Source organism: Mycobacterium sp. (assembly GCF_044370595.1).
GTDB lineage: Bacteria > Actinomycetota > Actinomycetes > Mycobacteriales > Mycobacteriaceae > Mycobacterium.
Genome location: NZ_JBILVF010000006.1, coordinates 1 through 54,957, shown reverse-complemented (window position 1 = coordinate 54,957; position 54,957 = coordinate 1). Strand labels below are relative to the sequence as shown.

At 67.1% G+C, this 54,957-nt stretch carries 54 protein-coding genes, 1 tRNA gene and 2 pseudogenes; 19 read left to right on the top strand and 38 right to left on the bottom strand.

Annotated features, from left to right (window positions below; all coding sequences use genetic code 11):
• From ADBZ5N_RS01900 to ADBZ5N_RS01885, 4 genes are all read right to left on the bottom strand, one after another.
• On the bottom strand, positions 1-688 hold a 688-nt coding region (locus tag ADBZ5N_RS01900), incomplete at its 3' end, for a type IA DNA topoisomerase (RefSeq protein ID WP_526255790.1).
• Positions 689-803: 115 nt separating this feature from the next.
• The gene (locus tag ADBZ5N_RS01895) at positions 804-1,382 is read right to left on the bottom strand and encodes a hypothetical protein (protein WP_526255789.1); all 579 of its coding nucleotides are present in this window, start codon (positions 1,380-1,382) and stop codon (positions 804-806) included.
• A 22-nt stretch (positions 1,383-1,404) separates the two neighbouring features.
• The gene (locus tag ADBZ5N_RS01890) at positions 1,405-2,574 is read right to left on the bottom strand and encodes a glycosyltransferase family 4 protein (RefSeq protein WP_526255788.1); all 1,170 of its coding nucleotides are present in this window, start codon (positions 2,572-2,574) and stop codon (positions 1,405-1,407) included.
• 106 nt (positions 2,575-2,680) lie between these two features.
• Complete coding sequence (locus tag ADBZ5N_RS01885; RefSeq protein ID WP_005138711.1) at positions 2,681-2,884, bottom strand: cold-shock protein; 204 nt, start codon at positions 2,882-2,884, stop codon at positions 2,681-2,683.
• A 247-nt stretch (positions 2,885-3,131) separates the two neighbouring features.
• Here ADBZ5N_RS01885 and sftH point away from each other — a divergent pair, with 247 nt between their 5' ends.
• Positions 3,132-5,438, top strand: coding sequence for a DNA 3'-5' helicase SftH (gene sftH / locus ADBZ5N_RS01880; protein ID WP_526255787.1), 2,307 nt, complete (start codon positions 3,132-3,134; stop codon positions 5,436-5,438).
• Positions 5,439-5,771: 333 nt separating this feature from the next.
• On the top strand, positions 5,772-6,821 hold the full coding sequence (locus tag ADBZ5N_RS01875) for a PAS domain-containing protein (protein ID WP_526255786.1): 1,050 nt from the start codon (positions 5,772-5,774) through the stop codon (positions 6,819-6,821).
• On the opposite strand, the gene ADBZ5N_RS01870 is transcribed toward ADBZ5N_RS01875, so the two are convergent.
• The 7 genes from ADBZ5N_RS01870 to ssd are packed head-to-tail and all read right to left on the bottom strand — an operon-like array spanning position 6,805 to position 11,265.
• A complete protein-coding gene (locus tag ADBZ5N_RS01870) occupies positions 6,805-7,191 on the bottom strand; it encodes an Rv3654c family TadE-like protein (protein WP_526255796.1) in 387 nt (128 codons plus the stop codon). The genes ADBZ5N_RS01875 and ADBZ5N_RS01870 overlap by 17 nt on opposite strands.
• Positions 7,142-7,465: a TadE family type IV pilus minor pilin gene (locus ADBZ5N_RS01865; protein WP_526255795.1), complete on the bottom strand. Its 324-nt coding sequence runs from the start codon at positions 7,463-7,465 to the stop codon at positions 7,142-7,144. The genes ADBZ5N_RS01870 and ADBZ5N_RS01865 overlap by 50 nt, the downstream gene beginning before the upstream one ends.
• On the bottom strand, positions 7,462-7,665 hold the full coding sequence (locus ADBZ5N_RS01860) for a DUF4244 domain-containing protein (RefSeq protein ID WP_526255785.1): 204 nt from the start codon (positions 7,663-7,665) through the stop codon (positions 7,462-7,464). Before ADBZ5N_RS01860 ends, ADBZ5N_RS01865 begins: the two co-directional genes overlap by 4 nt.
• A 51-nt stretch (positions 7,666-7,716) precedes the next feature.
• Positions 7,717-8,295 (bottom strand): type II secretion system F family protein, encoded by a 579-nt coding sequence (locus tag ADBZ5N_RS01855; protein ID WP_526255784.1) that lies wholly within the window; start codon positions 8,293-8,295, stop codon positions 7,717-7,719.
• Positions 8,292-9,077 carry a type II secretion system F family protein gene (locus ADBZ5N_RS01850; protein WP_526255783.1) on the bottom strand — a complete coding sequence of 262 codons (786 nt, stop codon included), beginning with the start codon at positions 9,075-9,077 and terminating at the stop codon, positions 8,292-8,294. The genes ADBZ5N_RS01855 and ADBZ5N_RS01850 overlap by 4 nt, the downstream gene beginning before the upstream one ends.
• On the bottom strand, positions 9,074-10,237 hold the full coding sequence (locus ADBZ5N_RS01845; protein ID WP_526255782.1) for a TadA family conjugal transfer-associated ATPase: 1,164 nt from the start codon (positions 10,235-10,237) through the stop codon (positions 9,074-9,076). Before ADBZ5N_RS01845 ends, ADBZ5N_RS01850 begins: the two co-directional genes overlap by 4 nt.
• Positions 10,234-11,265 carry a septum site-determining protein Ssd gene (ssd, locus tag ADBZ5N_RS01840; protein ID WP_526255794.1) on the bottom strand — a complete coding sequence of 344 codons (1,032 nt, stop codon included), beginning with the start codon at positions 11,263-11,265 and terminating at the stop codon, positions 10,234-10,236. The genes ADBZ5N_RS01845 and ssd overlap by 4 nt, the downstream gene beginning before the upstream one ends.
• Before the next feature lie 425 nt (positions 11,266-11,690).
• Here ssd and ADBZ5N_RS01835 point away from each other — a divergent pair.
• Positions 11,691-11,870, top strand: a pseudogene (locus ADBZ5N_RS01835) (HAD-IB family hydrolase); the annotation flags it as partial.
• A 391-nt stretch (positions 11,871-12,261) separates the two neighbouring features.
• On the opposite strand, the gene ADBZ5N_RS01830 reads toward ADBZ5N_RS01835, so the two are convergent.
• Positions 12,262-13,038 (bottom strand): Fic family protein, encoded by a 777-nt coding sequence (locus tag ADBZ5N_RS01830; RefSeq protein ID WP_526255781.1) that lies wholly within the window; start codon positions 13,036-13,038, stop codon positions 12,262-12,264.
• A gap of 103 nt (positions 13,039-13,141) precedes the next feature.
• Between ADBZ5N_RS01830 and acs the strand changes: the two genes are divergently transcribed.
• Complete coding sequence (acs, locus tag ADBZ5N_RS01825) at positions 13,142-15,103, top strand: acetate--CoA ligase (RefSeq protein WP_526255780.1); 1,962 nt, start codon at positions 13,142-13,144, stop codon at positions 15,101-15,103.
• A 7-nt stretch (positions 15,104-15,110) separates the two neighbouring features.
• On the opposite strand, the gene ADBZ5N_RS01820 is transcribed toward acs, so the two are convergent.
• On the bottom strand, positions 15,111-15,806 hold the full coding sequence (locus ADBZ5N_RS01820) for a S1 family peptidase (RefSeq protein WP_526255793.1): 696 nt from the start codon (positions 15,804-15,806) through the stop codon (positions 15,111-15,113).
• Positions 15,807-15,994: 188 nt separating this feature from the next.
• Here ADBZ5N_RS01820 and ADBZ5N_RS01815 point away from each other — a divergent pair.
• Positions 15,995-16,504: pseudogene (locus ADBZ5N_RS01815) on the top strand (phage holin family protein); the annotation flags it as partial.
• Positions 16,505-17,034: 530 nt separating this feature from the next.
• On the top strand, positions 17,035-17,988 hold the full coding sequence (locus tag ADBZ5N_RS01810) for an alpha/beta fold hydrolase (RefSeq protein ID WP_526255779.1): 954 nt from the start codon (positions 17,035-17,037) through the stop codon (positions 17,986-17,988).
• Here ADBZ5N_RS01810 and marP read toward each other — a convergent pair.
• From marP to nth, 4 genes are read right to left on the bottom strand one after another with little or no spacing between them, the layout of a single operon-like run.
• Positions 17,978-19,165 (bottom strand): acid resistance serine protease MarP, encoded by a 1,188-nt coding sequence (gene marP / locus ADBZ5N_RS01805; RefSeq protein ID WP_526255778.1) that lies wholly within the window; start codon positions 19,163-19,165, stop codon positions 17,978-17,980. The genes ADBZ5N_RS01810 and marP overlap by 11 nt on opposite strands.
• Positions 19,162-19,923, bottom strand: a complete 762-nt coding sequence (locus ADBZ5N_RS01800; protein WP_526255777.1) for an NUDIX hydrolase — start codon at positions 19,921-19,923, stop codon at positions 19,162-19,164. Before ADBZ5N_RS01800 ends, marP begins: the two co-directional genes overlap by 4 nt.
• Before the next feature lie 26 nt (positions 19,924-19,949).
• On the bottom strand, positions 19,950-20,585 hold the full coding sequence (locus ADBZ5N_RS01795) for a TlpA family protein disulfide reductase (protein ID WP_526255776.1): 636 nt from the start codon (positions 20,583-20,585) through the stop codon (positions 19,950-19,952).
• Positions 20,586-20,590: 5 nt separating this feature from the next.
• The gene (gene nth / locus ADBZ5N_RS01790) at positions 20,591-21,271 is read right to left on the bottom strand and encodes an endonuclease III (protein ID WP_526255792.1); all 681 of its coding nucleotides are present in this window, start codon (positions 21,269-21,271) and stop codon (positions 20,591-20,593) included.
• Between the two features lie 216 nt (positions 21,272-21,487).
• On the opposite strand from nth, the gene ADBZ5N_RS01785 reads away from it, so the two are divergent.
• Both ADBZ5N_RS01785 and ADBZ5N_RS01780 read left to right on the top strand, forming a co-directional pair.
• Complete coding sequence (locus ADBZ5N_RS01785; RefSeq protein WP_526255775.1) at positions 21,488-21,781, top strand: hypothetical protein; 294 nt, start codon at positions 21,488-21,490, stop codon at positions 21,779-21,781.
• 95 nt (positions 21,782-21,876) lie between these two features.
• A complete protein-coding gene (locus ADBZ5N_RS01780) occupies positions 21,877-22,551 on the top strand; it encodes a Crp/Fnr family transcriptional regulator (protein WP_526255774.1) in 675 nt (224 codons plus the stop codon).
• A 56-nt stretch (positions 22,552-22,607) separates the two neighbouring features.
• On the opposite strand, the gene ADBZ5N_RS01775 is transcribed toward ADBZ5N_RS01780, so the two are convergent.
• From ADBZ5N_RS01775 to sp36, 3 genes are read right to left on the bottom strand one after another with little or no spacing between them, the layout of a single operon-like run.
• Positions 22,608-23,381, bottom strand: coding sequence for an MBL fold metallo-hydrolase (locus ADBZ5N_RS01775; protein ID WP_526255773.1), 774 nt, complete (start codon positions 23,379-23,381; stop codon positions 22,608-22,610).
• A gap of 18 nt (positions 23,382-23,399) precedes the next feature.
• Positions 23,400-23,855 (bottom strand): RidA family protein, encoded by a 456-nt coding sequence (locus ADBZ5N_RS01770; RefSeq protein WP_526255772.1) that lies wholly within the window; start codon positions 23,853-23,855, stop codon positions 23,400-23,402.
• Positions 23,856-23,864: 9 nt separating this feature from the next.
• Complete coding sequence (gene sp36 / locus ADBZ5N_RS01765; protein WP_526255771.1) at positions 23,865-24,041, bottom strand: Sp36 family protein; 177 nt, start codon at positions 24,039-24,041, stop codon at positions 23,865-23,867.
• Between the two features lie 86 nt (positions 24,042-24,127).
• Here sp36 and bagA point away from each other — a divergent pair, with 86 nt between their 5' ends.
• Positions 24,128-25,150 (top strand): ATPase BagA, encoded by a 1,023-nt coding sequence (gene bagA, locus ADBZ5N_RS01760; protein ID WP_526255770.1) that lies wholly within the window; start codon positions 24,128-24,130, stop codon positions 25,148-25,150.
• A gap of 49 nt (positions 25,151-25,199) precedes the next feature.
• Positions 25,200-26,330: an ATPase BagB gene (gene bagB / locus ADBZ5N_RS01755; protein WP_526255769.1), complete on the top strand. Its 1,131-nt coding sequence runs from the start codon at positions 25,200-25,202 to the stop codon at positions 26,328-26,330.
• Between the two features lie 22 nt (positions 26,331-26,352).
• Here the strand turns inward: bagB and ADBZ5N_RS01750 are convergent, their stop codons facing one another.
• Positions 26,353-26,703, bottom strand: coding sequence for a WhiB family transcriptional regulator (locus ADBZ5N_RS01750; protein ID WP_526255768.1), 351 nt, complete (start codon positions 26,701-26,703; stop codon positions 26,353-26,355).
• Between the two features lie 290 nt (positions 26,704-26,993).
• On the opposite strand from ADBZ5N_RS01750, the gene ponA2 reads away from it, so the two are divergent.
• The 3 genes from ponA2 to ADBZ5N_RS01735 all read left to right on the top strand — a co-directional run bounded on the left by ponA2 (position 26,994) and on the right by ADBZ5N_RS01735 (position 30,655).
• The gene (gene ponA2 / locus ADBZ5N_RS01745; protein ID WP_526255767.1) at positions 26,994-29,492 is read left to right on the top strand and encodes a transglycosylase/D,D-transpeptidase PonA2; all 2,499 of its coding nucleotides are present in this window, start codon (positions 26,994-26,996) and stop codon (positions 29,490-29,492) included.
• Positions 29,493-29,551: 59 nt separating this feature from the next.
• The gene (locus tag ADBZ5N_RS01740) at positions 29,552-30,505 is read left to right on the top strand and encodes a metallophosphoesterase (protein ID WP_526255766.1); all 954 of its coding nucleotides are present in this window, start codon (positions 29,552-29,554) and stop codon (positions 30,503-30,505) included.
• A 76-nt stretch (positions 30,506-30,581) separates the two neighbouring features.
• A tRNA-Pro gene (locus ADBZ5N_RS01735) sits at positions 30,582-30,655 on the top strand.
• Positions 30,656-30,893: 238 nt separating this feature from the next.
• Here the strand turns inward: ADBZ5N_RS01735 and ADBZ5N_RS01730 are convergent.
• From ADBZ5N_RS01730 to ADBZ5N_RS01715, 4 genes are all read right to left on the bottom strand, one after another.
• Positions 30,894-31,400 carry a hypothetical protein gene (locus tag ADBZ5N_RS01730; RefSeq protein WP_526255765.1) on the bottom strand — a complete coding sequence of 169 codons (507 nt, stop codon included), beginning with the start codon at positions 31,398-31,400 and terminating at the stop codon, positions 30,894-30,896.
• Positions 31,401-31,692: 292 nt separating this feature from the next.
• Positions 31,693-32,505 (bottom strand): TspO-related membrane protein, encoded by an 813-nt coding sequence (locus ADBZ5N_RS01725; protein WP_526255764.1) that lies wholly within the window; start codon positions 32,503-32,505, stop codon positions 31,693-31,695.
• Positions 32,506-32,536: 31 nt separating this feature from the next.
• On the bottom strand, positions 32,537-34,207 hold the full coding sequence (locus ADBZ5N_RS01720) for an FAD-binding dehydrogenase (protein WP_526255763.1): 1,671 nt from the start codon (positions 34,205-34,207) through the stop codon (positions 32,537-32,539).
• A gap of 59 nt (positions 34,208-34,266) precedes the next feature.
• On the bottom strand, positions 34,267-34,731 hold the full coding sequence (locus tag ADBZ5N_RS01715) for a GatB/YqeY domain-containing protein (RefSeq protein ID WP_526255762.1): 465 nt from the start codon (positions 34,729-34,731) through the stop codon (positions 34,267-34,269).
• 108 nt (positions 34,732-34,839) lie between these two features.
• Here ADBZ5N_RS01715 and ADBZ5N_RS01710 point away from each other — a divergent pair, with 108 nt between their 5' ends.
• The 5 genes from ADBZ5N_RS01710 to ADBZ5N_RS01690 are packed head-to-tail and all read left to right on the top strand — an operon-like array spanning position 34,840 to position 40,012.
• A complete protein-coding gene (locus ADBZ5N_RS01710) occupies positions 34,840-35,973 on the top strand; it encodes a DUF7847 domain-containing protein (RefSeq protein WP_526255761.1) in 1,134 nt (377 codons plus the stop codon).
• Between the two features lie 13 nt (positions 35,974-35,986).
• Entirely contained in the window at positions 35,987-36,610 is a 624-nt protein-coding gene (locus ADBZ5N_RS01705; protein WP_526255760.1) for a DUF4129 domain-containing protein, read from the top strand.
• The gene (locus tag ADBZ5N_RS01700) at positions 36,607-37,716 is read left to right on the top strand and encodes a DUF4350 domain-containing protein (RefSeq protein WP_526255759.1); all 1,110 of its coding nucleotides are present in this window, start codon (positions 36,607-36,609) and stop codon (positions 37,714-37,716) included. The genes ADBZ5N_RS01705 and ADBZ5N_RS01700 overlap by 4 nt, the downstream gene beginning before the upstream one ends.
• A complete protein-coding gene (locus ADBZ5N_RS01695; RefSeq protein ID WP_526255758.1) occupies positions 37,713-38,690 on the top strand; it encodes an AAA family ATPase in 978 nt (325 codons plus the stop codon). Before ADBZ5N_RS01700 ends, ADBZ5N_RS01695 begins: the two co-directional genes overlap by 4 nt.
• Positions 38,690-40,012, top strand: a complete 1,323-nt coding sequence (locus tag ADBZ5N_RS01690) for a DUF58 domain-containing protein (RefSeq protein WP_526255757.1) — start codon at positions 38,690-38,692, stop codon at positions 40,010-40,012. The genes ADBZ5N_RS01695 and ADBZ5N_RS01690 overlap by 1 nt, the downstream gene beginning before the upstream one ends.
• Before the next feature lie 4 nt (positions 40,013-40,016).
• Here the strand turns inward: ADBZ5N_RS01690 and ADBZ5N_RS01685 are convergent, their stop codons facing one another.
• The 11 genes from ADBZ5N_RS01685 to ADBZ5N_RS01635 are packed head-to-tail and all read right to left on the bottom strand — an operon-like array spanning position 40,017 to position 51,756.
• Positions 40,017-41,009 (bottom strand): stage II sporulation protein M, encoded by a 993-nt coding sequence (locus ADBZ5N_RS01685; protein ID WP_526255756.1) that lies wholly within the window; start codon positions 41,007-41,009, stop codon positions 40,017-40,019.
• Between the two features lie 23 nt (positions 41,010-41,032).
• The gene (locus tag ADBZ5N_RS01680) at positions 41,033-41,824 is read right to left on the bottom strand and encodes a mannan-binding protein (protein ID WP_526255755.1); all 792 of its coding nucleotides are present in this window, start codon (positions 41,822-41,824) and stop codon (positions 41,033-41,035) included.
• A 14-nt stretch (positions 41,825-41,838) separates the two neighbouring features.
• Positions 41,839-42,492 carry an Rv1363c family protein gene (locus ADBZ5N_RS01675; RefSeq protein WP_526255754.1) on the bottom strand — a complete coding sequence of 218 codons (654 nt, stop codon included), beginning with the start codon at positions 42,490-42,492 and terminating at the stop codon, positions 41,839-41,841.
• 33 nt (positions 42,493-42,525) lie between these two features.
• Positions 42,526-43,776: an MlaD family protein gene (locus ADBZ5N_RS01670; protein WP_526255753.1), complete on the bottom strand. Its 1,251-nt coding sequence runs from the start codon at positions 43,774-43,776 to the stop codon at positions 42,526-42,528.
• Positions 43,773-45,077: an MlaD family protein gene (locus tag ADBZ5N_RS01665; protein WP_526255752.1), complete on the bottom strand. Its 1,305-nt coding sequence runs from the start codon at positions 45,075-45,077 to the stop codon at positions 43,773-43,775. The genes ADBZ5N_RS01670 and ADBZ5N_RS01665 overlap by 4 nt, the downstream gene beginning before the upstream one ends.
• Positions 45,077-46,174 (bottom strand): MCE family protein, encoded by a 1,098-nt coding sequence (locus ADBZ5N_RS01660; RefSeq protein WP_526255791.1) that lies wholly within the window; start codon positions 46,172-46,174, stop codon positions 45,077-45,079. The genes ADBZ5N_RS01665 and ADBZ5N_RS01660 overlap by 1 nt, the downstream gene beginning before the upstream one ends.
• Before the next feature lie 17 nt (positions 46,175-46,191).
• A complete protein-coding gene (locus tag ADBZ5N_RS01655; protein WP_526255751.1) occupies positions 46,192-47,238 on the bottom strand; it encodes an MCE family protein in 1,047 nt (348 codons plus the stop codon).
• Positions 47,231-48,313 (bottom strand): MCE family protein, encoded by a 1,083-nt coding sequence (locus tag ADBZ5N_RS01650; RefSeq protein WP_526255750.1) that lies wholly within the window; start codon positions 48,311-48,313, stop codon positions 47,231-47,233. The genes ADBZ5N_RS01655 and ADBZ5N_RS01650 overlap by 8 nt, the downstream gene beginning before the upstream one ends.
• The gene (locus tag ADBZ5N_RS01645) at positions 48,313-50,010 is read right to left on the bottom strand and encodes an MlaD family protein (RefSeq protein WP_526255749.1); all 1,698 of its coding nucleotides are present in this window, start codon (positions 50,008-50,010) and stop codon (positions 48,313-48,315) included. The genes ADBZ5N_RS01650 and ADBZ5N_RS01645 overlap by 1 nt, the downstream gene beginning before the upstream one ends.
• Positions 50,010-50,894, bottom strand: coding sequence for an MlaE family ABC transporter permease (locus ADBZ5N_RS01640; RefSeq protein ID WP_526255748.1), 885 nt, complete (start codon positions 50,892-50,894; stop codon positions 50,010-50,012). The genes ADBZ5N_RS01645 and ADBZ5N_RS01640 overlap by 1 nt, the downstream gene beginning before the upstream one ends.
• A gap of 4 nt (positions 50,895-50,898) precedes the next feature.
• Positions 50,899-51,756, bottom strand: coding sequence for an MlaE family ABC transporter permease (locus tag ADBZ5N_RS01635; RefSeq protein WP_526255747.1), 858 nt, complete (start codon positions 51,754-51,756; stop codon positions 50,899-50,901).
• A 243-nt stretch (positions 51,757-51,999) separates the two neighbouring features.
• On the opposite strand from ADBZ5N_RS01635, the gene ADBZ5N_RS01630 reads away from it, so the two are divergent.
• Positions 52,000-52,848 carry an RDD family protein gene (locus ADBZ5N_RS01630; RefSeq protein ID WP_526255746.1) on the top strand — a complete coding sequence of 283 codons (849 nt, stop codon included), beginning with the start codon at positions 52,000-52,002 and terminating at the stop codon, positions 52,846-52,848.
• A gap of 4 nt (positions 52,849-52,852) precedes the next feature.
• Here the strand turns inward: ADBZ5N_RS01630 and ADBZ5N_RS01625 are convergent, their stop codons facing one another.
• Both ADBZ5N_RS01625 and ADBZ5N_RS01620 read right to left on the bottom strand, forming a co-directional pair.
• A complete protein-coding gene (locus tag ADBZ5N_RS01625; RefSeq protein ID WP_526255745.1) occupies positions 52,853-54,229 on the bottom strand; it encodes a carotenoid oxygenase family protein in 1,377 nt (458 codons plus the stop codon).
• 137 nt (positions 54,230-54,366) lie between these two features.
• The coding region (locus tag ADBZ5N_RS01620) for an FGGY-family carbohydrate kinase (protein ID WP_526255744.1) at positions 54,367-54,957 on the bottom strand (591 nt) is incomplete at its 5' end.

The window sequence follows — 54,957 nt, the reverse complement described above, 5'->3', positions numbered from 1 at the left end:
CGTCCAATTCGGCCAGAATGTCCCAGTAGCCGGCGCTACGGAAGGCCATCCGTTCGCGTTCACGCTGGACGATGATGCGGGTGGCCACCGACTGCACCCGGCCCGCGGACAGCTTCGGGGCCACCTTTTTCCACAGCACGGGGCTGACCTCATAGCCGTACAGCCGGTCCAGGATGCGGCGGGTCTCTTGGGCGTCGACCAGGTCGGTGTCCAGATCGCGGGGGTGTTCGGCGGCCGCCCGGATCGCCGGCTCGGTGATCTCGTGGAAGACCATCCGGCGGACCGGGACCGTTGGTTTGAGCGTCTCCAGCAGGTGCCAGGCGATCGCCTCGCCCTCGCGGTCGCCGTCGGTGGCCAGATACAGCTCGTCGACGTCCTTCAGCAGGCTTTTGAGTTCGGTGACGGTGGCCTTCTTGTCCGGGCTGACCACGTACAGCGGTTCGAAATCACGGTCGACGTTGACGCCCAGCCGCGCCCACTTCTCCGATTTGAACTTGGCGGGGACATCAGCGGCCCCTTTGGGCAGGTCCCGGATATGACCGCGGGAGGACTCGACGACGTAGTTGCGACCGAGGTAACCGGCAATTTTGCGCGCTTTGGTGGGCGACTCGACGATGACGAGCCGTCGAACGCCGCCGTTGTTACGGTTCCCGCTGCTCTTCGCATCGGGCCGGTCGTCGTCAGCCAACTGCGCCTAACCCCAATTCTCAGACATGGTTCGCCGCCCTAGATTCCCCCCGGGCTTGTTGACAATTTCGCACCCTCCCACCAGCCGATGCAAACCGGCCCCCGTTCGGGTCGTTTCAGACACGCGGCCAGGCCGCCTGCGGCTCGGCTCCCTCAGGGGGGTCACCGACCGTCTCCACCAGGCGTGATAGCCGTCGCCGACCGCTGATTCGCAGCGCCGGACGCGCCCCCCGGGTGCCGATGAGGGTGGGCGCGATTCCGATGCGCATCAGCGCCGACGCCAACGGTGAGTGGGTGTCGGGGGCGTGCGGGTCCAAACCGAGCAGGTAGCGGTCGGCCTCGGGGGTTCCGGCGGCCAACGTCCAGGCCCGCAGCTCGCGCGGACCCGGCAGCCAAGCCGGCGGCACGGTCTTGACCGCCCCACGGGTCCACTCGCCGGCCAGCCCGACCAGTCGGGCATCTACCGCCGTGCGGACCAGGGGCGTGTCTTCCTCGGTTCGGGTGATCTCGGCCTTAAGCCCGGCGGCGACCATCATGTCGGCGAGCGCGGCGGCCCGCCACACCGCGTCGACCACCACCGACAGTCGTGCGCCGCTACCCACGCTGACCACCTGTCCGGCGGCGGCGAGAACCCCGGTGAGGTCGGCGACCGCGGGCGGCACCGACTCAGCCGAGAAGAACGACAGCTGGCTCACAATTCGACAGTAAGGCAGCCGTTCACCGCCGCGGTGCCGCCGAGCCCATGTCAGTCATCAGTGCGGTAGCCCGGTCGACCGCACGCTGCAGCGCGGCCGGAAGCCCGTCGACGTCCAGGAGGGCTGTATGACGATGGTTCGCGGCAGCCAACGTCTGATACCGAGACGGATCGTCGAGCAGTCCGATGATCTGCTCGATGTCGGTGTGGTCCACCGTCTGGATACCCAGTTGGTTGATCTCGGCCAGGACCGGGTACGGGAAGGTGATGGTGGGACGTTTCGCAGCAGCGGCCTCGATCACCGGAAGTCCCCACCCCTCCCACGTTGAGGTGAGGACGACGAAGTCGGCAGCGGCATAGAGATCGGCCGGACACGGCGCATGGCCCCGATGGACGACCACGCCGACGGGAGCCGGGCCGATGTCCCCGATCGGGTCGGTGAGCCAGTAGTGGATCGTCCGGCCAGTGCGACGGCTGATCTGTTCGGCAACCTGCAGGGCCGCGGGGATGTTCTTCCGCGCGATGAAGCGGGCCGGGTGCACGAGAAGAAGGTGGTCTTCGCCGATGCCCCGCTGCCTGCGGGTCACCCACCGATTGCCACCACCCAGCACGGCGCGATCAACGGTGTTGTAGATCGTCGTCACAGCGTTCGCACGGTCCAGATCCGGGTATCGCGGGCGGAATTCGGATTCGGTGAGACGGTTGATGGTCACGTGCAGCATGTGCGGATCGTGCAGCGGTAACCCGCCGCCCGAGTGCCCCACCGATCTTGTGACCTGCCAGGGCGGGTCGTGGTGACGGACGATGGTGGGAACGCCGATTCGAAGTGCTTCCCGCTCCAGGGCGATGGCCGTCTCCGGGGCGGTGGGCAGCGAGCCGACGTTGTCCAGAATCAGCAGATCGTGGGCCCGGCACAGATCACTGATCTGACGCGGGTCGTGAGCCGGGGGGCGAGCGCCTTCGGCGGGGGCCCACAGCCCGCTGACCGTGACGTCATCGTCGGACGCCAAGGTGTCGGCGGTGTCGGCGGTGTCGGCGGTGTCGGCGGTGTCGGCGGTGTCGGCGAAGAAACCTGCAGCCCGGGTGACCGACCACCCCATCTCACGAAATGCCCGCTGCCACCTGGCGGCCTCGATGCTGACGCCGTCATATCCGCCCAACCGATGGGAAACGATGCATACGCGACCGCTCACAAGCATCACTCCGCCCCGCCGGTGACGCCATCGAATCGAGGAATACCAAACACCCCCGCGGAGCCCCTAACGGGGCCCGCGGGGGTGCGGTACTGCTGTTTGTCGGTCAGACGGCGCGAACGCCGGTGGCCTGCGGGCCCTTGGGGCTCTGACCCACCTCGAACTCAACTCGCTGGTTTTCCTCCAAGGTGCGGAACCCCGAACCTTGGATCTCCGTGTAGTGGACGAACACATCCGCGGAGCCGTCCTCCGGGGCGATAAAGCCGAAGCCCTTCTCCGCGTTGAACCACTTCACAGTTCCCTGTGGCATTTCTATCCTTACTTCTTTCCGGGAGCGGCCTACCGATGTTCATGTAGACCGGGCCGGTTGAGACCGCATACCTTCTGGGCTCACACCCTCGCAGGAACCGCGACCGCAACGTCGATCCTGCGATTGTGGAGACACGAACACAGAAGCTGCGACCGCCCACATCCAATCACGTTCGGCGCGGTAAGGACAGTCTCCTCCACAATTCTCCTGTGGGCCGGGGACCGTGGAAAGACGAGGGACGCGCAAATTGGTCAGTTTCGGCAGCGAACTGCTGACCGCTGTCTGTGGGCCGGACCGCCCGCCGGCGCTGCTGCACGTCGCCGACATCCCCGCCCGGGAAGGCCGGACCGCCGACTGGCCGGACTGGCTGCACCCGGACATCGTCAGCGCCGTATCCGCCCACCACATCACCGCACCGTGGTCACATCAGGTGCAGGCCGCCGAACTGGCCCACGACGGCCAAGACGTCGTCATCAGCACCGGCACCGCCTCTGGCAAGTCGCTGGCCTTTCAGTTGCCGATCCTCGATGCCCTGCTGCGCCAACCCCGCGCCCGCGCCCTGTATCTGTCGCCGACCAAGGCGCTGGGCTACGACCAGTTGCGGTCTGCTCATTCGCTGACCGCCGCGGTAACCGCTTTGCGGGACGTCGCCCCTTCGTCCTACAACGGCGACACCGCCACCGAGGTGCGCCGGTTCGCCCGCGAACGGTCCCGGTGGTTGTTCTCCAACCCCGACATGGTTCACCTGTCGCTGTTGCGCAACCACACCCGCTGGGCGGTGTTCCTGCGCGGTCTGCGCTACGTCGTTGTTGATGAATGCCATTACTACCGCGGCATTTTCGGATCCAACGTGGCCATGGTGCTCAGGCGGTTGATGCGGCTGTGCGAGCGTTACGGCGAAGTGGGCGCGCCGCCCCCGACCGTGATCCTGGCCAGCGCGACCACCGCCGCACCAGGGCAGACCGCCGCTGAACTGATCGGTCGGCCGGTCGCCGAGGTGACGCTGGACACCTCGCCGCAGGGGGCCCGGACCATCGCGTTGTGGGAGCCGCAACTTCGCTACGACCTGCACGGCGAGAACGGCGCGCCGGTCCGGCGTTCGGCCGGCGCCGACGCCGCCCTGATGATGGCCGACCTGGTGGCCGAAGGGGCGCGCACCCTGACCTTCGTGCGGTCCCGCCGAAGCGCGGAACTGACCGCGTTGGGAACACAGGCGCGGCTCCGCGAAATCGCCCCCGGCCTGGTTGACACGGTGGCCTCGTATCGGGCCGGCTATCTGGCCGAGGACCGCCGGGCGCTGGAACGAGCCCTGGCAGAGGGGGAACTGCGCGGCCTGGCCGCCACCAATGCACTGGAACTGGGGATCGACATCTCCGGACTGGACGCCGTGGTGCTGGCCGGGTTCCCGGGCACCGTGGCGTCGTTCTGGCAGCAGGCCGGTCGCTGCGGTCGGCGCGGTCAGGGCGCACTGGTGGTGCTGATCGCCCGGGACGACCCACTGGACACCTACCTGGTGCACCACCCCGATGCCCTGCTCGGCAAGCCGGTTGAGCGAGTGGTCACCGATCCGGCGAACCCGTACGTGATGGGGCCCCAACTGCTGTGCGCGGCCAGTGAGTTGCCCTTGACTCAAGCCGAAGTGGACCGTTGGGACGCCGCACCGGTGGCCCGGGCGCTGGTCGATGACGGCCTGCTGCGGGTGCGCGCCGGGAGATACTTCCCCGCCCCCGGCCTTGAACCGCACCATGAGGTCGACATCCGCGGCGGCGCGGGCGGTCAGGTCGCCATCGTCGAGTCCGGCACCGGACGGCTGTTGGGCAACACCGAGGCCGGCCAGGCGCCGGCCACCGTGCATCCGGGCGCGGTGTATCTGCACCAGGGCGAGACCTACGTGGTGGAGTCGCTGGAGGATGACGTCGCCTTCGTCCGCGCCGAGGACCCCGGGTATTCGACGTTCGCCCGGGAGATCACCGACATCACCGTCACCGGCACCGGTGAGCGCTGCCACTACGGCGCGGTGACACTGGGTCTGGTGCCGGTGTCGGTCACCCGCCGGGTGATCGGTTACCTACGGCGCGCCCCGTCCGGGGAGGTGATCGACTTCATCGAACTGGACAGCCCGGAGCGTGTTCTGCCGACCATCGCCGTGATGTACACGATCACCCCGGAGGCCCTAAGCCTCAACGGAGTCGACCTCCCGCAGATCCCGGGTGCACTGCATGCCGCCGAACACGCTGCGATCGGGTTGCTGCCACTGGTGGCTAGCTGCGACCGCGGCGACATCGGCGGAGTGTCCACCGCTATCGGGGAGGAAGGCTTGCCCACGGTTTTCGTCTACGACGGCCACCCCGGTGGCGCCGGATTCGCCGAACGCGGATACCGGCTTGCGCAGACCTGGCTGCGGGCGACCCGGGAGGCCATCGAGGCCTGCGAGTGCCCGCACGGCTGCCCGTCCTGCGTCCAGTCACCGAAATGCGGAAACGGCAATGAGCCGTTGGACAAACGGGGCGCCGTGCAGGTACTGCAGGTGGTCCTCGCGGGACTTGCCGGATAGTCGGGACGTCGCGACCATCGACCGACCCCTCGAAAACGGTCGACGGTCGCGTGTCCGGCAAAGCGCTGAGCACGCGTGAGTACGCTTCGACGCCCCGCTTCTTGAGGCATGGCCACGGCGTCGCCGAGGGCCGGTGGGCGACGAACACCCGGACAACACGTGGCGTTCGACAATCCGAAACCGGATGTAGCTGAACATACGCTGTGCGTGTCACCTGTGGCAATCGTGGCAGCCGGACCGTCCCCCCAATAATTGCGATCACAACCATCTTCACCTGCGGATTTGTCTCACAAGGCACGCGGCGGCTGCGCGCCCGCGACTAAGCTGGCCCGCATGAACCAGGATTGGCTGCTGGTGGAGACACTCGGCGACCAACCCGTCGTCGTGGCCCAGGGCCGCCAGATGAAGAACTTCGTTCCGCTGACCGTATTCCTGCGCCGCAACCCGAGCCTGGCGGCTATCCAGGCGGCGATCACCGAAACGGTGAGCAGCGGCACGCCGCTGTCGAGTATCACCCCCAAAACCAAACGGGTGATCCGGACCGAACCCGTTCAGATGTCCGACGGTCACATGCACGCGGTGCAGGTCTGGTACGGGCCCACCGACGAGGAACCGCCCGAACGGCCGATCCCCGGACCGCTGATGTGGGACTTCACCACCGGTGAAGCCTCCGGCACTGTGGAGTATCTGACCAACGCCGGCATGGACCCCGCCGCTGAGGCCATCACCGGCCGAGCATTCGTCGAAGACATCCCCAGCCGCAGCCTCAACCGCGACGAGGCCAAAGTGCTAGCGCTGGCCATCGACGCCGCCCCGGGCCGCACCTACTGTTCGAGCTGGGAATTCACCGACAAGCAGGGCAACTTCCGCCGGGTAGGGTTCACCGCTCGCACCGCGATGGAAACCATGGACGACGGCAGCGAGCATCTCATCGCCCGGGCCATGAACCTTGTCGAAGAAGTCCAGGAGTCAACCGAGCCACCTCAGCATCTGGCCCAGCGGATCATCGAGGGCCTAGCCCAGCCCGGCGTTTACCGGCTCCTGGTCGATCTGAACAACTGGACGTTGCTGAAGTGGATCGACGACCCGTGCCCGTACTTTCACTGGCGGAGCCGGGCGGGCATACACCCGGACGACCGCGAATACTTCTCCGACCGGATGGCCGCCGAGTTGGAGACCGGCAGCACCAGCGGTGTGCTACGAGTACCCGGCAACGACGGCGGGTGGGTACCGATGCACGTCACGATCAGCAAAGTGGAGTTGGATGGCGGCGTGTACGGCGGCCTGGCCACCCTGCGACTGCCCACCGCGGTGGAGTTGGCCGACGCCGGTTTGGATCAGACCAACCTCGAGCAGCCCGAGGCTGCTAACCCCGCGCAGTAGGCCCGGCCCGGGCCGCGGCGACAGCCTGCCGGCCCAGACGTAGACCGGTTTCGGCCGAGACGGTCACCATCACGTCCAGGCCTGCGACGTCACATCTCTGCAGAGTCACCCGCATCGCCGAGGCGACGGTCTGGGCCCGCCGGCAGGCCGCCTGCCCGCCGGCCGACATCTGCGCCGCAGCCGCCAGCGCCGCCAGGTCGGCCGCCGACTGCGCGCGGTGGCGGGCCAGCACCACCGATCCGACCGCAAGACCGCCGACGGTGACCATCAACAGTGCCGCCACCAGAAGCGCTGCCAAAACCGTTGCCGCCCCGCCATCCTCACTGACCCGGCTCGACGGCCGCAACGGCCAGCCCGACGATGACCACACCCGGCAGGATCGCGGACCGGCCACTGACGCGGGCAACGATGTAGCCGCCGTCGCGGCGCAGTTCGACGGCGGCACCGGCCGGCGCCAGGAGTCCGGCCGCAGCCGTAGCAGAGCTGTCTCCGCGGGCGGCCAGTCTGGCCGCCTCCCGTGCTGCGTCGACACACCGCACCTGCAGGGCAACCGCGCTGATGCCCGCCGCGCACAGCAGCAGTACCGCCACCAAGCTTGCGATGGCCAGTGCCGCCTCGACCGTGCCGAAGCCAGCATCGTTCAGACCCGGGTCGACAGTGCCCGGTTGATGATGTTGGTCAGCGCCCCGACGATGGAGTCGCCGGTGACCACACCGTAGAGAATGGCCCCGAAGGCGGCGGCGGCGATCGTGCCGATCGCGTACTCGACGGTCGACATGCCCGCTTCGTCGACCATCGCGCTCGTAAGGCGGGCCTGAATGGACCGAATAGTGTTGCGAATCAATGGTTTTCCCTTCTCCGATGTGGACGGTCGAACAAACCCCGGAATTGGTGGTCACAGCGGCCCCGCCCCGAAGATCTCCCCGGCGAGACCCGCGACCACCGGCACGATGCCCAGGCAGACGAAGGCGGGCAGAAAACACAGGCCCAACGGCCCCGCGATGAGGACTCCGGCCCGCTCAGCCGCCGCCGCCGCTCGGTGGGTGACGTCCTGGCGCACTTGCTCAGCCAAATCAGCGGCGCCCTCGGCAAGGGCACTGCCCGATGACGCCGACCGTCGGGCCAGTCTTGCCAGAGCGAGGCAGGCCTCGTCGGCATCACCTGCGCCGACCTGCCAAGCAGTGTCCGGGTCGGCCCCCAGAGCCACCAGATCCGCCGCGCGTCGCAGCAAGGCACCCAGTGCGGCCGGGGCGAAGTGGGCGGTGGCGGCAGCGGCGGCGGAGACGGTCATCCCAGCCGACAGGCACACCGAGAAGACATCCAACGCCGACGCTGTGGCGAAGGGGTCGGCACTGCCTGGCGTCCGGCGTCGAATCCGCCGGCCCGGCAGAGGCGTCCCGGCGCGTTGACGTGCCGCCCGGGACCCGCCGCCGATCAGCAACGCAGCGGCCAGAAGCATTGCGGCCGCGCTCATGTCGCCAGACGATCGACGATGCGGTCAGCCCAGGTGACTCCGAGGCAGATCAATCCGACCCCGATGCCCAGCAGGACGCCGCCCACACCGCCACCGAGCAGGAAACGAACCGGATCAGCCCCGATCAGCTGCCCCAACAGCACACCGAGCGCGGGCAGCGCAGCCAGGATCGCCGCCGTCGCCCGGGCACCGGCCAGTGCGGCGTGCATTCGGTCGGCGAACCGTTGCCGTTCCACGATGTCCCGATGCGCAGCCCGCATCAGAGTGGACAGTGCCAGGCCGTGCTCGGCGGCTAGATCCCAGAACACCGCGAGACGGTTCCAGTGGTCCGGCACCGGCGAGGTCCGCGCCATCACCCGCATACCCTCGGCGACGTCGGCGCCAAGCCGGGCTCGGCTGGCCACGGCCCGCAGCGACCGTGCGGTCTGGCCGCTCGACTCGGCGGCTGCAACGGTGAACGCCGTCACCGGATGTACCCCGACCCGCAACTCTCCGACGAGAACCTCCAGCGCATCGGCCATCGCCCGACCTTCTTGACGGCTCCGTCGGTTTCGGTGCCGCCTGGCCAGGCGCGCGGCGATCAGCAGGCCGCCGAGAACGCACGCCGCCAGCAATGGCAAGGGGGCCGATACCGCCAGAACCGCAGCGCAGGCTGCGGCGGCGAGGGCGCCAGCCGGCGGGACGGCCCTTCGCGGGGCCCGCGGTAGCCGGCGCACCGGCGGGGCCGGAGCGGCGAGCACAGCCACGGCCAGCAGCATTGCGGCTATCGCGATCGCACTCACCGGTGGCGCCGTTCGTCGATCAACGTGGCGAGCAGATCCGCTCCGCGGCAACGGCCCTGGCCGACTCGCCACGCCGGGACTGCCTGACAGTAGCCGGCCTCGTCCCGGCGCAGCACCGCGATTTCGCTGAGCCGGCGTCCGCCCGACCCACGACTGACGTGGAGGATCACCTGCACCGCGGCCGCCAGTTGACTGTGCAGCGCACCGCGGTCAAGTCCACCGAGGGCCGCCAGCGCCTCGAGCCTGGCCGGCACCTCCGCTGGGCTGTTCGCGTGCACGGTTCCACTGCCGCCGTCGTGGCCGGTGTTCAATGCCGCCAGCAAGTCGACTACCTCGCCACCCCGAACCTCGCCGACGACGATGCGGTCCGGCCGCATCCGAAGCGCCTGACGGACCAACTGACGCAGCGTGATCTCCCCGGCTCCTTCGACGTTGGCGCTGCGGGCCACCAAGCGGACCAGATGTGGATGTCGGGGTGTCAGTTCCGGAGCGTCTTCGACGCAGACGATCCGCTCCTGATGAGCGACGGCACCGAGCGCGGCGGCCAACACGGTGGTCTTTCCCGCACCGGTGCCCCCGGACACCAGGAAAGCCAGCCGCGACTTGATGATGTCCAACAGCATCTGTTCGGGCTCGGGGTCTATGGCGCCGACCGCCGCCAATGCCGCCAGGTCGTGGGTGGCCGGGCGCAGCACCCGCAGCGACAGACAGGTTCCCGAGGCGGCGATCGGGGGCAGCACCGCGTGGAGTCGAACACTCAAAGGACCCCATCCCCCACCGGTGAGCTGAGCATCCACCCACGGCTGGGCATCATCGAGGCGGCGTCCCGCCGCCGCGGCCAGTCGCTGCGCCAACCTGCGGACGGCGGCTTCATCGCTGAATCGGATTCCGCTGTGGCGCAATCCGTTCCCATCGTCGATCCAGACCTGGTCGGGCGCGGTCACCAACACATCGGTAGTGCCCTCGGCGCGCAGCAGCGGTTCCAGAATCCCCGCACCAGTCAACTCCGACTCGACCATCCGCAGACTGCTGAGCACTACGGTGTCGCCCAGCACTCCGCCCGACTCGGCCCGGATAGCCGCAGCGACGACCGCCGGGCGCAGCGGAGCCGACTCTGCGGCCAGACGCTCCCGGACCCGGTTGATCAGTGATTCGTTCATGCCGCCCGGCCCGTCGGGTAGCGGTGCAGCACAGTCAGTACGTTGCGGGCCGCGACGGCCAGCGGCGAACGGCGCGGCAGGCGCAGGCCACCCTGCTCAAGCTGTTGGGCCAGTTGCGGTTCCGGGCGCATGGACGCCAGCAGTGGCACGGTGATGGCAGCGGAAACCTCACGGGCGCGCAGCCCCCCGGGCGATGGGCCGCGCACCACCAGACCGATGTTGGGATTGACCGTGTTGAGAGCTCTCACCAACCCGGCGGCGGCGGCTACACCACGCACATCGCAACTTGTGACCACGACAACCAGGTCGGCGCACTGAAGCGCGCATAACGCCGCAGGGCCCAGTTGCCGCGGCAGGTCACAGATGACCGTCCCGCCGCGGCGGCCCGCGTCCAGCACCGCCGCCAGGGCGCCGGGATCGACCTCATGGAATGACCGGGTGCCGGACAGGATGCTCACCCCGCCGCGCCGCGGAAGCACATCCCGCAGCGCCGACCACCCCAGCCGTCCGGTGTGTAGCTGCAGATCGGGCCACCGCAGCCCCGGCATATCCTCGCTGCCCAGCAGCAGGTCGACCCCACCGCTGCACGGGTCGATGTCAACCAGCAGCGCGTCTCCGGCGCAGTCCGCCAATGCGGCGGCGAACACCGATGCGCCAGCGCCTCCGCGCCCACCGACGACAGCGACCAGCCGTCCGGGACGACCGCCCGCCGAACCCGACTCGACCGCCTCGGCGAGGTGTCCCACCACGGTTGCTTCCTGCGCCGGCAGCGTGCAGACGTGCCCGGCACCGACGTCGACCGCAGCACTCCACACCCGGGTAGACGGCTCCGCGGCGTCGACCAGCAGAACGCCGTCGCGGCGGGGAAACCCGGACGCGACACACCGCCGCGCACCCGGTTCGTCGAGGATGATCGCGGCCGCGGAAAGCCAGCTTCGGCGGCTCGGGGTCGCGCTGCCGATGGCTCGGGCTCCGACGGCGGCGACTACCCGGTCGACACTGCCGGACAGTGCGGGATCGCTGATCACCGTCAAGACCGCAGTTTCGGCGCTGGGTGTCCCGCTGGTTGTCCTGAGCGGACTGGCGTGTGTGGCGTACGTCACGGCGCCCACCATGTCCGGCGAGTCCGCAGACGCACCAGTCATCGGGCCAACACCTGTGGATGACAACGGATCTGGGGATGGGCCGCAAGTGAAAGGCCACCAAAAAGGACGACCCTCGCCAGGGGGGGAGTAGGCGAGGGTCGTCGTGCATAAGCCCCGGGGGGTCGGGCTGATGCACGCTCGGCGTAGGCCAAGCAAGGCCAACTATACACACGATCCCGGGTCGCAGCGCAAGAGAATGAGCCAAATTGAAATCAGCGTGTTTTCCTGTGAATTTACCCCTCCCGCCAGGTGGCGTGAACTGCCAGATTTTGCCGCGTTCGAGCACGACGTTGTGGATCCGTTGGTAAGCCGGGCTCCGAGACTGGCCGGTGCTGATCCGCTCCCGCCCGGTCCCACTGCGCGAGCGGATACCGGCACCTTCCGGGGCAGCTGTGGCGACCAGCGCCGCCTTTGATGATCAGCGCCCTGGCCGGCAGAGCGCTGCCTGTTCGGTGACCTCAGCGGCGTTGCGGCGCTTCAGTTTTTGACACGACGAGATTAATTCGACTTTCCTCTTGCTGTGACCGCCGTCACGTAGTACAAAGGAGTCACGGAAGCTTGGCAAGGCCAAGGTGGCGCCGGAAGAGAAGGTTTCATCTCCCGAGCCGAGCGACCCAGCATGGTTCGCGAGTACCCACGCGGAGCACGCCGCGATGTTGGCAGAAGCGTTGCGGGCCTGCGTAATTGAATAGAGCGGGCGAGAATCTGGTTCAACCCTCATTCAAGCAGCGCAATTCAAGACGCCGAGGCCACCCACGCAACCCCTACAGCACGCTTGGTAGCTCGGAACCGTGCTAGCGGGCGGCGGGCCGAACTCGATTCGGAACGCCGCCCGCTTCATATTCGGCGGAGTCAGGGCGCGGTGGTCCGGTACTGCTGTCAGGGTGCTGCGGACTCAGCGATCGAAATCGCCTCACGTGCACCGTCTTCCAGCGCCAGGCAGCACATCGTGATCCACGTGGCCACGCCGTCGGGTTGACCTGTCGCGAACGCCTCACGCGCCGAGCGGTACTCATCGGCGCGCCGCATCCAGTACACCTCGGGTACCCCGAGACCGTGCGGATCCAGCCCGGATGCGATCGTCACCAACCGCGAGACGGCGCGCGCGACGACCCCGTCGGCACTGCCGAAAGCAGCCAGAGTCATCAACTCGCCGTGCGCGACACCGGCCAGCACTGCGGCCGGAACGGCACTTCCGCCCGACACCAGCCGGGTCACAAGATCCAGCCGGGCAACTACCTCGGGCACCGGACGCGGTCGGCCTAGATCGGCATCGGCCACCAGATCTGCAGCGGCAAGAGCATGGAGCCGGGCCAGGGCCTGAAGCGGAGCACGCTGCCATACCCCGATCAGGTTGGTGGCTCCACCCGCCAGTGCCTGACCCACGCGTAGCGCCCCGGCAAGCACCGGATCCTCCGACCCGGCAGCCTCGCCCTGCAACTGCAGACCGCCGCCGTCCAGTGCCGAAGAGCACCGCGCTCCGCGGACCGCGGACTCTGCCGCCGTCACCGGCCAATTGCGAAGATTGGTGCGGTGCCGGTGCGCCCTGCCCAGCGCGGTGCGCGCCGCCTCGGCGGCGTCAGCCACCCCGGGCAGGTCCAGCAGCGGCGCCAGCAGGTCTGGTCCGCCGCGGTGCGATGGCCCGCCGGGTGTCACGAACGGCCACGCTAGCGGCCGGTCCGCCCGGGTGTTGTCGGGGGTCTGGGATTGGGGAATCAAGACTCTGTCCACAGCGCAACGAGTAGTTAGGCTCACGGTTATGACTGAGGCGCACACCGAGGTTCCGACCTACTACCCCCCGCCGGAGAACTTCGCGGAGTCCGCGAACGCAACGGCAGCGCTCTATGAGCAGGCCGATGTCGACCGTCTCGCTTTCTGGGCCGAGCAGGCCAACCGGTTGCATTGGCACACGCCCTTCACCGAGGTTCTCGACTGGTCGGGCGCCCCGGTGGCCAAGTGGTTCATCGGGGGCAAGCTCAACGTCGCCTACAACTGCGTGGACCGCCACGTCGAGGCCGGCAACGGCGACCGGGTGGCCATTCACTGGGAGGGTGAGCCGGTCGGCGATGCCCGCACCATCACCTACGCCCAACTCAAGGACGAGGTGTGCAAGGCCGCCAACGCGCTCACCGGGCTCGGACTGGTGGCCGGCGACCGGGTGGCGATCTACATGCCGATGATTCCCGAGGCGATCGTGGCGATGCTGGCCTGCGCGCGACTGGGGATCATGCATTCGGTGGTCTTCGGCGGCTTCTCCGCCTCGGCGCTGCGGGCGCGCGTCGAGGACGCCCAGGCCAAACTGGTCATCACCACCGACGGCCAGTACCGACGGGGCAGCGCGGTGTCACTCAAAGCGGCCGTCGACGAAGCGGTCGCCGAGCAGGCCTGCGTGCGCAACATCCTCGTCGTCCGGCGTACCGGGACAGACGTGAACTGGACGGAAGGCCGCGACCTGTGGTGGCACGAGACCGTCGATACCGCGTCGAACCAGCACACCCCTGAGGCGTTCGACTCCGAACAACCGCTGTTTCTGCTTTACACCTCGGGCACCACCGGCAAACCCAAGGGAATCATGCACACCTCGGGTGGCTACCTCACCCAGGCGTCCTACACCCACTATTACGTCTTCGACATCAAGCCGGAGACCGACGTCTACTGGTGCACCGCCGACATCGGCTGGGTGACCGGTCACAGCTACATCGTCTATGGCCCGCTGTCCAACGGCGCCACTCAGGTCGTCTACGAGGGAACCCCGGCGTCACCGGACGAACACCGACACTTCCAGGTCATCGAAAAGTACGGCGTCACAATCTATTACACCGCACCGACCCTGGTCCGTACCTTCATGCGGTGGGGCCGGGAGTTGGCCTTCGAACACGATCTGTCCAGCCTGCGGCTACTGGGATCGGTCGGCGAGCCGATCAACCCGGAGGCTTGGCGCTGGTATCGGCTGGTGTTCGGCGGGGACAAGGCACCGATCGTGGACACCTGGTGGCAGACCGAGACCGGGGCGGCGATGATCTCACCACTGCCCGGCGTCACCACCTGCAAACCCGGTTCGGCGATGCGACCTCTGCCCGGCATCTCGGCCAAGATCGTCGACGACCACGGAGTGGAACTCGCACCGGCCGCTGAGGACGGCGAACCCGTCACCGGTTACCTCGTCCTGGACAAGCCCTGGCCGGCCATGTTGCGGGGCATCTGGGGCGATGAGGAACGTTTCGTCGAGACCTACTGGTCGCGGTTCGCCGAGCAGGGCTGGTACTTCGCCGGCGACGGGGCGCGCTACGGCAGCGACGGGGAGGTGTGGGTGCTCGGCCGAATCGACGACGTGATGAATGTCTCCGGCCATCGGATCTCCACCGCCGAGGTGGAGTCTGCGCTGGTGGGGCATGCCGGGGTTGCCGAAGCCGCCGTGGTCGGCGCGTCCGACGAACATACCGGCCAGGCGATCTGCGCCTTCGTCATCCTCAAGGCGCATCACGCCGAGATGTCCACCAAGGACATGGTCGACGAACTGCGCGCCGAGGTTGCCCGCGAGATCTCACCGATCGCCAAGCCCCGCGAGATTCACGTCGTTCCCGAACTGCCCAAGACCCGCAGCGGCAAGATCATGCGGCGGTTGCTGCGCGATGTCGCCGAGGGCCGCGAACTGGGCGACACCTCGACACTGGTGGATCCGACCGTTTTCCAGGCTATCCGGGCCAGCAAAGCGAACTAGACGCCGCTCAGGCGGGGCCGGGAGCCACCCCGGCGGTCGGGACGAAGCCTGCACCGGGGCGATCCTTGACGGCGAGGTCGGCCAGGATCGAGGTCATCGACATGGTGATCGCCGGCGTGTGCAGCGGGATGTACTTGATGATGCAGGTGGGCAGTCCCTCGGTGAACGCCCCGTGGATCATGCCGACCAGTTTGTTGTTGACCGTCACCGGCGCCCCGGAATCCCCGGGCCGACCGCAGACCTGGTTGACGATGGTGCCGGGGTCTTGGCCCGGACCCCACGTCACCCCGCAGGAATAGCCGGTGGTGCGCCCCAGCTTGCAGGCGACCTGACCGAAGGCAGGGTCCGGGCCGAGACCGTCGATCACGAAGCCATTCCAATTCGCGACGGGGGCAACCTTGGCGGGATCAAACCGGATGACGGCGTAGTCGAGTCCGTCATTGCCGGCCACCATGGTGCCCAGGGTGCCGCGGTCTTCGGCACCCTCGGCGGCAACCTGGGCGCCGGGGCCGCCGCAGTGCGCGGAGGTGAAGCCGACGAGTGCTCCGGTGCGGTCCTTGCCGATCGCGGTCAGCGTACAGAAGGTCTCGCCGTCAATGACCAGGCCCGCGCCGCCGCCGAGGGGTACCGGATCAGCGGCGGCGGCAACCGGCGCAGCGGGTAGGAGCGCGACGCAGGACAGGGCGCTGACCCCCAGGGCCAACGCCGTCCGTCGCAAACCGGTTGCGCTGACCGCTGCCACCTCCACTGCCACCTCCACTGCCGACACTGTGTGAACCACAAGTCTAACTTGGCCACTCCAGTAACTTTGGTAACAACGTCCGGGGTACCCCGGCCGCGTGTCCGACGTGGCAACATGAACTCCCGACCACACGACTCTGGAGGACTGCCGTGAGCAAACGGGATCGCAAGAACGGGGTGCCCACCACGGCCACCTCGATTCCGCTGGTAGACCCACATGCGATGCCGCCCAACCCCTCGATCGGCGACTTGGTCAAAGACGCCACCACCCAGGTCTCGACGCTGGTCCGGGCCGAGGTCGAACTGGCGAAAGCCGAGATCACCCGAGATGTGAAGAAGGGCCTCACCGGCAGCATCTTCTTCATCCTGGCCCTGGTCGTACTTCTTTACTCGACCTTCTTCATGTTCTTCTTCCTGGCCGAACTCCTGGACACCTGGCTGTGGAGGTGGGCGGCGTTCCTGATCGTCTTCATCCTGATGCTCGTCGTCACCGCTGTTTTCGCACTACTCGGTTACCTCAAGGTGCGCCGAATCCGCGGACCTCAGCAGACCATCGAGTCGGTCAAGGAGACCACCGCGGCGCTCACGCCGGGGCTGTCGAAGTTCGCCGGCGGAGCATCGAACACCCCGGCCCCAACCCGGGCCCCGGCACCGACCCCGGCACCGTCGCCGGCGTCACGGCGCCCTGCGGTCACCGCCGCGCCGGCGGCACCCGCCGTGGTGACAACGACGGCAGCGTCCACGGTGACTCACCCGGCCGCACCGGAGCGCACGGATTACCAGGAGCACCCCGAATACTCGGAGGACCCGGTCTACGAATACGAGACGGATTACCCGGAATCCGCGGCGTACGGGGAATCCGTGGATTACGGGGAATCGGCGGAGTACGTGGAGTACGGGGAACCTCAATACACCGAATACACGCCGGCGACTGAGTACACGGTGGTGACCGAGTACACCGAGCCCAGCACAGCGACCGAATACACCGAGCCCAGCACAGCGACCGAATACACCGAGCCCAGCACAGCGACCGAATACACGCCGGCGACCGAGTACACGGTGGCGACCGAGTACACCGAGCCCGCCGAGTACCCACCCGGCTACGACCCGACCGCCGCGGTGTACTCCGATACCGGCCTGCCCGTCACCCCGCCGTCGGACCGGTTGCCCGGCGATCCGTCTGGTTGGTGATGAGTCGCCCGGACCCGTCGGTCACCCGCATCGAGGGCCCGTGGCGTCACCACGACGTTCACGCCAACGGCATCCGGTTCCAGTGCGTCGAAGCTCTACCCGCCGACGATGACGCCCCGCCCACCGCGCGACCGTTGGTCATCCTGCTACACGGGTTTGCCTCGTTCTGGTGGTCGTGGCGTCATCAGTTGCGCGGCCTGACCGGGGCCCGGGTGGTCGCCGTGGACCTGCGCGGATACGGCGGCAGCGACAAGCCCCCGCGCGGTTACGACGGCTGGACCCTCGCCGGTGACACCGCGGGCCTGGTTCGGGCGCTCGGACACACCTCGGCCACCCTTGTGGGGCATGCCGATGGCGGGCTGGTGTGCTGGGCCACCGCGGAACTGCACTCCCGGGTGGTTGACGCCATCGCGCTAGTCAGTTCCCCGCACCCCGCGGCCCTGCGCAGGTCGGTGCTGATCAACCGCGACCAGCGCCGCGCTCTGCTTCCGAGCCTGCTGCGCTACCAGGTTCCACGCTGGCCGGAAAACCTGCTCACCCGCAACGACGCCGAGGAACTGGAGGCGCTGATCCGGACCCGCGCCTCCACGAAATGGCTTGTTTCCGAGGACTTCTCGGAAAGCATGGCACACCTGCGTCAGGCCATCCAGATCCCGTCGGCGGCTCATTCGGCCCTGGAATACCAGCGCTGGGCGGTGCGCAGCCAGACCCGCAGCGAGGGGCGCCGCTTCATGAAGCTGATGAACCGCCCGATCGACCTACCCCTGCTGCATCTGCACGGCGAGGGGGATCCCTACGTTCTGAGCGACCCGGTCCAGCGAAGCCGCCGGTACGCCCCGCGCGGGCGGTTCGTGGAGATTCCCGGGGTGGGACACTATGCCCACGAAGAAGCGCCCGGGGAGGTCAACGAGCACCTCCAGCGTTTCCTCAACTCCGTGATGCTCAGCCGGTGACACAGGCGCCGGTCGGCACCTTGGACGTATTGCCGATCTTGGCCAGCTGTCGGGACACCTCGTCGGTGGTCATCACGAAGCCGGTGTCGTTGTCGTCAACACCCGCGCCGAATACCACGCCGATCACCTGACCTGCGCGATTGATCATCGGGCCACCTGAATTCCCTTGGCGGACGATCCCTCTGATGGTGTAGACCTCACGATTGACTGTCTTACTCTTGTAGATGTCAGGTCCGCTAAGTTCGATGATCTCCCGGACCCGTGCGGGAGTGGCGACGAAGTCACCACCGCCCGGGAAGCCGAGCACCACAGCATCGGTGCCCGTCTTCGCGGGCTGGTCGGCGAACACCAACGGCGGCTGCGGCAGCGTCGGCACATCGAGAATGGAGATGTCGGCATCGGGGTCGTAGGACACCACCGTCGCTTCGTAGGTCTTACCCTCGGCTTCGACGGTCACACTGTCCGAGCCGGCCACGACATGCGCATTGGACATGACCCGATTGGGTGCGATGACGAAACCGGTTCCCTCAAGCACCTTTTGACAGCTCGATGCCACACCGCGGATCTTGACCACACTGGGCCGCGACTTTGCGACGACAAGGCTGTCGGCCAGCGATGCGTCCGGTTCGTCGACGGCCGGCACCGGGGGGCGCAGTGGCTCAAGGACTTCCGGCAGACCCGAGGTGTTCAGCAGCGCCGACACCCGGTTGGGTACGGCGCGCAACCAGTTGGGGGCGTACTTGTCGACCTCGGTGATGACCTTCGAATCACGGGCGGCAGCAGCCAGACTGGTCTGGTTGGAAGTCGTCAGAGGGCTGCCCAGCAGCCACGCGGCGATGAGCACCACCAGAAGTTGCAGCCCGACACCGGTCAGAGAGTCGATCACCCGGACCGGACCGCTGCGGATCGACCCGCGGACCGCGCGGCCCAGCACAACTCCGGCGACCTCGCCGATGACCACCAGCGCGAGGATGAGAAGCAATGCGGTGAAAAGCTTTCCGCGCGGCGAGTCGACGAGGCCGACGACGTGCGGAGCGAGCATCACGCCGGCGATTGCGCCGAGGACAACCCCGATGAACGACATCAGGGAACCCAACGCACCAGACCGCCATCCGGAGATCGCGGCAATCAAGGCCACGCCGATGATGGCGAAGTCCAGCCATTGCGAGCCCGTCACACCGGTTCCTCCCTATCGTCGCGCCCGTCGCCGACGAGAGCCATCGCTTCGTCCAACTCTCGCACGTCGTCGGTGTCCCACGGTTGTGACCACCCGGCCACGTCGAGCATTGCCGAGATTACGTGTCCGGTGAAGCCCCACACCAACATCTCGTTGAGCAGGAACGCCGGGCCGGCATAGCGTCGGTGCGCATCGCTGCGGTACACCATCAGCCGGTTCCGCGGATTGATGAACGCCCGCAGGGGAACCCGTGCGACAGCGGCCGTCTCCGATTCGTCAACCACCGTGACCGGCCCCGGATCCGGTGAATAGGCCAGCACCGGCACCACGTGGAAGCCGGACGGCGGGATGAAAATTCGTTCCAGGGTGCCCAAGGGGTGCAGGCGCGCGGGGTCGAGTCCGGTCTCCTCGTTGGCCTCCCGAAGAGCGGTGTGCACCGGACCGGGGTCGGTGGGGTCGACCGCCCCGCCGGGGAAGGCCGCCTGACCAGCGTGGTGGCGTAGGGTCCCCGCCCGAACTGTCAGCAGCAGATCGGCTTGATCGGGCACGCCGCCTGCCGGATGGTCGGCGGCCGGGCCGGAAAACAGCACCAGCACGGCGGCGTCCCGGGAGTTGCCGGCGGCGGCACCGCTGAGTGCGGCCACCAGTTCCGGGGGCACCCGGCGGCGGTAAACCTCCGGAATGCGGTCGAGGTTGTCCACCAACGGCGCCAACCACGGCGGCCGCGCCTGCGGTCGAAGGGCTCCCGCTGCGCTCACCGGGAGGCTCCAGTCCTGCGCCGCCACTACCGCAGCGCCGTATCCACCGCAGCTGCGACCTCATCGGCGCTGGTGAATGGCTGCGGCAGCACCCGAGCAACGCTACCGTCCCGGCGCAGCACCACCGTCGCAGGCATGACGTTCGGCACGCCGAGGGCAGCGGCGATGCTGCGTCGCCCGTCCTGGAACACTGGCAATCGGACACCGAGTTCGGCCATCCGCAGCAGTCCCGCGGTCTCGTTCTCGTCCTGATGGACGGTCACCACGTCTACCGCGTCGCCGACCCGGCGCTGATACTCCTGTAACGCCGGAAGTTCGTCGGCGCACGGACCGCACCAATAGGCCCATAGGTTCAACACCACCGGGCGGCCCGCCAGCACCGCGGCGACGTCGACGTCAGAACCGTCGGCGGCGCACTCCACCACCACACCGCGCAGCCGCTCTGGACCGGCGCCACCGCTGGGAGCCGGACAGGGCGGCAGTCCCGCGCGCCGCCGCGGTTCGGCGAGCGCCTGCGGGGTGTCGGCGTCGCGGTGGGTCCGCTGGGACGGCGCACCCTGAGTCGGTTGGTTCGGCCGTTGAACGAGTTCGAGGGTCAGTGCCACCGCGAGGGCGGCCAGCACGGCCAACACCGCCAGTGTCCAACGGGTCGACGTGCGCATGGTCCCTAGAGCCCGGCCAGCGCAAGGAGATGCTCGGTCTCCGGCCCGCGGACCAGTTCGGCGGCGAGCAGGGGTTCGGTCGGGCCGGTGCCGTAGGACGGGCAGTCCTTGGCCAGCACGCAGACCCCACACGCAGGCTTTCGAGCGTGGCACACCCGACGGCCGTGGAAGATCACCCGGTGGCTGAGCAGGGTCCACTCCCGTCGTTCGATCAGTGCCCCAACCGCATGCTCGACTTTGACCGGGTCGGTCTCGGCGGTCCATCGCCAGCGGCGCACCAACCGGCCGAAGTGGGTGTCGACGGTGATCCCCGGAGTGTCGAAGGCGTTGCCGAGGATCACATTGGCGGTCTTGCGACCGACGCCAGGCAGCGTCACCAGGTCGTCCATGGTCTGCGGCACCTCGCCGCCGAATCGCTGAACCAATTCCTGGCCGAGCCGGATCAACGAGTTGGCCTTGTTGCGGTAGAAGCCGGTGGGCCGGATCAACTCCTCCACTTGGTTGCGGTTGGCCTCGGCGTAATCGTGGGCGGTGCGGTACTTGGCGAACAACGCCGGCGTGGTGAGGTTGACCCGCTTGTCGGTACTTTGCGCGGACAGGATGGTCGCCACCGCCAGTTCGAGCGGATTGGTGAAGTCCAGTTCGCAGTACACGTGCGGGAACGCGATGGCCAGAGCACGGTTCATCCGACGGGCTCGCCGCACCAGGCCGAGATGAGTTTCGGCATCCCACTTCGAAGACCCGCCCGAGGAATTGGGCCCCGAGGAATTGGGTACCGAGGAATTGGGTACCGAGGAATTGGGTACCGCACCCGCCATCACGGCTGCCAGGTTACTGACCGCCGACAGACCGGTGGCAATTCGTGATCCTGATGAGACTTCCCGCCGGTTAACTTGCCCGCTATGTCCTGGTTGGTTGCGGTGTGTTTTCCCGGACTGCTGATGGTGTGCGCGGTCGGGTTGCAGCGCTTGGAGAGCCTGCTGCACGGTGACCGTCCATCGGCAGTCGAGCTGGTCGCTCGGCTGGAACGGGCGGCGCGCAACGCGCGGCAGAAGGCCGCCCAGCGAGCACTACGCGAACTGTCCGAGGCGCCGCCTCTGGGCCGGCTCGATCCGGTGTTGCTGATCGACGAACCCGGGTTGCCGACCCGCCCGAATCCGTTGTTTCAACCATCGGGGTTGGGCAATCGTGTGTAGCGTTGGGAAGGCTTCGAGCCTGACTAACCATTAGGCTCGAAGTTGCGCGTGTTCAAGTACCGATCTGCTGAGACCGATGAGCTAAGAGGGGCAACGTGGACGAGATCCTGGCGAGGGCCGGAATCTTCCAAGGGGTGGATCCCGCCGCTGTCTCCGCGCTGACCAAGCAGCTGCAGCCGGTGGACTTTCCGCGCGGCCACACCGTGTTCAACGAGGGCGAGCCGGGTGACCGGCTCTACATCATCATGTCCGGCAAGGTGAAGATCGGTCGCCGCTCCTCCGACGGGCGGGAGAACCTGCTGACCATCATGGGGCCATCGGACATGTTCGGTGAGCTGTCCATCTTCGACCCCGGGCCACGCACCTCCAGCGCCACCACCATCACCGAGGTGCGCGCGGTGTCGATGGACCGCGACGCGCTGAAAGCCTGGATCAACGACCGCCCCGAGATCGCCGATCAATTGCTGCGTGTTCTGGCCCGTCGGCTGCGGCGCACCAACAACAATCTCGCCGACCTGATCTTCACCGACGTCCCGGGCCGTGTTGCCAAGCAACTGCTGCAACTGGCGCAGCGCTTCGGCACCCAGGAGGGCGGGGCGATGCGGGTCACCCACGACCTCACCCAGGAGGAGATCGCTCAGTTGGTCGGGGCGTCGCGGGAGACCGTGAACAAGGCGCTGGCCGACTTCGCCCATCGCGGCTGGATTCGGCTGGAGGGCAAAAGTGTGTTGATCTGCGACTCTGAACGGCTGGCGCGCCGCGCCCGGTAAGGGTCCTTTGAGATTGCACTGACGCAGGCCATCACTGGCATTTTTCCAACCTGACGTCAATGTCGACGCAGGTAATCAAGCTGCGCACGCACCGACGATTCCGCGGCGTCCCACAGCTTCGTGTCGACATCGGCATAGACGTGTTCGACCACCTCGCGGGCCGTGGCGTCCGCACCGAGGGTCTGCAACGCCGCGCGCACCTGCTCGAGCCGCTGCGCGCGGTGGGCCAGGTACGTCTCGGCGACAGCCCGAATGTGCTCCTGATCGGGACCGTGGCCGGGCAGGACCCGACGCCGGCCCAGTCCCTGCAGTTTGCGCAGCGACTCCAGATAGTCGGCCAGGCTGCCGTCTTCGGCGTCGATGACGGTGGTGCCGCGGCCGAGCACGGTATCACCGGTCAGCACGGCGTCATCAAGGACGAAACTGACTGAATCGGCGGTGTGACCCGGAGTGGCCAGCACCCCGATCCGCAGCCCGGCGGCATGGATGATGTCGCCGTCGTACAGGTAGCCGCCGAGCCCGCGGAGGAATCCACTGCCGACCGCGCGCACGGTGGCTCCGGTGGCATCGACGAGTTTGTCGATGCCGTCGGTGTGATCGCCGTGGCGATGACTGATCAGCACCATCGCGATTCGGCTGATCGCTGCCAGCCGGCTGATGTGCTCATCATCGTCGGGACCGGGATCGACGATCACCGCCTCGGCACTGCCGGGGGCCCGAAGCACCCAGGTGTTGGTGCCCTCCAAGGTCAGCGGGCCGGGGTTCTGGCACAGAAGCACCGAAGCCGATTCGGTGACCGGCCGCAACGTGCCGTAAGACGGGTGGGTCACCTGACGGTCACCGCAGGCTCACGCCACCTCGACGATGAGTTCGACCTCGACGGGAACGTCCAGGGGCAGTGAGGCCACCCCGACCGCTGAGCGGGCGTGCGCGCCGGCTTCTCCGAACACCTCGCCGAGGAACTCAGAGGCACCGTTGACCACGCCCGGTTGCCCGGTGAAACCAGGTGCCGATGCCACGAACCCGACGACTTTGACCACCCGGACCACCGAATCCAGACCGACGAGCGCGTCGATGGCGGACAGGCTGTTGAGGGCGCAGGTGCGCGCCGCCGCCTTAGCCTCCTCGGGGCTCACCTCGGCGCCGACCTTGCCGAAGTGGGTCGGCTTGCCGCCGGCCAGTGGGAGCTGACCGGAGGTGTAGACCAGATTGCCGGTGCGCACCGCGGGAACGTAGGCCGCCAGCGGGGTGGCCACCGCCGGAAGCGTGATGCCGATTTCGGCCAGCCGCGCTTTAGCACTCATTCAGGCTGCTCACTTCGGCCTCTTGAGATAGGCGACGTGTTGCTCCCCGGTCGGCCCATGCAGTACCGAGACCAGTTCCCAGCCGTCGGCACCCCACTGGTCGAGAATCTGCTTGGTTGCATGGGTCAGCAACGGCACCGTCGCGTACTCCCACGTGGTTGGTTGACTCTTGGTTGCTTCGGTCACTGCCGAAGCCTAACCTCCCGGCGGCGGCCGGCTCTCGCCGATTCAGCGAGCAGGACTTCGACCATGGTGGCCTTGGATAGCATGCAGTGGTGGCGACCAACCCGAGCGAGCACAGCGTAGTCGGCTGGCCAGACCGCCTCACCCAGGCCCGACTTCATTTTGTCACCGGTAAGGGTGGAACCGGTAAGACCACTGTCGCCGCTGCGCTGGCGCTGACGCTGGCAGCCGGTGGCCGGCGGGTGCTGCTGGTGGAAGTCGAAGGGCGGCAGGGCATTGCCCAACTCTTCGATGTTCCGCCGTTGCCCTACCAGGAGGTCAAAGTCGCCACCGCCGACGCCGGTGGGCACGTCAACGCATTGGCGATCGACCTCGAGGCCGCCTTCCTGGAATACCTGGACATGTTCTACAACCTGGGGCTTGCCGGGCGGGCGATGCGCCGGGTAGGGGCCATCGAGTTCGCCACGACGATCGCCCCGGGCCTGCGCGACGTGCTGCTGACCGGGAAAATCAAGGAGGCCGCCGTCCGGTTGGACGCCAACAAACGACCGGCCTACGACGCGATCGTCGTCGATTCGCCGCCCACCGGCCGGATCAGCCGGTTCCTGGACGTAACCAAGGCGTTGTCGGATATCGCCAAGGGCGGCCCGGTGCACGGCCAGGCCGAGGGGGTGGTGCGGCTGCTGCACTCCGAACAGACCGCCATCCACCTGGTGACCCTGCTGGAGGCGTTGCCGATCCAGGAGACCATCGAGGCCATCGAGGAGTTGGAGCAGCTCGAACTCCCGGTGGGCAGCGTGATCGTCAATCGCAACATCCCCGCCTTCCTGCCGGCCGAAGCCCTGGCATCGGCTGCCGACGGGGTGATCGACGCCGATGCCATCCGCGGTGGGTTGACCCGCGCCGGGATCACCATGGCGGACCCGGATTTCGCCGGCCTGCTGACCGAGACGATCGAACATGCCAGCCGGATCCGGGCCCGCTCGGAGAGCGCGCTGGAGTTGGAGAAGCTGGACGTGCCACGGCTGGAACTGCCCACTATCACCGACGGGGTGGATCTGGGCAGTCTCTACGAACTGGCCGAAATCCTTGCCCAGCAAGGTGTCAGGTGAGCGGGGCGGATCGGACCGGTTGGGGTTCGCAGATGAGCGGAGCGGGTCGATGAGCGGAGCACCTCCGGCGCTGGACATGAAGTCAATCCTGTCCGACAAGTCCAACCGCGTGGTCGTATGTTGCGGGGCCGGCGGGGTCGGGAAGACGACCACCGCGGCGGCGATGGCGCTGCGCGCGGCTGAGTACGGCCGCAGTGTCGTGGTGTTGACCATTGATCCCGCCAAGCGGCTGGCGCAGGCCCTGGGCATCAAGGAACTCGGCAATGAGCCTCAGCAGGTACCACTGGGCCCGGAGGTCGCCGGCGAGTTGTACGCGATGATGCTCGACATGCGGCGGACCTTCGATGAAATGGTGATCGAATACTCCGATCCCGAACGCGCACAAGCGATTCTGGACAACAAGTTTTATCAGACCGTCGCGACGTCACTGGCCGGCACCCAGGAGTACATGGCCATGGAGAAGCTCGGCCAACTGCTGGCCCAGGACCGCTGGGATCTGGTGGTGGTCGACACTCCACCGTCACGAAACGCGCTGGATTTCCTTGACGCCCCCAAACGGCTGGGCAGTTTCATGGACAGCCGACTGTGGAAGCTCTTCTTGGGGCCCGGCCGCGGTCTGGGCAAACTGGTCACCGGTGCAATGGGTCTGGCCATGAAGGCGCTGTCGACCATCGTCGGCTCGCAGATGCTCTCCGACGCCGCCACCTTCGTGCAGTCGCTGGACTCGACGTTCGGCGGCTTCCGGGAGAAGGCTGACCGCACCTACGAGTTGCTCAAGCGGCGCGGCACCCAGTTCGTGGTCGTCTCGGCGGCCGAACCGGACGCGCTTCGCGAGGCCACCTTCTTCGTCGACCGCCTCTCCCAGGAGGGCATGCCTCTGGCCGGGCTGGTGCTGAACCGGACCCACCCAATGCTGTGCCCGCTGACGGTGGAGCGCGCAATCGACGGCGCCGTCGAGCTCGAAGCCTCCCCCGACATCGACGGGAACGAGATCACTGCGGGGGTACTGCGCATCCATGCCGACCGTGGCATGACCGCGAAGCGCGAGGTGCGGTTGTTGTCCCGATTCACCGGCGCCAACCCGCACGTGAGGGTGGTGGGCGTCCCGTCGTTGCCGTTCGACGTCTCGGATATGAACGCACTCCAGGCCATCGCCGATCAGATCACCGGCGAGAACTAGAACCCCGCCAAACCGGGAAGCGTCAGGAGACGCTGCGGTGCTGGCGGGCGGCGAAGAACTCCGCCCACGAGGTCACATCGGGGTGCTGCTTGAGCAGGGCGCGGCGCTGACGTTCTGTCATGCCGCCCCAGACGCCGAACTCGACGCGGTTGTCCAGGGCGTCGGCACCGCATTCCATCATCACCGGGCAGTGCCGGCAGATGACGGCGGCTTTGCGTTGAGCAGCCCCCCGGACGAACAACTGGTCGGGATCGGCCGACCGACACAACGCTCTGGATACCCAGGCGATACGGGCTTCCCCGTTGACCATCTGGACCGTACTTTGCAATGACACTGAGGTAGTCCTGCGGGCAGCGGGCCGAGTCCCCGACACGGGCGATCCCTTCGTCTCAGCCGCCTGTCTGGCGGCGAATCCCTCCGATGTAGACCCGGTGCGATCTACGCCACAGTGCGAGGCACGGTGTTAGCTGCGTCGCACTGTCCGATTAAAATAGGTGGTCAGGTCGCGTTTGCGCAACAGTGCGGTGACAGGTTTTTTGGGACAACCGTCCAGCCTGACCATGAACTGCGGTTTTACGACTCAGGCGTCACAAATCCTGCTCCGGCGTGAGACGCCCGGGCACTCGGCCCAGCCGCCCGGATCCCGTTAGTACGCTGTACCCCATGTCGGAACGCCCCTCGGCCGGTTCCACGATCATCAAGCTGGCGTGGTCCTGCCTGTTGGCCAGCGTGCTCGTGGCGGCTCTGCTGTTCCCCGTCGTGGGCGGCCTGGGGCTGATGTCCAACCGTGCCTCAGAGATCGTGGCCAATGGATCGGCGCAGGTCCTGGAAGGCGACGTCCCGGCCGTGACCACCATGGTCGACGCCAGAGGTACCACGATCGCCTGGCTGTACTCCCAGCGCCGCTTCGAGGTCCCCGGCGACAAGATCGCCGACACCATGAAGCTGGCGATCGTCGCGATCGAGGACAAACGGTTCGCCGAGCACAACGGGGTGGACTGGAAGGGCACTCTGACCGGTCTGGCCGGCTACGCCTCCGGGGCTCTGGACGCCCGCGGTGGTTCCACGATCGAACAGCAGTACGTCAAGAACTACCAACTGCTCGTTGTCGCCCGCAACGACGCCGAGAGACGCGCGGCGGTGGCACCGACCCCGGCCCGCAAGCTGCGCGAGATCCGGATGGCGCTGAGCCTGGACAAGACGCTGACAAAGCCGGAGATTCTCACCCGGTACCTCAACCTGGTGTCGTTCGGCAACGGCGCGTTCGGCATCCAGGACGCCGCCCAGACCTATTTCGGCATCGACGCCTCAGCCCTGAACTGGGAGCAGTCCGCTCTGCTGTCCGGCCTGGTTCAGTCGACCAGCACGCTGAACCCCTACACCAACCCCGATGGTGCGCTGGTGCGGCGGAACCTTGTGCTGGACACAATGATTGAACAGATACCGAATAGAGCCGAGGAGTTACGGGCGGCCAAGCAGAAGCCGCTGGGCATTCTTCCGCGGCCCAACGAGTTGCCGCGCGGTTGCATCGCCGCCGGCGACCGCGCCTTCTTCTGTGATTACGTCCAGGAGTACCTCGCCCGGGCGGGCTTGAGTAAAGAGCAGATCGCCAAGGGCGGCTACCTGATCAGGACCACTCTGGACCCCGACGTGCAGGCCGAAGTCAAGAAAGCCGTCGACTCCAGAGCCGCCCCGGACCTGGACAGCATCGCCAGCGTGATGAATGTGGTGCTACCCGGCAAGACCGGCCACCCCGTCATCGCAATGGTCGGTAACCGCACCTACGGCCTCGACGCCGACGCAGGCCAGACCGTTCAGCCACAACCGTTTTCGATGGTCGGGGACGGGGCTGGCTCGATCTTCAAAATCTTCACCGCCGCCGCGGCCCTCGATCTGGGCCTGGGTATCAACGCCACCCTCGATGCGCCCGGTTGGTTCCAGGCCAAGGGTCTCGGTGATGGGGGCGCCAAAGGCTGCCCGAAGGACAACTGGTGCGTGATCAATTACCGGGATCCGCGGAATTTGACGATGTCGGTCACCGACGCCTTGGCGAGGTCGCCGAACACCGCCTTCGCCAAGCTCATTTCCCAGGTGGGCGTCGACCGGACTGTGGACATGGCGGTCAGGTTGGGACTGCGGTCCTACGCCGAACCGGGTAGCGCCCGGGGCTACAACCCGCCCGATGCCAACGAGAGTCTGGCCGACTTCATCAAGCGGCAGAACATCGGCTCGTTCACACTGGGCCCGTTCCCGGTGAACCCTCTGGAACTGGCCAATGTTGCGGCGACACTGGCGTCCGGTGGGGTGTGGTGCCCGCCTAACCCCATCGACAAGATCTATGACCGCCGGGGCAACGAGATCGCGATCAACGCCGATGCCTGCGAGCAGGTGGTGCCGGAGGGTTTGGCCAACACCCTGTCGAATGCCATGGGTAAGGACACCGTTGGTATCGGCACGGGAGCCCCGGCCGCCAATGCGGCCGGTTGGACGCTGCCGATGTCGGGTAAGACCGGCACCACCGAAGCGCACCGCTCAGCGGGCTTCGTCGGTTACACCAACCGCTACGCCGCGGTGAGCTACATCTACGACGACTCGCCGGAGCCCAGCGATCTGTGTTCGTTCCCGCTGCGCAAGTGTATCGAGGGCGACCTCTTCGGCGGCAAGGAACCGGCCGATACCTGGTTCACCGCAATGACTCCGATCGCCCAGGACTTCGGCGATGTCAGCCTGCCGCCGACCGACCCCCGCTACGTCGACGGGGCGCCGAGCTCCCGCGTTCCCAACGTCAACGGTATGAGCCAAGAAAGTGCCCGGGAAGAGTTGCGCGCCTCGGGATTTCAGGTCGCCGACGGCGTGTCGATGGTCAACAGCAAAGCATCGTCGGGCACTGTCGTCGGCACGTCACCGAGCGGCCAGACGATACCGGGGATCATCGTCACTCTGGTGGTGAGTAACGGCGTGCCCCCTGCACCGCCACCGTCGCCGAAACCGGAGCCGCCGCCGGGCGGTCCGCCGCCACCGCCCCCGCTACCCGGGATGCCGCCGGGCGTCGGTTCGACAGTGGTGCAGATTCCGGGACTTCCGCCGATCACCGTTCCGGTGCTCCCGCCGCCCCTACCGCCACCGCCACCGGGAGCGCCTCCACCACCGCCGCCTCCGTAGCCGGCGGCGTCGAGAATTACTCATCCCACTGCGGCCACCGCTGGCAGTAGTCTGCCGGTATGGCCGCCAACGCCTTGAGAACATCCACCACCGTCGCGGCCGGTGCGGCCGCCCTGACGGTGGCCTACGCCGCGGTGATCGAGCGCAACGCCTTCGTCGTGCGGGAAGTCACGATGCCGGTGTTGAGCCCGGGTTCCACCCCGTTGCGGGTGCTGCATCTCAGCGATATCCACATGCGACCGGCGCAGCGGCACAAACAAGCCTGGCTGCGCGAACTGTCCGGCTGGGAACCCGACCTGGTGGTCAACACCGGCGACAACCTGTCCCACCCCCGCGCGGTGCCCGCCGTGGTGCAGGCTCTCGGCGACCTGCTGGCCGTGCCGGGGGTGTTCGTCTTCGGCAGTAACGACTACTTCGCCCCCCAACTGAAAAACCCGGCGAAGTATCTGACCGACCGCGATCATCGCAAGCACGGCAGCCCACTGCCCTGGCAAGACCTGCGAGCGGCGTTCACCGAACGCGGCTGGTTGGACCTGACCCACAACCGGCGTGAACTGGAGGTGGCCGGACTGGTCATCGCCGCCGCCGGCGTCGACGATGCACACCTGGGCCGGGACCGCTACGAGACCATCGCCGGATCACCCAGTTCGGCGGCCAATCTCAGCCTCGGTGTCACCCACGCCCCCTACACCCGGGTGCTGGACCGGTTCGCCGCCGACGGCTACCAACTGGTGATGGCCGGCCACACCCACGGCGGCCAACTGTGCCTGCCGTTCTACGGCGCCCTGGTGACCAATTGCGACCTGGACCGTTCCCGGGCCAAGGGGGCGTCGAACTGGGGTGCCGAGACTGCCCTGCACGTCTCCGGCGGCATCGGAACCTCACCGTACGCACCATTGCGGTTCTGCTGCCGGCCGGAAGCCACGCTGCTGACCCTGGTGGCGGCACCGACGGGCGGGCATGACCACACCCGCACCGTGCTGAGTTCCACGCCGACCGTTTCGGTGCACTAGCCGAAACCGTGACCGACCACCAGGTGAGCGTTTGGCTTCCCTGCTGGGCGGTGCGATAGGCTGTCGACGCTTCACGCGGGGTGTGGCGCAGCTTGGTAGCGCGCTTCGTTCGGGACGAAGAGGTCGTGGGTTCGAATCCCGCCACCCCGACTGTGTGGACGCCCTTCTGATCACCGGAAACGTGGGCCGGAAGGGCTTCGTCGGCTCTTCGGATTCCAGCGGGGTTCGGTGCGGTTTTGAGGTCGGCGTGCCTTGTCGCCAAAACCATCGGCCCGACGCCCGCCGGAGCGCCGCGCGGTCCGGCCGACCGGGCTTAGCCGACGGCTGCGTGGGCACTGAGTGCTCTCTCGCCAGCGTGGGCTCTGTGCAGAAGACCGGCCCTGCCCGGCTACTTGATCTTGTACAGGGTGAACCGGTGGCTATAGGTACCGTCGGCGTTGCGCACGGTCTCGACCTCGCCGGTGGCGGCGACGTAGGCCCCGGTGCCGCCGAGCACCGCCCGTAACTGCGGAGCATCGGCCGACATCTCCGATTCGGCGGGCGGGTAGACCGCACTGCCGCCGACGACGATGGTGTCGACGTCGTTGAAGCGGAACACCAGGGTGGCGAAGCGCTCTTCGAGCGCGTCGCGTCCGGTAGCCTCCGGCGCGGGGATGTCCACCGTCGTCAGCAGGCCGGAGAGGTCACCGACCACCTCGCCGTCGCGGGAGATCGGGGCGTCGAAGGCCAGCAGGTCGCCGTGGGCTTTGCCGGTCGCACCGGCGGGCCGGTCGGCGAACTTGACCTCGGTCAGCACGGGGTTTCCCTGCACGAGGGTGAACTCCTCGGTGGGCGTGGCCGCCGAACAGCCGACGAGGGCGGCGCAGGCGCCGACGAGGGCGACAAACCGGACCATCGGCCGAGTCTTTCACACCTTCGGGTGAGGTTGTCTCGGGCGCCGCATCCGCACTTAGCCGCAACGCCGCCAAAACATCCGAGCGCATAGGCCGTCTGCGGCAGGGGCACCGACGACCGCCTCACGGCAGCCGCCACGGTCTTCTCCCGAGCGTTAGGGGCTCTTCGGATCTTGCCGGGGTGCTGTGTTCACTGGACGACGATGGAGCCGAGGAACCGCCAGCTGACCTTGCCGGCGTAGAGCAGTGCTCGGATGCGGTAATTCTCGAAGTATGACCCGGGCGAACCCGCGCTCAGGCGACCGGAGTCGACGCGGTCCGCCGCCGGGCCAGGGAGAACTCCGCCAGGACGAACACCGCCAGCGAGAGGGCCACCGCGGCGATGATCGCCGGGTAGCGGCTTTCCAGCGTGGAGGTCTGCCTGATCAGGATGCCGATGAAAGCCCAGATGAGCACCAGGCCGTAGGCCACGTCGCGGTTGCGCAGCATCGTCACGGTGCCGATGGCCATCGCAACAAGCACCATGATCACCGCCCAGCTGGATTCGGCGATGCCGAAGCGGTTCCAGCCCCAGTAGACCAACAGAACGGTGATGTTGGACACCACGGCGACTGTGGACCAGCCGAAGTAGACGCTGAACGGCACTCCGATGAACCACCGTTGGCGCGCAGTGGGATTCGCGCGACGCACCGTTGTCACGATCAGCCCCAGGCAGGTCAGGATCGCCACCAGCAGAACGGCGGACAGTGGAATGAGGTCGTAGTGCCAGGCGAAGATCCACGCCGTGTTGAGCAGCGAGGACAGCGCGAACAGCACCCCGACGCGGTTGAGTAACGCGGTGTCGGCGGCGGTGTCGGGACGGTCGCGGAACAGCCCCAACTGGTAGAGCACGTGGGCACCCAGCAGCAGGTAGATCACCCCCCAGATGGAGAACGTCACACCGGCGGGGGTGAACAGGCTCGGGTAGGCGTCGGAGATGTCGCCGGTGCGTCTGCCGTTCAACGGCAGCGAGTTGGCCGCGACGTTGGCCGCGATCATCGCCAGGTATGTCACCACCACCGCGATCTTGACCGGTGTACGGGTTGCCGGTGTTGTGGCCGTGCTCATTGCTGCTGCTCCTATCCGAGGATTGCGGGTCTCAAAGCTGGGCGGCGGCGTGCCGGCCGGCGACGCGTCCGGAGAACAGACAACTGCCCAGGAAGGTTCCCTCCAGCGCGTTGTAGCCGTGCACCCCGCCGCCGCCGAAGCCGGCGACTTCACCGGCGGCGTACAGGCCCGCGATCGGGTTCCCCGCACCGTCCAGAGCCCGCGACGACAGATCGGTCTGGATACCGCCGAGGGTTTTTCGGGTCAGAATGTGCAACTTCACCCCGATCAGCGGTCCGGCGTCGGGGTCGAGCAGGCGGTGCGGCGTGGCGGTGCGGGCGATGCGATCGCCGAGGTAGCGGCGGGAGTTCCGGATCCCCTGCACCTGGGCGTCCTTGGCGTAGGGGTTGTCGATCTGCCGGTCCCGCGCCTCGATCTGGGAGCGGATGCGCTGAGGATCCAGCAACGGCTCATCGGTGAGCTTGTTCATCAGCGCGACCAGTTCCTCGAGGTTGTCAGCCACGACGAAGTCCGCGCCCCGCGATTTGAACGCCTCCACCGGGGCCGGCGCGCCCCTGCTCATCAGCCGCCCACGCAGCATGCCGACCTTGTCGTGGTTGGTGATGTCCGGGTTCTGCTCGGAACCCGACAGCGCGAACTCCTTCTCGATGATCTTCTGGGTGAGGATGAACCAACTGTGGTCGTAACGGGCGATTTCCGGGTCGGTTCGCAGGTACCGCAGTGTGCCCAGGGTGTCATAGCCGGGCAGGTAGGGGGCGGGCAGTCGGCGTCCCAGTGCGTCGAACCACATCGACGAAGGGCCGGGCAGGATCCGGATGGCGTGCCCGGGCCAGATCGGATCCCAATTCTGCACGCCCTCGGTGTAGTGCCACATCCGGTCCCGGTTGACCAGTCGCACACCGCTGTCGGCGGCGATGTCCAGCATCCGGCCGTCGACATGCGCCGGCACACCGGTGATCATCGACGACGGCGGCGTACCCATCCGTTCCGGCCAGTAACGGCGCACGACATCGTGATTACCGCCGATTCCGCCGGTGGTCAGAATGACCGCGTGGGCTTGCATGTCGAAGTCGCCCAACCGATCCCGATTGCTCGGGGCCCCGCGAGGAGCGTCGTCGGCGGCCAGAACCACACCCCGCACACCGCTCACCGAACCGCCGGTGAACACCAGTTCGTCGACGCGGTGGCGGTGATGAAAGCTCAACAATCCGGCCTCGGCAGCGGCGAGAGCGGATTTCACGAACGGTTCGACGACACCGGTTCCGGTCCCCCAGGCCACATGGAAGCGCGGTACGGAGTTGCCGTGCCCGTCGGCCCGAAGGTCACCACGCTCAGCCCAGCCGACGGTGGGCAGGAAGGTGATTCCGTGGCCGTGCAGCCATGACCGTTTCTCGCCCGCCGCGAATTCGACGTAGGCCCGCGCCCACTTGACGGCGTGGGTGTCCTCGTCGTCGACGCGGTCGAAGGCCGCGCTGCCCTGCCAGTCACTCCAGGCGAGGTCGAAGGAGTCCCTGATGCCCATCCGCCGCTGTTCGGGGCTGTCGACCAGGAACAGGCCGCCGAACGACCAGAACGCCTGACCACCGAGGTTGGCTGCGTTCTCTTGATCGAGCAGCGCGACCCGTTTGCCTCGGGTGGTGAGTTCATGGGCCGCGACGAGCCCGGCCAGACCCGCCCCGACGACGATGACGTCTGCCTTCATCTCATACCTCCCGCAGATTCCGCCGCTACCGTACCGGCGCGTTCAGCCGCAGCGAGAAATCAAAGTCGTTCTTTGACCGCCGCAGACAACCGGGCACCGTCCGCCTTTCCCGCTGCGATGGCGGTGGCCGCCTTCATCACCAGGCCCATCTGCTTGACCGAGGGTCGCTCGCCGAGTTCTTCGGCCACCTGCGCGACAGCCGTGTCGACGACGTCGGCCACCTCGGCGTCGGTCAGCGGGGTGGGCAGATACTCGTCGATAATCCGGCCCTCGGCGTGTTCCTCAGCCGCCAACTCTCCGCGCCCGTTCTGGGTGTAGATCTCGGCCGCCTCGGTGCGCTTCTTGGCTTCGCGCGCCAGCACTTTGAGTAGCTCATCGTCGGTCAGTTCCCTGGCCTGCTTGCCGGACACCTCTTCGGTCTGAATCGCCGCCAGCAACATGCGAAGCGTCGCGGTGCGCAACTTGTCCTGGCTCTTCATCGCCTCGGTGAGGTCGGACCTAAGCCGTTCCTTCAGTTCTGCCATGTGTTCTAACGCTACGGGGCGGCACCCGATGGGCGAGGACGGGTTTGAGAAAACCCCGGACGCTCGTAAGGATGGGGTGATGAGCAACCACGTCGGGGGCCGCGGCCGGTGACCGCACCGCCACCCGGTCCGTTCGACCCACCGCCTCAATGGCCTGATCAGCCGCAGTACTCAGACCCGGCCTACGGCCCGGCGGCACCGCCGTACTACTCCCCGGCCGGCTATCCCGGTTACGGTCCACCTCCCGGGTATTCCCCCGGGTACCCACCCGGCTATCCCCCGCCCGGCTATCCCGCGCCCGGCTTTCCGCCCGGCTATCCGCCCGGCTATGGCGCAACCCCATCGTGGAAACCCGGGGTGATCCCGTTGCGGCCGTTGTCTCTCAGTGACATCTTCAACGGTGCGGTGGGCTATGTGCGTGCCAACCCGAAGCCGACCCTGGGCCTGACGACTGTCATCGTGCTCATCACTTCGGTCATCGGCTTCCTCACCGGGGTGGCCGCGACACGGGTCGACGCAGACGTCTCCTCGGTCACCGGAGTCGCGGTCGGGGTGCTGGTGACGTTGCTGGCCATCACGCTGCTGTCCGGGATGCTGACCGTGATCGTGGCCCGCTCGGTGCTAGGCGCGCGAATCAGCGCCGGTGAGGCGTGGGCCCGGGTCCGGGGCAGGATGCCGGCACTGCTCGCACTGACCCTGCTTGAGGTTGCCGCGGCGGTGGCAGTGGGCGTCCTCGTCGTCCTGATCATCTACAGCATCGGAGACAACGTCGGCGGGGCTCTGGCCGCGCTGATCGGAATTCCGCTGGTGGTTGGCGTCGCCGCTGTGATCGCCTACGTGTACGCCAGGCTGGTGCTGGCCCCGGTGGCCATGGTGTTGGAGAACAAGGGTGTGGTTGCCGCCGTCAAGCGGTCTTTCACGTTGAGCCGCAACCGGGTCTGGCGGATCTTCGGCACCGTGCTGCTTACCGCGGTGGTTGTCGGCGTTGTCAGCGCCGCGATTTCGGTTCCGTTCGATATCGCCGGACAGGTGATCAGCGCCGGATCGTCGTCGGCAACCATCGCCGCAGTGGCGGTGTCCACGATCGGCCAGGCCCTGGGCAGCATCCTCACCACGCCGTTCATCGCCGGCGTGGCTGCGCTGCTCTATGTAGACGCTCGGATTCGTTCCGAGGCCTTCGACTTCGCCTTGCTGAACGCACCGCCCGGAACCGGTGACAGTGTGTGGCTGTCGTCCCGGTGAGACGCGGCTAGCCGTGCCGGCGATCGACATCGACCGGGAAACCGCCCATGAGGCCGCCGCCCGGGAACTCGCCAAGCCGATCTATCCCAAAACCTCACTCAGCGACCGGATCGCCGTCTGGCTCAACGATCTGCTGAACCGCATCGTGGATTCGGGGTCGGCTCTACCGGGCGGATGGCTCACCATCGTGGTGCTCGCCCTGCTGGTGCTGGCCGTGCTGATCGCGACGGCCCGGATCGCGCGTCGCGCCATGGGCGGCCGGGGCAGCGATCGCCTCTACGGCGAACGTCTTCGCTCTGCGGCTGAGTACCGGGCCCGCGCCGAACAGGCTGCGAATCAGGGTGATTGGGCGGTCGCCATCCGCAACCGGGTGCGGGCGATCAGCCGACAACTCGAGGAGGACGGTGTGCTCAACCCCGTCGCCGGCCGCACCGCACGCGAACTGGCGATCGAGGCCGGTACGGCGATTCCCGACTTCGCCGATGACCTCATCACCGCGGCAACGGCTTTCAATGACGTGACCTACGGCGAACTGCCCGGTACCGAGACGAACTATCGTCTGGTGAGCACCCTCGACGACCGGCTGCGCGCACACAACCTGGCTGTCGCCCGGCCCGGACCGGAAGCGGCCCGATGATCGCGCAGCGTTGGCGGACCGGCCGCTGGGTGCTGGCGGCGCTGGCGGCGATCACAGTTTTCGCGGCGGCCAGTGCCTGGCTCACCGCACCGCGGGTGGGTGGCCGGATGGACCCCGAGGCCACCTCGGCACTGGGCGGACATGCCCTGATCGCCCTGCTGCGGGACCGCGGTGTTGAGGTGGTGGTCGCCAACACCGTCACTGATGTACAACGCGCGGCCCGCCCGGACACCCTGCTGCTGGTGGCCGAAACGGCCAACACCCGCGGGCAGGCGCTGGCCGACCTGGCCGCCGTCGCCGGGGACCGGCTGATTGTGGAGCCGACGGTCAAGAGTCGCGAAACGCTGGCACCGGCGGTTCGGCTCACCTCCGGTGGGCGGCCGGACAACGAGCCCGGCTGCGAACTGCGTGAAGCCGACCGGGCCGGCGTGGTCACCTTCGAGATCGCCGACGTCTACGAGCACGCCACCGACACGCCGGTGATCCGCTGTTACGGGGGCGCACTGGTCCGTTACACCGCCGACCGGCGAACCATCACCGTGGTCGGATCGGCGGAATTCATGACCAACGGCGGCCTGCTGCGGGAGGGCAACGCCGCCCTGGCGATGAACCTGGCCGGCCAACGGCCGCGCCTGATCTGGTACGCCCCGCAACGACTGCAGGGCGAATCCCAGGCCGACCGGCCGATCACCGAACTGATTCCGGCAGCGGTCGGCTGGGTGGTGGTACAACTCTGCCTGGTTGTGGCACTACTGGCAGTATGGCAGGGCCGTCGGCTGGGACCGCTTGTCGCTGAGCGGCTTCCGGTTGCGGTGCGGGCGTCGGAGACGGTGGAGGGACGGGCCCGGCTGTACCGGTCGCGCCGCGCACGCGGGCAGGCCGCGGAAGCGTTACGCTCCGCGACGCTGCTTCGGCTACGCCCTCGGCTGGGGCTGGGCGCCAACGCCTCAGACCCCGCAGTTACCGCTGCAGTGAGCCAACGCTGCCGGCTCGATGAGACCACCGCACACCGCATCCTGTTCGGTCCGCCACCGGAGTCCGACTCCGATCTGTTCGGTCTCGCTCAGGCTCTGGACGATATCGAAAGGCAGGTCAGCCAGTCGTGACCCGATCCACCTCGCCCCTGGGCGTCGAAGATGACGCCGCGCGCACCGCATTGCTGGCGGTGCGAAACGAGATCGCCAAGGCCGTTGTCGGCCAGGACGCGGTGGTCAGCGGCCTGGTGATCGCGCTGCTGTGTCGCGGTCACGTCCTGCTCGAAGGTGTTCCAGGAGTGGCCAAGACGCTGCTGGTTCGGGCGTTGGCGGCTGCGCTGCAACTGGACTTCAAACGGGTGCAGTTCACCCCCGACCTGATGCCCGGCGATGTCACCGGATCCCTGGTCTACGACGCGCGGACGGCGGCCTTCACCTTCCGGGAGGGCCCGGTGTTCACCAATCTCCTACTCGCCGACGAGATCAACCGGACCCCGCCCAAGACCCAGGCAGCCCTGCTGGAGGCCATGGAGGAACGGCAGGTCAGCGTCGACGGTGACCCACGTCCGCTTCCGGATCCGTTCATCGTGGCGGCCACCCAGAACCCGATCGAGTACGAGGGCACCTACCGGTTGCCCGAGGCGCAATTGGACCGCTTCCTGCTCAAGCTCACCGTTCCGCTGCCCTCCCGCGATCAGGAGGTGGCCATCCTCAGTCGACATGCACATGGCTTCGACCCGCGTGACCTCACCGCGATCCGCCCGGTGGCCGGCACCGCCGAACTGGCCGCCGGCCGTGATGCGGTCCGTCGGGTTCTGGTGGCCGATGAGGTGCTCGGCTACATCGTCGATATCGTCACCGCCACAAGGAATTCGCCCTCCCTGCAGCTGGGAGTCTCACCGCGCGGCGCGACGGCGCTGCTGGCCACCGCGCGGTCGTGGGCATGGCTGACCGGCCGCGGATATGTCACCCCCGACGACGTCAAGGCGATGGCCCGCTCCACGCTGCGGCACCGGGTCGGGCTGCGGCCGGAGGCCGAACTTGAAGGTGCGACGGCCGACGGGGTGCTGGACGGCATCCTGTCCTCGGTGCCGGTTCCGCGCTAGTGGTGCTGACCGGGCGCACCGCGGTGATCGCGTTGATCGCCGTGCTGCCCATCGCGGTCTCCCCCTGGCCGGCAACGGTTTTCCTGATCTGCGCCGTCGCGTTGGCCTCAGCGGCGCTGGTGGATGCCGCGTTGGCCGGCCGGCCGGCCGCGGTGCAGTTCAGTCGTTCCGGGCCGGTGTCGATGCGACTCGGCCAGAGCGTGGACACCTCCCTGAACGTGCGTAACTCCAGCCGCCGCCGAGTGCGGGGGGTGCTGCGGGACGCCTGGCCGCCCAGCGCCTGTGCACAACCACGCGTTCATCGCCTCGATCTGGCACCCGGCGCATCGGCGGAGGTGACAACCCGACTGCGGCCGTTGCGGCGGGGGGATCAACAGTGCGCCGCGGTGACCGTACGCGCGATCGGGCCGCTCGGGCTGGCCGGCCGGCAGCGTTCGGTCACGGTGGCGGGCACGGTACGGGTGCTGCCGCCGTTTCTGTCCCGCAAGCATTTACCGGCGCGGCTGGCCAGGCTGCGGGAGATCGACGGGATGCTGCCCGTGCTGGTGCGCGGGCGGGGAACGGAATTCGACTCGCTGCGCGAGTACGTGGTCGGCGACGATGTCCGCTCCATCGACTGGCGAGCCACCGCCCGGCGGTCCGATGTGGTGGTCCGCACCTGGCGTCCCGAGCGCGACAGACGGGTCCTCATCGTCGTCGATACCGGCCGAACGTCGGCCGGCCGGATCGGGGTGGACCCCACCAGTGGCGACCCCACCGGGTGGCCGCGGCTGGACTGGTCGCTGGACGCGGCGCTGCTGTTGGCGGCGCTGGCGGCCCGGGCGGGTGACCACGTCGATTTTCTGGCCCACGACCGGGTGAGCCGAGGGGCGGTGTTCGGGGCGGGCGGCAACGAACTACTGGCCCGATTGGTCGAGGTGATGGCCCCTGTGGAGCCGGCTCTGGTCGAATCCGACTCCGCCGCGATGGTCGCGGCCATCCTGCGTCGGGTCCGGCATCGGGCTCTGGTGGTGATCCTCACCGACCTGAATCCGTCCGCGCTTCGGGAAGGCCTTGTGCCGGTGCTGGCGCGATTGACAGCACGCCACCAGGTTCTCGTCGCGGGGGTCAGCGATCCCCGGATCGACGATTTGGCCGCCGGTCGCGCCGACACCGCCGCGGTCTATGACGCCGCTGCCGCCGAACGTGCCCGCAACGATCGGCGCGCCATCGCCGCGACGCTGCGACTCCACGGGGTGGAAGTGGTCGACGCCGACCCGACCGCGCTGGCCCCGGCGCTGGCGGACCGGTACCTGGCCATGAAGGCGGGCGGCCTGCTGTAGGTACTCAGGACGTGGGCAGCAGATCGGGGGCGTCGGCGAGGTCGCCGGTCTCCCCGGACCGGGCGCCACGGCGACCGAAGTGGACGATGTAGGCCAGGAACAGGATCTCGGCGAAGACACCGATACCGATCCGGGCTGCGGTCGGCAACCTGGACGGGGTGACGAGTGCCTCGATCAGCCCGCTCACCAGAAGCACTGCGACCAGACCGACCGCTACCGACACCACGGCACGCCCCTGCTCGGCGAGCACCTGCGCCCGGGGCCGCTCCCCCGGCGCGATCACCGTCCAGCCCAGCCGCATCCCGACCGCTCCGGCCAGGAACACCGCCGTCAACTCCAGCAACCCGTGCGGAGTCAGCAGACCGAAGAGGATGTCCAGCTTTCCGGCGTCGGCCATCAGGCCCCCCACCATCCCGAGATTGGCGGCGTTCTGAAAGAGCACCCACGGGATCGGGATGCCGAGCAGGACGGCGAAGGCGATGCACTGGGCGGCGACCCAGGAATTGTTGGTCCACACCCGCAGCGCGAATGACGCCGCCGGGTTCTCGCTGTAGTACGCGGCGAAGTCGTGGTTGACCAACTGGTCGAGTTCCTCCGGGGTGCCCAGCGCTGAACGTACATCGGGGTTGCCGGCCACCCACAGCGCGATGAGGAACGACACCGCGATGAACACCACCGCGGTGGCCAACCACCACCGCCACGCTCGGTAGGCCACCACCGGGAAAGAGACGGTCCAGAACCGGATGAAGTCCCGCCACAGTGGGGCGTGTGCGCCGGTCACCGCCGATCGCGCCCGGGCGACCAGCGCCGACAGATGGCCCACCAGGACCGAGTCGGTCGATGACGAACGCACCGTCGACAGATGGGTGGACACCCGCTGATAGAGGTCGACGAGTTCATCGACTTCCGACCCGGTCAGCCGGCGGCGCCGTTTGACCAGGTGGTCAAGACGATCCCAGCTGGCCTGGTGGGCAAGCACGAAGGCGTCGAGGTCCACCGCGCCAGGCTAATCGAACTCGATTAGACGCCTGGTCGCAGCGCCGGGGCCAGCGCACTCAGCGGGATGCGGGGTTGCACGGTTCCACCGGTCATCGACCAGATGTAGTTGCCCGGCGTGAAGTCGATGGGGGTGTCCCGGGCAACCGGGTAGTCCGGCATGTAGAGGATCAGTTCGTTCGGGGTCAACGCCCATGCCTTGTATCCGCCGGAGTAGACCTTGTCCGGGGTCCACCGCTCCGGGATGAAGGGGTAGGTGTTGGGCTCGTGCCCCGGTGGCGCCGCGTCCAGTGCCGCCTGGATGAACGGGGCGCCAAGGGTTGGAATGGCGTTGATGTCCACCACATCAGAGAGTTGAATCTGCCGACCAGTTGCCGAGTCGAAAGCGAAAGTACGGTAGGCGTTTTGGATCGCTGCGCCCTCGAAGCGGCCGGTGCTTTCCGAGTCGTAGGTTTCGCGGAAGACCACGGTGTGGATATTGCCGCGGTGGAAGACCTCGAAGTTGGCGTCGCCGCGGCTGTTCTGGTGCATCTGCATCGCAGCCGTCCGCCAGTTGTTCATCAGCGTGCTTAGGTAGGTGTTGATCGCCCCGCCGATTACCGGATTGTCGATCTCAGCGGGGATCGCGATGTTGATGTTGCGTACCGCCTTGCGCTCCGAGAGCACCGACGCCTGGCAGTACTGCCCGTTCCAACTGCCGCCGATCTGATCGCAGAATGACGCGGCCGAAGCGGCGGCACTGGGGGCGGCGACGACCGAGGCCACCATGGCGATCGCCGCGCCGGCAATTCCGGCAATCCGCATCGTTGTCCGCATGAACTGTCCTCCGGTTAGGGGAGTTCGACTTTGCTGGCCCGCCAGGTGCCGTCGATCTTTTCCAGGGTCATCTTCATCCGGCTGCGGTCGATTCGCGGGTCGGGCAGTTTGGTGTTGGTGACGGACTGGTCGACGAACAGCAGCACCACAGCCCTGTTCGTACTCGCCTCCTGCACCGCCGACTCCACGACGACGCCATGGGCGGTCGCCTTGTTCTCGATGAGCAACTGGCGCAGTTCCACACTGGACTTGGAGTACATGTCCTTGAACTCGCCGGTCGCACCGTCGAGCACCTGCTGGAAGTTCTCATCGACGTTGTTGGAGTCCACACTGGTGAGAACTTGGGCGTAGGACACCGCGGCCCGCTGGGCCGCCTCCTGGGCCTGGTCGAGCTGTTGCTGCTGCCAGAACTTCCAGCCGAAGAATCCCGCCCCGGCCAATGCCGCGACCAATGCGCCGGCCAACACCGGGAGCAACCACCCCCGCGCGTTCTCGGAGACAACCTCGTCGGACTCGACCAGGGACTCCCCGTCGTCCGCAGTGACCACCTCATCGGCGTCGGTCGTCAGTTCGACGGTCACCTTGTCGTCGGTGCCCACTTCGACGATCGTCTCCGCAGCGGTATCCGCGGCGTCGGATCCCGCGGCGTCTGATCCTTTAGTGGTCATAACTGGCATTCTGGCGCATGTCTCCTGCAGGTATCAGCGGGGCGGCTCGATCGGCAGCGTCGGGCCACCGTAGGGAGTCGGGACGGTGTAACGGCCCTGCGGGGACGGATCGGTTTGCTTGCCCAGGTCCGCACCCGGAGGCGGGCCGTAGGTGTCGTCGCCCGCCGGCCGGGGCGCGTTCTTGGCGCCACGGATCAGCACCGCCGGGTCGGTGTCTCGGCAGTAGTTGTACATGAACGGCTCCGGATAGTCCGCCGAGGCCGGTGGGAGGCGCGGCGTGCCGTAGTCGCAGGAGTACCGCGGGTAGATGTCCATATTCACCCAGAACCCGCCGTCCCGGATGATGCTGCTGAACGAGTCGAGCAGCGAACCGCGGTAGGTCGGGAACAGCGCGTTGAGCGCCGGCACCCGCAGGTACATCAGTTCTGAGACGGTGGTGAGGTCACCGAGTAGCTGGACCATGGTCTCGGAGTTGTCGGTGAAAAGATTGTCCACCGCCCCAAAGGTTTTCGGCCCCTGCTCAGTCAGCTGACGGAAGCCGCCGGTCATCCGGTTGACTCCGTCGAACACCTTGTTGAAGTTGTCGTTGGCGACCTTCATGCCCTCTTGTTTGTCCGATACGAGCTGGAGGGTCGCCCGACTGGTATTGAGGATGCTGACGGTCTGCGGCAGCACCCCGTCCAAGGTCGAGATCAGGTAGAGACCGCCCTCGACGAGATCGTCGAGTTTCTGCGGGCCGTCCTTGCTCATGCCCAGTTCTTTTTTGATGAGCTCGAGCTTGGTGGTGTCCACCTGCTTGAGCATCCCGTCGGAGTGCGCCAGCAACTCGGCCAGGGTGACCGGGATTTCGGTCCTGCCCATGGCGAAGGTGGCTCCGTCATTGAGGAATGGCGCCTCACCGTTGCCGCCGTCGAAGTCAAGGTACTGTTCCCCGGCGGCGGACAGGCCGGCGACGCGGGCGTTGCTGGACTCGGAGACCTCGATTCCCTCGTTGATCTTGATCCGGGCCTCGACGCCGTCTCGGCGCAGCGAGAGCTTGTCGATCTTGCCGATCGGGATACCGCGCAGGGTGACGTCTTGGTTGACCAATAGGCCGCCGGACGCGGGCAGTTCGACGTTGACCAGGAAGGTGGACTTCAGCGGATTCCACCTCAACGCGCCCAAGGTCAGGTATGCCACGCCGACGACGAGGGTCATCAGCAACGCCAGAGCCGACAGCCACGCCTTGTGCCGGTAGCCGTACTTGACCGTGCCGACAATGCCGTCGGCGATCGCCCCGATCATGGCGCTGTCCCTGCGACGGGCGCGGCCGGTGCGGACGCGGGGGGCGCGGGCTGCGGCGGAGGAACGGGTCCGGGGGGCGGACCAGCCGGCTGGACGAACTGACCGGGTGCGGTGGGGCCTGGCGGCGGACCGACGACCTGCCACTGTCCGGCCTCGGTCGGACTCGGAATCACCGGCACCTGAGGCACGTTCGGACCCCGGCCGACGACCCGTTCCTGCAGCCGGAACAGGGTGTACTTGAAGGATCCGACGATCTGATTCCAGTTGTACCACTTCGGTCCGTGGAAGCCAGGGTCGCCGGCGAAGCCGATGTCGGGGATGTGCCCGAGGATCAGACGGTCGATGCTGCCGCGCAGCGAGATGCCGCTGCCGGAGGTGGATTTGATGATCGGCGGCATGAGCCGGTTGAGCGCAGCCAGGCTGGTGTCGGGGTCGAGCACCACATCGTTGAATGCGCTGGAGAGGGTGTTCATGTCGGCGATCACGCTGCGCCCACTGGTGTCGGTGCCGGCGACGGAGGGGAACTTGTACAGCGAATCGGTGGTCGCGCCGGCCTGCACCACCAGGTCGGCGATCTGGTTGGTGTGCTGCGCCAGCACGTCGGTGGCCGGAGCGGCCGCGGTCATCAGGTCAACGAGCACATAGTTCTTCTCGTCGATCCGTCGCGACAGCCCGGACAGTGCGGTCAGCGAGTCGGCGATCTGATCGGTGCGCCGGTCCATCGTCCCGAGCAATTGGTTGGTGCGTTCGACCAGGACGCGGAAGTTCTTGCCGCCGCCCTCCCCGGCTGCCTCGCCGGCGCCGTTGATCAGGTCGGTGAGGTTCTGCACCGCACCACCGTTGACCAGAACGGCCGCTCCGGTCAGCAGGTTCTCCACGGTGGCGGCCTGCATGGTGTTCTCGATCGGGATGGTGTCGCCGTTCTTCAGCAGCGCGGCCCCGGAGGAGTTGGCCGGCGGCTTGACGGCGATGAACACGTCGCCCAGCGGTGTCGCCGATCGCAGTTCCACGGTGGTGCCCTGGGGCAACTCGACGCCGTCGCGGATCCGCAGCGTGGCCACCGCGGTGAAGTCCTTGGCCTCAAGGGTTTCCATCTCGCCGACGTCGGCGCCGGCGAGGCGCACCTTGGCGAAAGCCGGCAGGTTCAGTGCGTTCTCGAAGACCGCGGTGATGGTGTAGCCCGAACCTCGGCTCAGGCCCGGCTTCGGCAGCGGGAGGCTGGCCAACCCCTGGGTGGCGCAACCGGCCGTGGTCAGGGATACCGCCGCCAGCGCGACTGCGCACTTCTGCTTTGCGGTCATTACTTCTGCCCCATCGCCGCGAGCCCGTCGAGAATGTAGGAGATGCCGAAGTCTGGACCGAAGTCCTGCAATGTTCCTGTGCTGCAACCCAGTTGGCGCAAGTGCAACAGGTTGCACATTTCCTTGATGGTCTGGCTGTCGAAGAGCACCTTGTCGGTCAGGACGTGCACCCGGGCGGCGCCGTTCTTCCGGTCGATGATGTTGTACAGGTTGTCCAACGTCAGCGGTGCGACGTCGAGCAGTTCAGCAAGGTCACGCTGGTGGTCGACGGTGACTCCGGTGGCGGCCTTCCCGCTGGCGACTGCGCCGGCGATGGTCTCGCGGTTCTGGTCCAGCAGCTCACCGAGTTGAGTCAGTACCAGGTTCAACTGCTTTCCGGTGGTGCCGCTGCCGAGGTTCTCGTCGGCCAGCACCTGGGAGAGGATCCGGATGTTGGAGCCGAAATCGCGCAGGGTGGCCTCGTTGGCGGCCGCGCTGTCCATCAGGACGCTGAGGTTGTCGACCACCGTGGTGAGTTGCTCTTTGGTCTGCGCGCCGCCGTCGGCGCTGAGCTTGAGGGCTTTGGACAACTCGCCGAGCGCGCTCTTGATCCGCTCCCCGTTGCCGTCGGCCATCGCGGCCGCGGAGTCGATCAGGGTGCGCACCGCACCGTTGCCCTTGCCGTCACCCTGCAGCGAGACGGCCAACCGGTCCACCATATCCAGGGTCTTGGTGAACTCGACGGGGGTCTTGGTCTTGGTGAGCGGGATCGTGGCGCCGTCGGCGAGGACGTCACCGCTGCCCCGGTAGACCGGGGTGAGTTCGATGGACCGCTCGGCGAGAATGGAGGTCTGCAGGGTCACGGCCTGAGCGTCGGCCGGGATCTTGACGTCCTTGTCGACGGTGAACTCGACCTCGACATAACCGTTGCGCGGCGTCACCGTCTTGACGCTGCCGACCTTCATGCCCAGCACCTGGACGTTGTTGGTGGGGTACAGACCTGCGGAACTGTCGAACTGGGCGATCAGGGTGATGTTGTTCGTCCGGGCCTGCGCCAGTTTCCAGGCGTTGTAGCCGAAGATGCCCACCGCCACCAAGGCGACGATGCCCAGGATCATGAACCCTCTGCCGCGCTTCACTTGCAGTCCTTGTAGTACTGGATCATCCCGAACTGCTCGGCGCGCCCACTGATGGCGCACATCCAGGAGTCGACGAGAAGTCCGTTGGGAATGTTGGTGTCAAGAGCGTTTCCGGTGCCGGTGGCGTTGGCGAGTCCGCGTAGCGCCACCGGGGCGCTCTGCAAGGTACTGCGCAGCATGGCCTGGTGCTTGTCAGCCAGCCCGGTCAGTGTGTTCATGCTGGCCAGCAGCGACTCCACCTGGGCCCGGTTGGTGACGACGGTGTCGTCGAGCAGGTTGATCAGGTCGTCGAGCGAACGCAACAACTCACGGAAAGCGGCCTGGCGCATCACGAATTCGCCGAGCAGTTGGTTGCCCTGGTTGACCATGGCGCCGATGCTGGTCTGCTGACGGCGCAGGGTGCCCGTCACGATGTCCATGGTCTTGAGCATGCTGCCGAACTGGTCGCGTCGTTCGGCCATCACCGTCGAGAGCCGCTTGAGGTTGTCCATCGCCTTGGGCACCAGTGGCGGCATGTCGCGCACCTGCCGGCCCAGAGCTTCGACGGCCGCCGCGAGTTGGTCGGTGTTGACCTCCCCGTAGTTGACCGCGATGTCCTGCAGGGCTTCCTGGAGGTCGTAGGGCACCTCGGTGTGGTTGATGTCGATGGTGTTGTTCTCCAACGGGCCACCTCCGCCCGGACGCAGCGAGACGTACCGGGAGCCGAGAATCGTGGTGACCATGATGACCGCCCGGGAGTCCTTCCCGAGTTGGACGTTGTTCTGCACCTTCATGTCCACGGTGACTTTGTCGCCGTTGAGTTTCATACCGGTGACGGTCCCCACCGGTATACCGGCGACGGTGACCGGATTCTTCGGCAGCAGCGCGGCGGCCTGAATGAAGTCGGCGCTGACCCGCTTGTAGCCGGGACCGACCTTGGTGATGATGACCAAGGTCGCCATCAGCGCAACCAGGAGGGCCAACGCCACCAACCCGACCGCGGTCCGGTTGCGGTCCTCAAGCATCCGCTTGCGCGGGGTGCCCTTGTACTTGCGCTCAACCATTGGCCATGTTCCTGCACTTGGGTGTGTACTGCGCCTTGTTGCCGGGCGTGGCGGCGGCGACGACGATCGGGGTCACGTCATTGAGGCCTGGGAAGAAGCCCAGCGCGTTGAGGTCGCAGGTGTAGACGTTGGCGTAGGCGCCCTCGTTGGTGACCCGGGCCAGACCCTTCAGCATGAGCGGCAGGTTGCCGCCCATGAAGGCCAGCTGCGGTTCGATCGTCACCAGGTGCGCGGCGAATCCGGGTTCCCGGGTGATCAGAGCCTGCAGTGCCGGGTTGACCTCGTTGGTGACCGCGCCGAGCGACCGCATCACCCGCGACAGCGAACCCATCGAGGCGACCAGTTCAGGCCGGCGGGCGTTGAAGGTACCCACCATCTGCTGGGCGTTGTTGAGGGTGGTGTCGATGTTGCTGTTCTGCTGCGCCAACGTTGCGAACAACCGGTCCAGACCGGTGATGAGGTCGCCGAGGAGTTCGTCGCGGCCGGCGAAGGTCTCGGTGAGCTTCCCGGTCCGGTCGACCAGGGTGGCCCAGGACGCCGAATCACCCTGCAGCGCTTGGACCGCCGCCTGGGTGATCTGATCGGCGGCTTTCGGGTCGATCGTCGCGAAGAGCGGTTGGTAGCCGTTGAGTACCACCCCGACGTCGAAGGAGGGGATGGTGCGCTCGAGGGGGATGACGCTGCCGGGTTCCAGCGGAACCGAACCGGTCTGCCGGGTGCCGTCACTGCCGAGGCCCTGACGCAGATCGAGGTAGCGCTGGCCGACGATATTCTGGTAGAGGATCGAGGCTTCGGTGTCGGAGAACAGCTTTTGCTCGTTCTGCAGATCGAACTGGACATTGGCGCGGCTGTCCTCGGTGAGATCCACCTTCATCACGCGGCCGACGCGGACCCCCGCCATCCGGACGTCGTCGCCTTCGCGCAGCCCGAAAACATCGGTGAATTCAGCACCGTAGCGGGTTGTGTCGCCGGTGACCGACCGCTGCAGGGTGGCAAAGACCAGCCAGGTCATCACCGCGGTCACCACCAGGAAGGCAACCAGCCCGAAAGCGACCTTGGACAGTTTCCCCTTCATCAGGCCCCCTCACCGGGTGCGACGGTCATGCCGCGCACGACAGGAGCCAACAGCAGTTGAGTGGCCGTCGTGGCGGGCGCTCCGGTGATATAGGTCAACTGGTTGCGCTCGTACTGACTGCCGACCGGACCCACGTTGCCGCCGTAGGAGGCCGGTGCGGCTTCAGCGGGCAGGGCACCGGGAGCCGGGGCCGCCGGAGCGACCGGGGCCGCGGGAGCAGCGGGGGCCGGTGGCGGTGCCCCCGGGTAGTTCGGTCCACCGGGCGGAAGATACCCCGGCATGTGGTCCGGACGGTAGGGCGCGACCGGAGCCGGCGGGGAGCCGGGAACCGGCGGGGCCGGCGTCACCGGCAGAGCCGGATTGGCGGTGTCGGGAATGGGCCGTGCCGGCGTCATGGGCGGGCCGTTGGTGCCCAGAATCCCGGTGCCGATGCCCAGTTCAAGCGGGGGGTTCGGGTCAACCAGGTTGGGCCCGCCGGGGAGGATGTAGGGCGGTCCCACCGCGTGCAGGTTGCCGTTGGGGCCCACCACAGTTCCCGGTGGCGGCATCAGGTCCTTGGGCGGCTGATAGTTCTGCGGCAGCAGCACTTCGGGGAGGTCCGGGCGCACCACGATCAGCGGTGCGGTGGAACAACTCGGGCCTTTGAGTTCGCCGTAGGACGGGCAGTCTGCGCGGGTGTAGGTGGACGTCGGGGTCAGCGCCAGGTTGGCCCGCAGGTTGAACGAATCCTGCTCCGGCAGCCAGCCTTCGAAGAACTTCTCGGAGAACCTCTTCATCTTCTGGAAGCCGGGTAGCCAGTTGCCCGACGTGTCGGCCAGCACGCCCATTACCGGCGTGAGATTCCGGCCGATGGTGACCATCCGGTCGGTGTGGTTGGCGAATGCGGTCTGGGTGTTGTTCAGCGTGCTCGCGCCACTGGAGAGCATCGCGTCCAGATTCGCCCGCTGCTCAACGAGGACCTGCATCGGCCCGACCGCTTTGTGCAGTGCGTCGAGCAGATCCGGTGCGGTCTGCTGCAGGCCTTCGGCAGCGCCGACGAGCGCGCTGAGCGTCGACGGGCTGTCGGTATCCGGGGCGACCGTCGCGTTGAGTTGGCTGACGATGCGGTCGAGTTGGGCGCCAGCGGTGAGCAGCTTGGCCCGGCGGTCGTGGGTGACCGCCTTGACCGCGGCGAGGATGCCGAGGGTTTCGTCGGTGCGGCCGCGGCCGGTGGCGTAGAGGATGTCGCGCAGCTTGCTGATGGTGGTCTGGAAGAGCACCGTCGGCAACTCGGTGTCCTCTTGGATGTGGTCCCCGTTCTGCAGCGCGGGCGCGTCACCATTGTCGACGAGTTCGACGCTGGACACGGCGAACACGTTGCTCGGCACCACCCGGGCGGTGACGGTGTTGGGGATGTCGTTGGCGTACTCGCCGATCAAGTCGATGTCCACGAAGTTCGGTTTGCCGAACTGTGCGGGGGTCACCGTGGTCGTGGTGCCGACCAGCAGGCCGTGGTAGCGCACGTCGGACCGGGACGGCAGACCGTCGCCGACGTTGGTCAGATCGGCGGTGACCCGGGTGAAGTTGTCCAACCGGCCGGTCGACTTGGCCACCAGCAGCGAGGCGATGATCGCCGAGGCGACCAACATGGCCAGACCGGCTATCAGCAGCTTCTTGTTGCTCGGTCCGCGGCCGCTGATGTCGAAGATCTTGGCCATCAGCCGCCGAACCTTGCGCCGGAATCCAGGCTGAAGAAGGCCATCGTCAGCAGCATGTTCACGATCACCACCACGGTGATGGCGGCCCGCATGGCGTGCCCGGCGGCAACGCCGACGCCCTCAGGACCGCCGCTGGCGTAGAAGCCGTAGTAACACTGCAGTACTGCGGCGATGGCAACGAAGATCACGCACTTGACCACCGAGTAGAAGATTTCCTGGGCGTTGAGCATCAGGCCGAAGTAGTGCATGTAGCCGCCCATCGAGCCGCCGCTGATCAACGAGACGATGATCTGGGTGCTCAGGTAGCTCACGCCCAGGCAGGCGATGTAGAGCGGGATGATGGCGGTGATCGAGGCCATCAGGCGGGTGGTCACCATGTACGGGATCGGCTGGATCGCCATGACTTCGGTGGCGTCGATCTCTTCGGAGATACGCATGGCGCCCAACTGGGCGGTGAACCGGCAGCCGCTCTGGGTGGCGAATGCCAGCGCACAGGCGATCGGTGCCAGTTCGCGGGTGTTCACCAGCGAGGAGATGATGCCGACCGCCGGCCCGAGGCCGAGGAGCTGCAGGAAGTTGTACCCCTCGATGCCGACCATGACGCCGACCACGATGCCGAGCACCAGGGCCACACCCGCCGTGCCGCCGCCGACGACCAGGGAGCCGTTACCCCAGGCCACATCGGAGAGCAACCGGGTGTATTCCTGCCGGTAGCTGCGCAGCACGACGGGGATACCGGCGATGGCCCGTCCGAAGAACAAGATGATGTGCCCGAGTTGCATGATCGGGCTGGTGATCTTGGATCCCAGGTTTTTGAACGGCTGGAGCACCGGGGGAAGCGGCGTCGACGGCTTGGCGACCGTCGGTCTTTCCTTCAATGCCATCGCGCTACAACCCCGTCTTCGGGAAGAGGATCAGGTACAGCTGGCTGATCGCGACGTTGACGATCATCAGCAGCAGGATCGACTCCACCACCGAGGAGTTGACGGAGTTGGCCACCCCGATCGATCCGCCTCGAGTGGACAAACCCTTCTCGCACGCCACGATGCCCACGATGGCGCCGTACACCACCGCCTTGACTATCGCCAGTTTCATGTCTGCCGTCGTGGTGAACGACGCGAAGGTACCGACGAAACTGCCTGGTGCTCCGGCCTGGAAGTAGACGTTGAACAGATAGCTCGCCAAGAAGCCGGTGAAACACACCAGTCCGGTCAGCGCGACCGAGATCAGGATGGCGGCGACGAACCGAGGCACCACCAGTCGTTGGATGATCGAGATGCCGAGCACCTCAAGGGCGTCGATCTCATCACGGATCTTTCGGGCTCCGAGGTCAGCGGTGATCGCCGAGCCGACGGCAGCAGCCATAATGATCGCCGCGACCAGGGAGGCGGCCTGCCGAATCACGGCCAGACCACTGGCCGCCCCCGACATCGAGGTGGCGCCCACCTGACCGGCCAGCAGGGCGAACTGAACCGACAGCGTCACACCGATGGGCAGGGCCACGAAGATGGTGGGCAGCACCGAGGTGCCGGCCATGAAGGCGGCCTGGCGGATGAACTCCTGCCACTGGAACTTGCCGGTGACCAGATCGGTGACCAGTGTCTGAATCACCCGAACGGCCATGATCGCCTGGTTGCCCAGGGTGTTGATGGCGGCCCGCGGGTGCCGCTCGACGTAGCCGACGGCCCAGTTGTCGATCTCCCGGATGCTGTCGTTGCCTTTACGGCCGACCTCTGAGGTGGTCATCGCCGAATCACTCCCCGGTGCTCACCGGGCCGCTGGCACGAGCCCGCCGAAAACGGACTGAATGGTGGTTTCACGGTGCCTGACCTCCTCCCGGTTGCATCTGGACGACCCGACGGTCTCGCATACAGTAGGTGCAGGTTTAGCCGGTTGGGGTGGCTTTTGGATTTTTGTTGATGACCGATAGCCCGGACACCGCTCCTTGGCGTAAACGACGGCATAGGCCCAGTTGGTAGCGTGGAAAACATGGCTTCCGCCCCGGAGACAGTGGTGACCGGTGATGCCGTTGTTCTTGATGTGCAAATCGCTCAGTTGCCGGTGCGGGCGCTCGCAGCGTTGATCGACCTGATTGTGATCGGGGCGGCCTACCTCACCGCGTTGTTGCTCTGGACCGCGGCGTTGCCGCGATTCGACGAGGCATTCACCTCGGCGATCATGATCGTGTTCACCGTCGCGGTGATCGTCGGCTATCCGCTGGCGATGGAGATGGCCACCCGCGGCCGCTCGCTTGGCAAAATAGTGATGGGCCTGCGGGTGGTGGCCGATGACGGCGGGCCTGAGCGGTTCCGGCAGGCCCTGTTCCGCGCCCTCGCCGCCGTGGTGGAGATCTGGATGTTGCTGGGCAGTCCGGCAGTGATCTGCAGTCTGCTCTCGGCCAGGGGAAAACGCATCGGCGACATTTTCGCCGGGACCGTGGTCATCAGCGAGCGCGGGCCGAAGTCGCCCGGGCCACCGGTGATGCCCCCGGAGCTCACCTGGTGGGCCCAATCCCTGGAACTGTCGGGATTAGGCCCGCAGCAGGCGGAATTGGCGAGGCAGTTCCTGGCCCGCGAATCGGAGTTGACGCAGACGATCCGCGACGAAATGGGGTATCGCGTTGCCGCCGAAGTGGTTTCACGAATCTCCCCGCCACCGCCGGTCGGCGCGCCACCCCGGCAGGTACTGGCCGCGGTGCTGGCCGAACGCCACCGCCGGGAACTGCTCCGGCTGCAACCTTCGCAACCGGCACCCCCGACCTACCCGCCGGTGTCGCCGCCGCCTGCGACGGGAGGGTCGGTGCCGAACACGCCCGGCGGTTTGGTCCCGCCGGGCTGAGCTTTCAGCTGCTGATCCAGTTGCCGTGGAATCCGTAGGGCACCCGCCGCGGCAGCTGAATCCGGGCGACCGGCTCGGCGGCGATGTCCGCGGCCTCGAGGATCACCAGTTCGCTGCTGTTACGTGCGGGATCGTAGACGTACGCCAGGTACCAACCGTTGCTCTCGTCGGCCGGTCCGTTCGGTGACGGCACGAAGACCGCCTCCCCCGGCCCGCCGGGCGCCTCCGGCGCACCGAACCGGTGTTCGGTCGACGCACCGGTGTTCAGGTCGTAGCGCACCAGTGCCGCATCGCCCACCGAGACGGCGTAATTGGCGGCCATACCGGCCAACCGGTCGTCGATACGCGGGAACTCCACCGCACGGTCGTCGAGTTGACGCTCCGCCACCGTCCCGTCGTCGAGGTTGATGGTCCACTCCCACAGCACGGCGCTGGCACCGAATCCACCGTTCTCGCGCCACAGCTCCGGGTACCGAACTGCCTGCACCACAATGGAGTTGCTGCTAGCGCCGTGCGGTTCGTAGGCGTTGGCGACGTGGAAGATGTAGCACGGGTCGATATCGAACCAGCGCACCTGACCGAAGGGGTCATCGCGGCGCAGAACACCGAATCGTGCGCCGTAGTTGTCGTCCCACCGGAACGGCATGTCGCCGCGGCCGTTGATGGCGATGTCGAGGTTGAACACGATCGGCAGGTCCATGAAGATGACGTGGCCGGACGTCATGGCGAAGTCGTGCATCATCGTCAGCGCCGGTACCTCGATGGGCCGGTCGACGGTGAGCACACCGTCGGCATCGACCCGGTGATAGCTGACATGCGGCTGGAAAAGGTTGCCGTATCCGAAGAAATGCAGTTCCCCGGTAGTGGGGCAGATCTTCGGGTGCGCGGTCATCGCGTCGTTGAGCTTGCCGCCGAAGTCGTAGCAGCCGACGGTCTCCAAGTCATTGGTGATCTGATACGGCAGGGACGATTCCACCAGCGCCAGGGTCTTACCGGCGTGGTTGATGACGTGGGTGTTGGCCACCGAGGAGCGCAGGTTGCGGGTGCCGTCGGGCCCGTAAACCGGGAATGGATTCTCGAAGCTCTCCGTGCGCACCCATCGGTTGCGATACCACTTGGCTGCGCCGTTCTCGATGCGGACACCGTGGATCATCCCGTCGCCGATGAACCAGTGGCCGGTCGGGGTGCGCGGGTTGGAGCCGTTGCGCAGGTACCACCCGTCGAGTTCGGGCGGGATGGCTCCCACCACTGGCAGGTCGTACTCGGTCAACTCATCGGGCACCGGGGCGTAGTTGCCCCGCATGTGAAACGGTGCGCCGGCCTCGTCGTTCGCGGAGTCGGCGGTGGGCAGGTTACCGAGGTCGTCGGCGGTCTGGGTCATGCCTCCACTGTTACACCACCGGGGAGCTTCGGTGCGATTTTCCCCTGGGGTGACTTTCCTGGGGTGACTTTCCTGGGGTGACTTTCTTGGGGTGACTTTCTTGGGGTGACTTTCTTGGGGCCCACCCAGCGTTCGACCTACCCCTCGACGTTGACCCATCCCAGGGTCCGGTCCACCGCCATATGCCAACCCGCATAGCCCTTGGTCCGCTGTTCATCGGTCCATTGCGGGCTCCACCGGCGATCCTCCTGCCAGTTGGCGCGCAGATCTTCCGGATCAGACCAGTACCCAACCGCCAGTCCGGCCGCGTAGGCCGCGCCCAGTGCCGTGGTCTCCGGCACCTTCGGCCGCACCACGTCCACCCCGAGCACATCGGACTGGATCTGCATGCACAACTCGTTGAGGGTGACCCCGCCGTCGACTTTGAGCACCTCAAGACGGACGCCGGAATCGGCTTCCATCGCCTCCACCACATCGCGGCTCTGATAGCAGATGGCCTCCAGGGTGGCGCGGGCGATGTGGGCGTTGGAATTGAATCGGGACAGGCCGACGATCGCACCGCGGGCGTCGGAGCGCCAGTACGGGGCGAACAGTCCGGAGAACGCCGGCACGAAGTAGATGCCGCCGTTGTCCTCGACCTGCGAAGCCAGCGCCTCGCTGTCCGCGGCGCCGCCGATAATGCCCAACTGATCGCGCAGCCACTGCACTGCCGAGCCGGTCACCGCGAT

Excerpts from the sequence above, each read along its gene's own strand:
- ADBZ5N_RS01885 (WP_005138711.1), bottom strand. The coding sequence starts at position 2,884 with ATGCCACAGGGAACTGTGAAGTGGTTCAACGCGGAGAAGGGCTTCGGC.
- ADBZ5N_RS01875 (WP_526255786.1), top strand. The coding sequence starts at position 5,772 with ATGAACCAGGATTGGCTGCTGGTGGAGACACTCGGCGACCAACCCGTC.
- ADBZ5N_RS01855 (WP_526255784.1), bottom strand. The coding sequence starts at position 8,295 with ATGAGCGCGGCCGCAATGCTTCTGGCCGCTGCGTTGCTGATCGGCGGC.
- ADBZ5N_RS01845 (WP_526255782.1), bottom strand. The coding sequence starts at position 10,237 with ATGAACGAATCACTGATCAACCGGGTCCGGGAGCGTCTGGCCGCAGAG.
- acs (WP_526255780.1), top strand. The coding sequence starts at position 13,142 with ATGACTGAGGCGCACACCGAGGTTCCGACCTACTACCCCCCGCCGGAG.
- ADBZ5N_RS01810 (WP_526255779.1), top strand. The coding sequence starts at position 17,035 with ATGAGTCGCCCGGACCCGTCGGTCACCCGCATCGAGGGCCCGTGGCGT.
- ADBZ5N_RS01795 (WP_526255776.1), bottom strand. The coding sequence starts at position 20,585 with ATGCGCACGTCGACCCGTTGGACACTGGCGGTGTTGGCCGTGCTGGCC.
- nth (WP_526255792.1), bottom strand. The coding sequence starts at position 21,271 with ATGAACCGTGCTCTGGCCATCGCGTTCCCGCACGTGTACTGCGAACTG.
- ADBZ5N_RS01785 (WP_526255775.1), top strand. The coding sequence starts at position 21,488 with ATGTCCTGGTTGGTTGCGGTGTGTTTTCCCGGACTGCTGATGGTGTGC.
- ADBZ5N_RS01770 (WP_526255772.1), bottom strand. The coding sequence starts at position 23,855 with ATGAGTGCTAAAGCGCGGCTGGCCGAAATCGGCATCACGCTTCCGGCG.
- bagB (WP_526255769.1), top strand. The coding sequence starts at position 25,200 with ATGAGCGGAGCACCTCCGGCGCTGGACATGAAGTCAATCCTGTCCGAC.
- ponA2 (WP_526255767.1), top strand. The coding sequence starts at position 26,994 with ATGTCGGAACGCCCCTCGGCCGGTTCCACGATCATCAAGCTGGCGTGG.
- ADBZ5N_RS01740 (WP_526255766.1), top strand. The coding sequence starts at position 29,552 with ATGGCCGCCAACGCCTTGAGAACATCCACCACCGTCGCGGCCGGTGCG.
- ADBZ5N_RS01730 (WP_526255765.1), bottom strand. The coding sequence starts at position 31,400 with ATGGTCCGGTTTGTCGCCCTCGTCGGCGCCTGCGCCGCCCTCGTCGGC.
- ADBZ5N_RS01725 (WP_526255764.1), bottom strand. The coding sequence starts at position 32,505 with ATGAGCACGGCCACAACACCGGCAACCCGTACACCGGTCAAGATCGCG.
- ADBZ5N_RS01720 (WP_526255763.1), bottom strand. The coding sequence starts at position 34,207 with ATGAAGGCAGACGTCATCGTCGTCGGGGCGGGTCTGGCCGGGCTCGTC.
- ADBZ5N_RS01715 (WP_526255762.1), bottom strand. The coding sequence starts at position 34,731 with ATGGCAGAACTGAAGGAACGGCTTAGGTCCGACCTCACCGAGGCGATG.
- ADBZ5N_RS01700 (WP_526255759.1), top strand. The coding sequence starts at position 36,607 with ATGATCGCGCAGCGTTGGCGGACCGGCCGCTGGGTGCTGGCGGCGCTG.
- ADBZ5N_RS01680 (WP_526255755.1), bottom strand. The coding sequence starts at position 41,824 with ATGCGGACAACGATGCGGATTGCCGGAATTGCCGGCGCGGCGATCGCC.
- ADBZ5N_RS01675 (WP_526255754.1), bottom strand. The coding sequence starts at position 42,492 with ATGACCACTAAAGGATCAGACGCCGCGGGATCCGACGCCGCGGATACC.
- ADBZ5N_RS01670 (WP_526255753.1), bottom strand. The coding sequence starts at position 43,776 with ATGATCGGGGCGATCGCCGACGGCATTGTCGGCACGGTCAAGTACGGC.
- ADBZ5N_RS01665 (WP_526255752.1), bottom strand. The coding sequence starts at position 45,077 with ATGACCGCAAAGCAGAAGTGCGCAGTCGCGCTGGCGGCGGTATCCCTG.
- ADBZ5N_RS01660 (WP_526255791.1), bottom strand. The coding sequence starts at position 46,174 with ATGATCCTGGGCATCGTCGCCTTGGTGGCGGTGGGCATCTTCGGCTAC.
- ADBZ5N_RS01655 (WP_526255751.1), bottom strand. The coding sequence starts at position 47,238 with ATGGTTGAGCGCAAGTACAAGGGCACCCCGCGCAAGCGGATGCTTGAG.
- ADBZ5N_RS01650 (WP_526255750.1), bottom strand. The coding sequence starts at position 48,313 with ATGAAGGGGAAACTGTCCAAGGTCGCTTTCGGGCTGGTTGCCTTCCTG.
- ADBZ5N_RS01645 (WP_526255749.1), bottom strand. The coding sequence starts at position 50,010 with ATGGCCAAGATCTTCGACATCAGCGGCCGCGGACCGAGCAACAAGAAG.
- ADBZ5N_RS01640 (WP_526255748.1), bottom strand. The coding sequence starts at position 50,894 with ATGGCATTGAAGGAAAGACCGACGGTCGCCAAGCCGTCGACGCCGCTT.
- ADBZ5N_RS01635 (WP_526255747.1), bottom strand. The coding sequence starts at position 51,756 with ATGACCACCTCAGAGGTCGGCCGTAAAGGCAACGACAGCATCCGGGAG.
- ADBZ5N_RS01630 (WP_526255746.1), top strand. The coding sequence starts at position 52,000 with ATGGCTTCCGCCCCGGAGACAGTGGTGACCGGTGATGCCGTTGTTCTT.
- ADBZ5N_RS01625 (WP_526255745.1), bottom strand. The coding sequence starts at position 54,229 with ATGACCCAGACCGCCGACGACCTCGGTAACCTGCCCACCGCCGACTCC.